49 protein-coding genes and 1 tRNA gene (1 of these 50 cut by a window edge) are annotated in these 57,304 nt (G+C 72.4%); 24 read left to right on the plus strand and 26 right to left on the minus strand.

Annotated features, from left to right (window positions below; genetic code table 11):
- Together ACFO4E_RS20730 and ACFO4E_RS20735 are read right to left on the minus strand one after the other, a co-directional pair.
- On the minus strand, window positions 1-1,202 hold a 1,202-nt coding region (locus ACFO4E_RS20730; RefSeq protein WP_378577278.1), incomplete at its 3' end, for a serine/threonine protein kinase.
- A 150-nt stretch (window positions 1,203-1,352) separates the two neighbouring features.
- Window positions 1,353-3,185 (minus strand): protein kinase domain-containing protein, encoded by a 1,833-nt coding sequence (locus ACFO4E_RS20735; RefSeq protein WP_378577280.1) that lies wholly within the window; start codon window positions 3,183-3,185, stop codon window positions 1,353-1,355.
- Window positions 3,186-3,370: 185 nt separating this feature from the next.
- On the opposite strand from ACFO4E_RS20735, the gene ACFO4E_RS20740 reads away from it, so the two are divergent.
- Both ACFO4E_RS20740 and ACFO4E_RS20745 read left to right on the plus strand, forming a co-directional pair.
- Complete coding sequence (locus ACFO4E_RS20740; RefSeq protein ID WP_378577282.1) at window positions 3,371-5,134, plus strand: serine/threonine-protein kinase; 1,764 nt, start codon at window positions 3,371-3,373, stop codon at window positions 5,132-5,134.
- A gap of 173 nt (window positions 5,135-5,307) precedes the next feature.
- Window positions 5,308-5,982: a uracil-DNA glycosylase gene (locus ACFO4E_RS20745; RefSeq protein ID WP_378577284.1), complete on the plus strand. Its 675-nt coding sequence runs from the start codon at window positions 5,308-5,310 to the stop codon at window positions 5,980-5,982.
- A gap of 104 nt (window positions 5,983-6,086) precedes the next feature.
- Here the strand turns inward: ACFO4E_RS20745 and ACFO4E_RS20750 are convergent, their stop codons facing one another.
- Entirely contained in the window at window positions 6,087-6,476 is a 390-nt protein-coding gene (locus ACFO4E_RS20750; protein WP_378577286.1) for a VOC family protein, read from the minus strand.
- 549 nt (window positions 6,477-7,025) lie between these two features.
- Here ACFO4E_RS20750 and ACFO4E_RS20755 point away from each other — a divergent pair.
- Both ACFO4E_RS20755 and ACFO4E_RS20760 read left to right on the plus strand, forming a co-directional pair.
- Window positions 7,026-9,158, plus strand: a complete 2,133-nt coding sequence (locus tag ACFO4E_RS20755) for a protein kinase domain-containing protein (protein WP_378577288.1) — start codon at window positions 7,026-7,028, stop codon at window positions 9,156-9,158.
- Between the two features lie 51 nt (window positions 9,159-9,209).
- A complete protein-coding gene (locus ACFO4E_RS20760) occupies window positions 9,210-12,626 on the plus strand; it encodes an NACHT domain-containing protein (protein WP_378577290.1) in 3,417 nt (1,138 codons plus the stop codon).
- Between the two features lie 18 nt (window positions 12,627-12,644).
- Here ACFO4E_RS20760 and ACFO4E_RS20765 read toward each other — a convergent pair whose 3' ends face one another.
- Window positions 12,645-13,421, minus strand: a complete 777-nt coding sequence (locus ACFO4E_RS20765) for an SIR2 family NAD-dependent protein deacylase (RefSeq protein WP_378577292.1) — start codon at window positions 13,419-13,421, stop codon at window positions 12,645-12,647.
- A gap of 377 nt (window positions 13,422-13,798) precedes the next feature.
- Here ACFO4E_RS20765 and ACFO4E_RS20770 point away from each other — a divergent pair, with 377 nt between their 5' ends.
- The gene (locus tag ACFO4E_RS20770; RefSeq protein ID WP_378577294.1) at window positions 13,799-14,677 is read left to right on the plus strand and encodes a sulfotransferase family protein; all 879 of its coding nucleotides are present in this window, start codon (window positions 13,799-13,801) and stop codon (window positions 14,675-14,677) included.
- 270 nt (window positions 14,678-14,947) lie between these two features.
- Here the strand turns inward: ACFO4E_RS20770 and cynS are convergent, their stop codons facing one another.
- Both cynS and ACFO4E_RS20780 read right to left on the minus strand, forming a co-directional pair.
- Window positions 14,948-15,412: a cyanase gene (gene cynS, locus ACFO4E_RS20775; RefSeq protein WP_378577296.1), complete on the minus strand. Its 465-nt coding sequence runs from the start codon at window positions 15,410-15,412 to the stop codon at window positions 14,948-14,950.
- 137 nt (window positions 15,413-15,549) lie between these two features.
- Entirely contained in the window at window positions 15,550-16,554 is a 1,005-nt protein-coding gene (locus ACFO4E_RS20780) for a Gfo/Idh/MocA family protein (protein ID WP_378577298.1), read from the minus strand.
- Between the two features lie 186 nt (window positions 16,555-16,740).
- Between ACFO4E_RS20780 and ACFO4E_RS20785 the strand changes: the two genes are divergently transcribed.
- On the plus strand, window positions 16,741-16,899 hold the full coding sequence (locus tag ACFO4E_RS20785) for a hypothetical protein (RefSeq protein WP_378577300.1): 159 nt from the start codon (window positions 16,741-16,743) through the stop codon (window positions 16,897-16,899).
- A 141-nt stretch (window positions 16,900-17,040) separates the two neighbouring features.
- Here ACFO4E_RS20785 and ACFO4E_RS20790 read toward each other — a convergent pair whose 3' ends face one another.
- Together ACFO4E_RS20790 and ACFO4E_RS20795 are read right to left on the minus strand one after the other, a co-directional pair.
- Window positions 17,041-17,874 carry an aldo/keto reductase gene (locus tag ACFO4E_RS20790; RefSeq protein WP_378577302.1) on the minus strand — a complete coding sequence of 278 codons (834 nt, stop codon included), beginning with the start codon at window positions 17,872-17,874 and terminating at the stop codon, window positions 17,041-17,043.
- Window positions 17,875-18,089: 215 nt separating this feature from the next.
- A complete protein-coding gene (locus ACFO4E_RS20795) occupies window positions 18,090-18,407 on the minus strand; it encodes a hypothetical protein (RefSeq protein ID WP_378577304.1) in 318 nt (105 codons plus the stop codon).
- A 253-nt stretch (window positions 18,408-18,660) separates the two neighbouring features.
- Between ACFO4E_RS20795 and ACFO4E_RS20800 the strand changes: the two genes are divergently transcribed.
- The gene (locus tag ACFO4E_RS20800; RefSeq protein WP_378577306.1) at window positions 18,661-19,335 is read left to right on the plus strand and encodes a helix-turn-helix domain-containing protein; all 675 of its coding nucleotides are present in this window, start codon (window positions 18,661-18,663) and stop codon (window positions 19,333-19,335) included.
- Between the two features lie 34 nt (window positions 19,336-19,369).
- On the opposite strand, the gene ACFO4E_RS20805 is transcribed toward ACFO4E_RS20800, so the two are convergent.
- Together ACFO4E_RS20805 and ACFO4E_RS20810 are read right to left on the minus strand one after the other, a co-directional pair.
- Window positions 19,370-20,335: a helix-turn-helix domain-containing protein gene (locus ACFO4E_RS20805; protein WP_378577308.1), complete on the minus strand. Its 966-nt coding sequence runs from the start codon at window positions 20,333-20,335 to the stop codon at window positions 19,370-19,372.
- Window positions 20,336-20,397: 62 nt separating this feature from the next.
- Window positions 20,398-21,426, minus strand: coding sequence for a helix-turn-helix domain-containing protein (locus tag ACFO4E_RS20810; protein ID WP_378577437.1), 1,029 nt, complete (start codon window positions 21,424-21,426; stop codon window positions 20,398-20,400).
- A 346-nt stretch (window positions 21,427-21,772) separates the two neighbouring features.
- Between ACFO4E_RS20810 and ACFO4E_RS20815 the strand changes: the two genes are divergently transcribed.
- On the plus strand, window positions 21,773-22,000 hold the full coding sequence (locus ACFO4E_RS20815) for a hypothetical protein (protein WP_378577310.1): 228 nt from the start codon (window positions 21,773-21,775) through the stop codon (window positions 21,998-22,000).
- A 158-nt stretch (window positions 22,001-22,158) separates the two neighbouring features.
- Here ACFO4E_RS20815 and ACFO4E_RS20820 read toward each other — a convergent pair whose 3' ends face one another.
- From ACFO4E_RS20820 to ACFO4E_RS20850, 7 genes are all read right to left on the minus strand, one after another.
- On the minus strand, window positions 22,159-22,302 hold the full coding sequence (locus tag ACFO4E_RS20820; RefSeq protein WP_378577312.1) for a hypothetical protein: 144 nt from the start codon (window positions 22,300-22,302) through the stop codon (window positions 22,159-22,161).
- A gap of 52 nt (window positions 22,303-22,354) precedes the next feature.
- Window positions 22,355-24,106 carry a glycoside hydrolase family 35 protein gene (locus tag ACFO4E_RS20825; RefSeq protein WP_378577314.1) on the minus strand — a complete coding sequence of 584 codons (1,752 nt, stop codon included), beginning with the start codon at window positions 24,104-24,106 and terminating at the stop codon, window positions 22,355-22,357.
- A gap of 134 nt (window positions 24,107-24,240) precedes the next feature.
- A complete protein-coding gene (locus ACFO4E_RS20830; RefSeq protein WP_378577316.1) occupies window positions 24,241-24,408 on the minus strand; it encodes an RICIN domain-containing protein in 168 nt (55 codons plus the stop codon).
- Between the two features lie 50 nt (window positions 24,409-24,458).
- Window positions 24,459-25,817 (minus strand): ABC transporter substrate-binding protein, encoded by a 1,359-nt coding sequence (locus ACFO4E_RS20835; protein WP_378577318.1) that lies wholly within the window; start codon window positions 25,815-25,817, stop codon window positions 24,459-24,461.
- Window positions 25,818-25,914: 97 nt separating this feature from the next.
- Window positions 25,915-26,865: a carbohydrate ABC transporter permease gene (locus ACFO4E_RS20840; RefSeq protein ID WP_378577320.1), complete on the minus strand. Its 951-nt coding sequence runs from the start codon at window positions 26,863-26,865 to the stop codon at window positions 25,915-25,917.
- Complete coding sequence (locus tag ACFO4E_RS20845) at window positions 26,862-27,788, minus strand: carbohydrate ABC transporter permease (protein WP_378577322.1); 927 nt, start codon at window positions 27,786-27,788, stop codon at window positions 26,862-26,864. Before ACFO4E_RS20845 ends, ACFO4E_RS20840 begins: the two co-directional genes overlap by 4 nt.
- Window positions 27,785-28,990 carry an ROK family transcriptional regulator gene (locus tag ACFO4E_RS20850; RefSeq protein WP_378577324.1) on the minus strand — a complete coding sequence of 402 codons (1,206 nt, stop codon included), beginning with the start codon at window positions 28,988-28,990 and terminating at the stop codon, window positions 27,785-27,787. Before ACFO4E_RS20850 ends, ACFO4E_RS20845 begins: the two co-directional genes overlap by 4 nt.
- Before the next feature lie 358 nt (window positions 28,991-29,348).
- Here ACFO4E_RS20850 and ACFO4E_RS20855 point away from each other — a divergent pair, with 358 nt between their 5' ends.
- On the plus strand, window positions 29,349-30,173 hold the full coding sequence (locus ACFO4E_RS20855) for an SAM-dependent methyltransferase (protein WP_378577326.1): 825 nt from the start codon (window positions 29,349-29,351) through the stop codon (window positions 30,171-30,173).
- A 285-nt stretch (window positions 30,174-30,458) separates the two neighbouring features.
- On the plus strand, window positions 30,459-31,424 hold the full coding sequence (locus ACFO4E_RS20860) for a TIGR03557 family F420-dependent LLM class oxidoreductase (RefSeq protein ID WP_378577328.1): 966 nt from the start codon (window positions 30,459-30,461) through the stop codon (window positions 31,422-31,424).
- A gap of 113 nt (window positions 31,425-31,537) precedes the next feature.
- On the opposite strand, the gene ACFO4E_RS20865 is transcribed toward ACFO4E_RS20860, so the two are convergent.
- The 4 genes from ACFO4E_RS20865 to ACFO4E_RS20880 form a co-directional block, all read right to left on the minus strand.
- The gene (locus ACFO4E_RS20865) at window positions 31,538-31,966 is read right to left on the minus strand and encodes an RNA-binding S4 domain-containing protein (RefSeq protein ID WP_378577439.1); all 429 of its coding nucleotides are present in this window, start codon (window positions 31,964-31,966) and stop codon (window positions 31,538-31,540) included.
- Window positions 31,967-32,282: 316 nt separating this feature from the next.
- A complete protein-coding gene (locus ACFO4E_RS20870; RefSeq protein ID WP_378577441.1) occupies window positions 32,283-32,486 on the minus strand; it encodes a zinc ribbon domain-containing protein in 204 nt (67 codons plus the stop codon).
- On the minus strand, window positions 32,395-32,652 hold the full coding sequence (locus ACFO4E_RS20875) for a hypothetical protein (protein ID WP_378577443.1): 258 nt from the start codon (window positions 32,650-32,652) through the stop codon (window positions 32,395-32,397). Before ACFO4E_RS20875 ends, ACFO4E_RS20870 begins: the two co-directional genes overlap by 92 nt.
- Window positions 32,653-32,741: 89 nt before the next feature.
- Entirely contained in the window at window positions 32,742-36,182 is a 3,441-nt protein-coding gene (locus tag ACFO4E_RS20880) for a phosphodiester glycosidase family protein (protein ID WP_378577330.1), read from the minus strand.
- A gap of 655 nt (window positions 36,183-36,837) precedes the next feature.
- Here ACFO4E_RS20880 and ACFO4E_RS20885 point away from each other — a divergent pair.
- From ACFO4E_RS20885 to ACFO4E_RS20925, 9 genes are all read left to right on the plus strand, one after another.
- The gene (locus ACFO4E_RS20885) at window positions 36,838-37,086 is read left to right on the plus strand and encodes a hypothetical protein (RefSeq protein WP_378577332.1); all 249 of its coding nucleotides are present in this window, start codon (window positions 36,838-36,840) and stop codon (window positions 37,084-37,086) included.
- A 544-nt stretch (window positions 37,087-37,630) separates the two neighbouring features.
- Entirely contained in the window at window positions 37,631-38,740 is a 1,110-nt protein-coding gene (locus ACFO4E_RS20890; protein WP_378577334.1) for a glycine amidinotransferase, read from the plus strand.
- Window positions 38,741-38,752: 12 nt separating this feature from the next.
- Window positions 38,753-40,516 carry a carbamoyltransferase family protein gene (locus ACFO4E_RS20895; protein ID WP_378577336.1) on the plus strand — a complete coding sequence of 588 codons (1,764 nt, stop codon included), beginning with the start codon at window positions 38,753-38,755 and terminating at the stop codon, window positions 40,514-40,516.
- Window positions 40,513-42,885 (plus strand): hypothetical protein, encoded by a 2,373-nt coding sequence (locus ACFO4E_RS20900; protein WP_378577338.1) that lies wholly within the window; start codon window positions 40,513-40,515, stop codon window positions 42,883-42,885. The genes ACFO4E_RS20895 and ACFO4E_RS20900 overlap by 4 nt, the downstream gene beginning before the upstream one ends.
- Window positions 42,878-43,705 (plus strand): guanitoxin biosynthesis heme-dependent pre-guanitoxin N-hydroxylase GntA, encoded by an 828-nt coding sequence (gntA, locus tag ACFO4E_RS20905; RefSeq protein WP_378577340.1) that lies wholly within the window; start codon window positions 42,878-42,880, stop codon window positions 43,703-43,705. Before ACFO4E_RS20900 ends, gntA begins: the two co-directional genes overlap by 8 nt.
- A complete protein-coding gene (locus ACFO4E_RS20910) occupies window positions 43,695-44,753 on the plus strand; it encodes a phosphotransferase (RefSeq protein WP_378577342.1) in 1,059 nt (352 codons plus the stop codon). Before gntA ends, ACFO4E_RS20910 begins: the two co-directional genes overlap by 11 nt.
- A 306-nt stretch (window positions 44,754-45,059) precedes the next feature.
- Window positions 45,060-46,199 (plus strand): SagB/ThcOx family dehydrogenase, encoded by a 1,140-nt coding sequence (locus ACFO4E_RS20915; protein WP_378577344.1) that lies wholly within the window; start codon window positions 45,060-45,062, stop codon window positions 46,197-46,199.
- A complete protein-coding gene (locus ACFO4E_RS20920; protein ID WP_378577346.1) occupies window positions 46,186-47,628 on the plus strand; it encodes an ATP-grasp domain-containing protein in 1,443 nt (480 codons plus the stop codon). Before ACFO4E_RS20915 ends, ACFO4E_RS20920 begins: the two co-directional genes overlap by 14 nt.
- A complete protein-coding gene (locus ACFO4E_RS20925; RefSeq protein WP_378577348.1) occupies window positions 47,628-48,830 on the plus strand; it encodes an MFS transporter in 1,203 nt (400 codons plus the stop codon). The genes ACFO4E_RS20920 and ACFO4E_RS20925 overlap by 1 nt, the downstream gene beginning before the upstream one ends.
- Window positions 48,831-48,901: 71 nt before the next feature.
- Here the strand turns inward: ACFO4E_RS20925 and ACFO4E_RS20930 are convergent, their stop codons facing one another.
- Complete coding sequence (locus tag ACFO4E_RS20930; RefSeq protein ID WP_378577350.1) at window positions 48,902-50,398, minus strand: pyridoxal phosphate-dependent aminotransferase; 1,497 nt, start codon at window positions 50,396-50,398, stop codon at window positions 48,902-48,904.
- Between the two features lie 48 nt (window positions 50,399-50,446).
- Window positions 50,447-51,433, minus strand: coding sequence for a TauD/TfdA family dioxygenase (locus ACFO4E_RS20935; protein ID WP_378577352.1), 987 nt, complete (start codon window positions 51,431-51,433; stop codon window positions 50,447-50,449).
- A gap of 376 nt (window positions 51,434-51,809) precedes the next feature.
- On the opposite strand from ACFO4E_RS20935, the gene sbnB reads away from it, so the two are divergent.
- The 4 genes from sbnB to ACFO4E_RS20955 all read left to right on the plus strand — a co-directional run bounded on the left by sbnB (window position 51,810) and on the right by ACFO4E_RS20955 (window position 54,515).
- On the plus strand, window positions 51,810-52,880 hold the full coding sequence (sbnB, locus tag ACFO4E_RS20940; protein ID WP_378577354.1) for a 2,3-diaminopropionate biosynthesis protein SbnB: 1,071 nt from the start codon (window positions 51,810-51,812) through the stop codon (window positions 52,878-52,880).
- A gap of 1 nt (window position 52,881) precedes the next feature.
- Window positions 52,882-53,850, plus strand: coding sequence for a 2,3-diaminopropionate biosynthesis protein SbnA (sbnA, locus tag ACFO4E_RS20945; protein ID WP_378577356.1), 969 nt, complete (start codon window positions 52,882-52,884; stop codon window positions 53,848-53,850).
- A 105-nt stretch (window positions 53,851-53,955) separates the two neighbouring features.
- Window positions 53,956-54,183, plus strand: a complete 228-nt coding sequence (locus tag ACFO4E_RS20950) for a hypothetical protein (RefSeq protein ID WP_378577358.1) — start codon at window positions 53,956-53,958, stop codon at window positions 54,181-54,183.
- A gap of 119 nt (window positions 54,184-54,302) precedes the next feature.
- Complete coding sequence (locus tag ACFO4E_RS20955) at window positions 54,303-54,515, plus strand: hypothetical protein (RefSeq protein ID WP_378577360.1); 213 nt, start codon at window positions 54,303-54,305, stop codon at window positions 54,513-54,515.
- Between the two features lie 112 nt (window positions 54,516-54,627).
- Here the strand turns inward: ACFO4E_RS20955 and ACFO4E_RS20960 are convergent.
- Window positions 54,628-54,701, minus strand: a tRNA-Pro gene (locus tag ACFO4E_RS20960).
- Window positions 54,702-54,950: 249 nt separating this feature from the next.
- On the opposite strand from ACFO4E_RS20960, the gene ACFO4E_RS20965 reads away from it, so the two are divergent.
- A complete protein-coding gene (locus tag ACFO4E_RS20965) occupies window positions 54,951-55,994 on the plus strand; it encodes a methyltransferase (RefSeq protein WP_378577362.1) in 1,044 nt (347 codons plus the stop codon).
- 99 nt (window positions 55,995-56,093) lie between these two features.
- On the opposite strand, the gene ACFO4E_RS20970 is transcribed toward ACFO4E_RS20965, so the two are convergent.
- The gene (locus tag ACFO4E_RS20970) at window positions 56,094-56,657 is read right to left on the minus strand and encodes a nuclear transport factor 2 family protein (protein WP_378577364.1); all 564 of its coding nucleotides are present in this window, start codon (window positions 56,655-56,657) and stop codon (window positions 56,094-56,096) included.
- 63 nt (window positions 56,658-56,720) lie between these two features.
- On the minus strand, window positions 56,721-57,304 hold the 3' portion of the coding sequence (locus tag ACFO4E_RS20975; RefSeq protein WP_378577366.1) for a type III polyketide synthase. Its footprint extends 475 nt past the window's final position; the window shows 584 of its 1,059 coding nt (coding positions 476-1,059); the start codon falls outside the window, past its right edge — the gene reads right to left on this strand; it ends in the stop codon at window positions 56,721-56,723.

Below are 57,304 nucleotides of genomic sequence, written 5' to 3' on the forward strand. Positions count from 1 at the left end.
CCCGTCCGGGCGGCGGCCGGCGGCCCGGAGACGGGCGGCGGCCCGTGGAACGCCGGGCCCTGGGGCGGCGCGGTCCCCGGGGCGGGCGGCCGCGCTCCGGCCGGCGCCCCGGGGCCGGGCGTCCCCGCAGGGGGGACGGGTCCCGCGGCCGCCGCGCCGTCGGGGAGGGGCGGCGACGTGACAGAAGGGAGTGTGGGGGCGGTGGGAGCGGCCGGGAAGGTCGGGCCGGTGTCCCCCGAGGGCACCGGTGCCGGCCCCGGCGCGGCGGCCGCGGCCGCCGCTACCGCCGCGCCGGGGTCGGTCGCGGGCATGCTCCACGGCGCGGAGGTGGCCAGCGACCGCAGCGCCCGGATCCACTCCAGGGTGGCGGGGCGGTCGTCGGGTTCGGCGGAGAACATCGCCAGGATCCGGGCGCGCTCACGGGTGGCCGCCGCGACGATGGGCAGGGCGGCGAAGCGCTCGCGCAGCTGCTCCGACGCCGGCGGCGGCTCCTCCCCGGTGAGCGCGAAGAACACGATGGCGCCGAACGCGTAGCGGTCGGTGGCCGCCGTGTACTCGCCGGTGAAGATCTCGGGGGCGGCGTAGCCGGGGGTGAACCACGGCTTGGCGGTGATGTGCCGGGCGGCGATCCGGCTCAGCCCGAAGTCGACCAGCGTCGCCTGGCCTTCGTCGCCGATCATGATGTTGCCCGGCGACAGGTCGCCGTGCACCACCACCCGCTTGGACGGGGTCGCCCGGCCCGCGTGCAGCAGGTCCAGCACTTCGGCGACCTGCTCCAGATGGCGCAGGATCTCGCGCTGGCCGCGGGGGCCGTCGGCGGTGCGCTCGGCCCGCCAGTCGCGCAGGTCGAGCCCCTCGACGTGGTTCATCACCAGGTAGAGGCACCGGTCGCCGGAACCGGGAGCGCCGCCCCCGGGGTGCTCGGGGGCGCCCTCGAAGTGCTCGCGCACCCCCACCACGCCCAGCCGGTTGATGAACCGCAGCAGCTCCGCCTGCTCGTTCCACCGGCGGCTGAGCTCGGCGAACTGCTCCTCGTTGGCGACCGCGTCGGCGTTGAGGACCTTCACCACCACCGGCTCCGTCTGGCCGGCGAGCGTGACCTCCGCCAGGTACAGAGTGGCCTCTCCGCCGCGCCCCACCGACCTGACCAGCCGGTATTTGTCCGGCTGCGAATCCGGGCCGACGAACAACGCAGAACTCACGAGAGCCCTCATTCCGATCGGGAAGGTGGTGGGGACCGCCGCGCCTCCGCGGGCGTGTCCGCCAGCGTAACGGCCTGCGGGCGCCGTGAGGCGCGCGACGCGTTCCCGCCCGGCTGCGCGGTCCGGCAGCGGGCCGCGCAGCCGCGGCGGTCAGGTCAGCTTGGGGTCGCCCCAGACCGCCGCGGTCCCGCCCGAGGGGCAGGAGCCGCCCCAGTCGACGGTGAGCCGCAGCCGCATGACGCCCTGCACGGAGACGTCGACATCGGCGGTGTCGCCGGCCGACACGGTCTCGGAGAACAGGCGCTCGCCGTCGCCGACCACCGAGAACGTGGCGCTGCCGGAACCTCCCGTGAGCCCCACGGTGGACCGGAGGTCGGCCGAGCCGCGCGCGAGGTTGTACTCGGCGGACGGCTTGGCGCACTCGCCGCTGACCTTCAGCGATTCGGCGTAGGTGACGTCGCCGAGGGTCGCCGATCCGCTCTCATACCCGGCGGCGGGCAGGATCTGGGCCGACCCCGACAGCGGGGCGCCGGGGGTGTCGTTGACCGTCCGCCCCTCCTCCTCGTCGCCGGCCTCGTCGGCGGCGTCCGCGTCCTGGGCGTCGTCGTCGCCCTTGCCTTCGCCGCTCTCGGCGGAGCCGCCCTCGTTGTCGGGAACCGAGGGGTCGGCCTCTCCTCCGGGCTCCGGGTCGTCCGCGGCGGCCGTGACATCGGCGCCGTCACCGGAGAGGACGAAGGCGGCCGCCCCGCCAGCGGTCGCGAGGAGCGCCACGGCGGCCGCCACCGCGATCAGCGCCGTGCGCCGCTTGCGGGGGGTGCGCGCGGGGACCGTTCCGGCGTCGGCCGCGGGTGCCGCGGGGGCTCCGGACGCAGCCCCGGCGGGCGGGCGGCCGGCCGGCACCGTGGGCGCGCCCGGCGCGGCGGGGCCGGGCGCCGCATAGGCGTGGGCGGCCGCCGGCCCCGGCCCCGGCCCGGCGGAGGGCTCGCCCACGGGACCGCTCATCGGCTCCGTGGCCCCGTGGCCGGATGCGGACAGCGGGGCCGGGCCGACCGCGGGGAAGCCGCCGCCGGCCGGATTTCCGACGGGCATGCTCCACTGCACCGACGTGCTCAGGGAACGCAGCGTGCGGATCCAGTCCAGGGACATGGGGCGTGCGGCCGGGTCGGCGGAGAACATCGCCATGACCTTGTCGCGCTGCTGGGGTCCGGCGCCGGCCAGGACGGGCAGTCCCGCGTAGGCCGCCCGCAGCTGCTCGGGGCTGGGCGGCGGCTCCTCCCCGGTGAGCGCGAAGAACACGATGGCGCCGAACGCGTAGCGGTCGGTGGCCGCCGTGTACTCCCCCGTGAAGATCTCGGGGGCGGCGTAGCCGGGGGTGAACCACGGCTTGGCGGTCATGTGCCGGGCGGCGATCCGGCTCAGCCCGAAGTCGACCAGCGTCGCCTGCCCCTCCGTGCTGATCATGATGTTGCCCGGCGACAGGTCGCCGTGCACCACCACCCGCTTGGACGGGGTCGCCCGGCCGGAGTGCAGGAGGTCGAGGATCTCGGCGACCTGCTCCAGGTAGCCCAGCACCTCCCGCTGCGCCCGCGGCCCGTCGACGGGGTTCTCCGCCCGCCAGTCGCGCAGGTCGAGCCCCTCGACGTAGTTCATCACCAGGTACAGGCAGCGCTCGGCGCCCCGCCCGGCTCCGCCGCGCGGGTGCTCGGGGGCGCCCTCGAAGTGCTCGCGCACCCCCACCACGCCCAGCCGGTTGATGAACCGCAGCAGCTCCGCCTGCTCGTTCCACCGGTGGCTCAGCTCGGCGAACTGCTCGGGGGTTCCCGCGACCTCGGAGTCGAGGACCTTCACCACAACGGGTTCGGTCCCGCCGGCGAGCGTCACCTCCGCCAGGTACAGCGTCGCCTCCCCGCCGTGCCCCACGGACCTGACCAGCCGGTACTTGTCGGGCTGGGCATCGGGGCCGACGAACAACTCAGAACTCACGGGAAACGCTCATTCCACAAGGGGACATGGGTGACACCAAGGAGGAGTAGGAGTAAAGGGTAACGGCAGGCACAACGGGCCCATGCCGGGCGTGGGGCGGGCGTCCGGCCGGGGCCGCCCCCGGCCGCCGATACAGCCGGTACGCTGCGAATTCGAAGAGACGGAAGGCAGGGGACGGAGCGCTGGTGGAACGCGTGCTGGATGGCCGGTACCGGCTGGTGGAGCGGCTGGGCGCCGGCGGCATGGGCGAGGTGTGGCGGTCGGTCGACGACCGGCTCGACCGGCCGGTAGCGGTCAAGCTGATCCGCCCCGAGCACGTCGGCTCCACCGAGATCGTGGCGCGCTTCCAGCGCGAGGCGCGGCTCACCGCGCGGCTCGCCGGGCACCCCAATGTCGTGATCCTGCACGACGTCGGTGAGCACGACGGCTCGGTCTACGCGGTGATGGAGCTCGTGCGCGGGCGGACGTTCTCGGCGATCGTGCGCGCCGCCGGCCTCCCGCCGCTCGACCAGGCCGCCGACTGGATCGCCCAGGCGGTATCGGGGCTGTCGGCCGCGCACGCCGCGGGCATCGTGCACCGCGACGTCAAGCCGGGCAACCTCATGGTGGTCGACGACGGCACCGTCAAAGTGCTCGACTTCGGGATCGCGGGGTTCACCGACGCCGCCGCCCAGAGCCGGCGGCTCACCCGCACCGGCGCGATCTTCGGCACCCCGCTGTACATGTCACCGGAGCAGATCCGCGGCGAGACGGTCACCGCGGCGGCCGACCTCTACTCGCTCGGCACGATCCTCTACCAGCTGCTGACCGGGGTGGCTCCGTTCAAGGACCCCGACCCGATGCGGGTGATCCGCATGCACCTCGTGGAGGCGCCGCGCCCGCCCGCCGAGCTGCGCAGCGGCATCCCCGGCGACCTCGCCGCCCTGGTGTCGGCCATGCTGGAGAAGACACCGGAACGGCGTCCCTCCGGGGCCGAGGTCCGGGCGCGCCTGGAGCCGTTCCTGGCCGGCGGCCCGTCCCGGCCCCACCACCGGGTGACCGGGCCCGAGGCGCTGCTGTCGGGGCCCCATCCCCGGATCTCCGCCCCCCGCTCCGGCGGGGTGGCACCGGTACCCCCGGTGCCGGCGGCGCACCCCGCCGGCACCGGGCCTAACGGCGGGGCGCCCGCCGCTCCCCCGTCGTCCGCTCCGGCGGCCTCCGGGCCCGCCTCGGCCGGGCCGCCGTCGTCGGGGCCCGCGGCCTCGTCCGGAGCGGCCCGCCGGGCGCTGGGACAGCGCCTGGAGGCCGTCGAGGAACGCGCGCGGGCGGGGCTGGTCGCCGAGGCCGCGCACGAGCTCCAAGGACTGGTGCCCGACCTGGTCCACGCCTACGGCGCCGACCACCCCGAAACCCTCAGGGCCCGCCGCCGCGGCGCCTACCTGGCCGGCAAGGGCGGCGACCCGCGCCGGGCGGTGGCGCTGTTCACCGGCCTGCTCGCCGACCTCGACCGCGTCTACGGGCGGCGCCACCCGGAAACGCTGGCCGCGCGCTACTACCTGGCCACCAATTCCGGCCGGACCGGCGACCACGCCACGGCCGCGCGCGTGCACGAGGAGCTGCTGCCCGACCTGTCGGCGGTGCACGGCCCCGACTCCGAGCGGGTCCTGACCACCCGCCTGTACCTCGCCTTCGACGTCGGTGAAACGGGCGACCGGCACCGGGCCGTCGCGCTGCTGCACGCGCTGGTCCCCGATCTCGCCCGGGTGCTGGGCGCCGGCCACGCCACCACGCTGCGCGCCCGCCACTACCTGGCCGCCTACATCGGCTACGCGGGCGACCCCGCCGAGGCGGCGCGCCGCTACGACGACCTCCTGCGCGACCACCACCGGCTGTTCGGGGCGCACCACCCCGAGACCGTCCGCGCCGCCGAACGCCTCGCCCACTGGCGGCGCCGCGCGGCCGGGGGCTGACGGCCGCTCCGGCCCGGCCGGGGGTATCCGGGTGTACGGGGGCGCGGCGACGGAGGCGCGCCGGGGCGGCATGCGGCGCCTCTGTCCGAAGTGTCCGATCCGGTCGGCCGAACGGCGCGATTCCCTGCGCGATAAGGCTTTTCGTGTCACCGCGCCCCGCTATCGTTCGGGGCATGTCAGGACGAGCTTTGAACGAGATCATGGACGAGGGCTGGGCGAAGGCCCTGGAGCCGGTGGCCGACCGCATCACGGCCATGGGGGACTTCCTCCGCGAGGAGGTCGCCGCGGGGCGGACCTACCTCCCCGCCGGCGAGAACGTGCTCCGCGCCTTCCAGCAGCCCTTCGACGACGTGCGGGTGCTGCTCGTGGGGCAGGACCCCTACCCCACCCCGGGGCACGCGGTGGGGCTCAGCTTCTCGGTGGCCCCCGATGTCAAGCTGCCGGGCAGCCTGCGCAACATCTACCAGGAGTACTCCGAGGACCTGGGTCTGCCGGGGCCCTCCAACGGCGACCTCACCCCCTGGACCCAGCGCGGCGTGCTGCTGCTCAACCGCGTCCTCACGGTCGCCCCCCGCTCGCCGGGATCGCACCGGGGCAAGGGCTGGGAGGAGGTCACCGAGCAGGCCATCCGCGCCCTCGCCGCGCGCGGCACCCCCATGGTCGCGATCCTCTGGGGCCGCGACGCCCGCAACCTGCGCCCGCTGATGCCCGGGGTGCCCTGTGTGGAGTCCACCCACCCCAGCCCGATGTCGGCGCACAACGGCTTCTTCGGTTCGCGCCCCTTCAGCCGCGCCAACGCCCTCCTGGAGGAGCTGGGCACCGCGCCGGTCGACTGGCGGCTGCCGTAGCCGGAGCGGTGGGCGGAAGCGGCCGGCCCGGCGGCGCGACCGGGTCCGGCCGCGGGCGGCGGGCGGGGGCGGGGGCGGATACCGGATATGCGGATATCAGATGTTCAGTCCCCCGCCGCGGCCAGCTCCTCGTCGCTGCGCTCGATGCAGAACTCGTTGCCTTCGGGATCGGCCAGCACCACGAACCCCTTCCCGTCGTCCGTCCGGAAGTCGGAGAGGAAGGTCGCCCCGATCGCGAGGACGCGTTCCACCTCGCCATCACGGGAGCCGGAGGTGGGACCGAGATCGAGGTGCACGCGGTTCTTCACCGTCTTCCCCTCGGGCACCCTCAGGAACAGCAGGCCGGGCTGGCCTTCCGGGGTGTCGATGTAGGCCTCGGCCTCGTCCGGCGCGTTGTCGGGGTGCATGGGCGCCCCGATGACCTCACTCCAGAAAGAGGCCAGCGCATAGGGCTCGGCACAGTCGATCGTGACGTTGCGGACGGGCGACGGCATGATTCCTCCGGTGCGTGACGAGGCTGCGGCGGCTGGGCCACCGGGCATCATCCCACCCCGGTCCTCCCCGGTGCACGGCGGTTTCCGACTGCGTGGCTCCCGGGGATGGGAGCGGCCGCGTCCGGTGCGCAACGGACCGGCGCCCAGGAGCCCCCGTGCCCCCACGGGGTGCACGGGGCGGGATGTGTCCAGGTCATGCGGCACAATCACAACTTGATCTCGGATGGCCTCGCTTCACGCCCGGACACCGACCGGACAGCGGACCTCCTTCTCCGGCCGGAGAGGTGGCCGGGGCGGCACACGAACGATCGGCCGGAAGCGGCCAACGGCCGCCGTCCCGGGCGCGGCACCTGCGTGTCGGCCGCGAGTGCTCCTCGCCGCGGCCGACACTTCGTCGCTGCTCTCGACGCGGAACGCATCGCACCCGGGGCCTTCCGACACCCGGTTCCCGGGGTCCGCGATGAGGCGGTGCCCCGTCCTCCGACATGGAGGGATGTTCTACCCTTTTCCTCGCGTCGTCATTCGATTACACGGGAAGGTTTCTGAACGGTGGACCGAACCGTGAGACCAGGACAGCGGATCGGCGGACGATACGAGTTCATCGAGCCGATCGGCTCCGGCGGCTTCGGGACCGTATGGAAGGCACGCGACCACCGGCTCCAGGCCGATGTCGCCGTCAAGGGACTGACGGTCCCGCCATCCGCATCGACCGCCGAGTGGGAGGAACGGCTCGCGAGGTCGGAGCGGGAGGTCCTCAACGCCGCCCGGCTGCGCGACCACCCCAACATCGTGAGCGTGCACGACGTCATCGTCGAGGACGACGTCCCCTGGATCGTCATGCAGCTCGTCGTGGGCCGTGCGCTGAACCAGCGCCTGCGGGCGTCCGGCCCGCTGTCCGTGAGCGAGGCCGCCGACGTGGCCAGGGCCATGCTGAGGGCGCTCGGTGCGGCACACGCGGCGGGGATCGTGCACCGCGACATCAAGCCGGGCAACGTCATGCTCGCCGACAACGGCGAGATCCTGCTCACCGACTTCGGGATCGCGACCCACGAGACGGACGCCTCGCTCACCGTCACGGGCGGTGTCATCGGCTCGGTCGCCTACATGGCGCCGGAACGCATCCAGGGCGACAAGGGCCAGGCACCGAGCGACCTCTTCTCCCTCGGGGTGACGCTTCACGAGGCCCTGGAGGGGATCTCGCCCTTCACCCGCGACTCGACACCCGCGTCGATGCACGCGGTGGTCTACGAGGAGCCCCCGCAGCCGACGCGCGCGGGAGCGCTGACGCCCCTCATCACGCGGCTGATGGCCAAGTCGCCCGGAGACCGCCCGACGATCGCCGAGGCACTCGCCCTGCTCGACGCACCCCCCTCAGAGGCGGGGGCTCAGGTGGACGCCCCCAACCCGACCGTGGTCGTCACCGAGGTCTCCCCGGCACCACCGCTGACTCCACCGACGCCGACAGCAGGCGACGAGGCGGAGGCGCCGGCGGATGCGACGCCGCCGGTGATGGCCCAGCAGATGGCCCCCGAGCCGCAGCCGGGGACTCCCCCGCGCGGAACGACACCGCCGGTCGGCACTCCCCCTCCCGGAGGGACACCGCCGGCAGGCGGCTTCCCACCCGGGATGACGCCACCGGCGGGGACCTTCCCGCCGGGAATGATGACACCACCGGCGGGCACGTACGCTCCCGGAATGACACCACCGGCGGGCACGTTCCCGCCGGGAATGACCCCATCAGTGGGGGCCTTCCCGCCCGGAGCACCACCGGCAGGGGGCTTTCCGCCCGGGCCGCCGCCCGCAGGGGGCTTCCCATCCGGGCCGCCGCCATCGGTACCCCCCCGGGGCCCGGGGTCGAAGTGGCTGGGCTGGATCGTGGCTCTCTCCTTGGCCATCGCCGTCGCCGCCGCCGGCGGCGTGGTCGTGCTGTTCGTCGTCAGTCAGGGGGAGGACCCGGGACCGGGAGGGGCGGACGACGGGACCGGGTCGGGTGGCGGGTCGTTCGAGAGCGGTTCATCGGTCGCGATCGAGGACGAGTCCACCGCGGAATCGACGATCGAGGTGACCGGTGTCGAAGGTTCCGCACCGACCGCCCTGGGCGTCACCGTCGACCTCGACCACACCTACCTCGGAGACCTCGACATGGCGCTGGTCTCCCCCGACGGCACCTCCTTCGAACTGGAAGCCTTCGACCAGCCGCACCAGTACACCGTGGACGCGTCAGCGGCCGACGCGGCGGGTACCTGGACGCTCCGCATCGCGGACAACCAGGCGCGGGACACGGGCACCCTCAACTCCTGGAGCCTGGATTTCGGCTCGGGTGATTCGGGTGATTCGGGTGGGTCGGATGCGTCGGGTGGTGGGACGTTCGAGAGCGATTCGCCGGTCACCATCGAGGACCAGTCCACGGCCGAATCGACGATCGAGGTGACGGGCGTCGAGGGCACCGCTCCAACATCGTTGGGCGTCAGCGTCGACCTCGACCACACCTACCTCACAGACCTCAGCATCGAGCTGATCGCCCCCGACGGCACCTCCTTCGAGCTCGAAGCCTTCGACGAACCGCACGAATACACCGTGGACGCCTCATCGGCCCAGGCCGCCGGAACATGGACCCTCCACATCGAGGACAGGACCGCGCAGGACTCCGGCACCCTCAACTCCTGGGCTCTGCACTTCTGACGCCGCCCGGGACCACCCCCCGTACGGACACCGGAAAGGCCGTCACCCCCTATGGCCAAGCGCCCGACCTACGCCGACGCCCTCAAGATCCTCGGCAAGGACGACTCCACCCTGCTGGATCTGGCGGAGAAGCTGGTGGACGGCGGGCTGGGGATGCTGGGGGTGCCGGACCTGTTCGGTCTGCGGACCGAACTCGTGTCCAAGGGGCGGGAGGCGCTGAACAGCCTGCGCGAGCGGGTCTCCGGGGTGGGCAGGTGGGACCGTACCGAGCGCATCGACGCGGCCCACCACCTGCTGATCGTGACCTCCTATGTGGAGGCGGTCGACGAGGTCCTCGGCGATCCCGAGTGCAGAAGCGGCCTTTCCGCCGCCGGAGCCGATCCCGACGAACTGCACGGGAGGATCCTCGACGTCATCCGGGACCATCCGGTCCTCGGACTCGACATCGACGGAGGGGTGATCCTCGCCGGCGGCGGGGGCATGCCGATCGCCGTAGGCCATCCGGGTGAGCTGGACTTCTCCGAGCCGATGCCGGAGAACGCACCGCCGGGCGACCCCGGACACATGGACTGGCGCGGCCGCATATCCGCCGTCGCGGCCCGCCGCTACCGCGAGTCGTACCTGCGCCTGGCCGCGGAAATGCCGGAATTCGGGGTGTGGGCGGCGTTCCACCGGGACAAGGCGGCCCGGACGCGCCTGGACGCGGTGTCGGCGGGGCTGGACCGCCTGCACGGGCTGCTGGAGGCCACCTCCACCGGGCGGCCCATCGAGCGGCGCCGCCGGGAGCTGGCGGCCGCCTACCGCGCGGTCCTCGACCGCCCCGTGCTGAACTCGGACGACACGCCCGGCTCCTTCACCCTCCCCACCCTGGAGCACGCGTACCTGGCACCGCGCGGTTCACTGGCCGCGGCAAGGCCCTCCGCGCGACCGTCCGAAGACGCCTGGTGGGCGGAGTTCCCCACCGTCGACGACCTGCAATCCGTGCTGGCCTACCTGCTCACCCGCATCGAGGCCACGGAAGCCCCCCTGGTGATCCTCGGCCATCCCGGCGCGGGCAAGTCCAAACTGACCGAGATGCTGGCGGCCCGGCTTCCGGAGAGCGACTTCGTCGCGGTCAGGGTGGAACTCCGCACGGTCTCCCCCAACGCCCCCATCCACGCCCAGATCGACGAGGGCCTGGCGGCCACGCTGCACACCCCCACCTCGTGGCGGGACCTCGCGGAGTCCGCCGACGGCGCGATCCCGGTCGTCATCCTCGACGGCTTCGACGAACTGCTCCAGGCGACCGGGGTGAACCGCTCCGACTACCTGGAGCAGGTGCAGCGCTTCCAGGAGCAGCAGCGCGCCATGGGCGAGCCGGTGATCGTCATCGTGACCAGCCGCACCGTGGTCGCCGACCGGATGCGGTTCCCGACCGGGGCACCGATCGTCCGGCTGGAGCCCTTCAGCGAAGCGCAGATCGGCCAGATGATCGACATCTGGAACGACTCCAACGCCGCCGCGCTCGCCGCGGCGGGTCTGCGTCCCCCCACCCTCGCGTCCGTCCTGCCCTACCGTGAACTGGCCGAACAGCCGCTGCTCCTGCTCATGCTGCTCATCTACGACGTGGACGGCAACGCGCTCCAGGAGTCCGCTTCGCGCTTCTCCCGGGCCGAGTTGTACGAAGAGCTGCTGACCATGTTCGCCAGGCGCGAGGTGAACAAGCACGCCGCACACCTGCCGGAGCGCGATCGCGACGCGCGGATCGCGGAAGAGCTGAACCGGTTGGAGATCGTGGCCATGGCGATGTTCGCCCGGGGCCGGCAGACGGTGACGGCCGCCGAGCTGGAGAACGACCTCGCCGTGCTGCTCCCCGACGCCGCCGTCCGCCCCGGCGACACCGCGGGACTGCACGGGGCGGTCAGCGACGCCGACCAGGTGCTCGGGCGGTTCTTCTTCGTCCACGAGTCCCGGGCGCGGGTCCAGGCGGGCAGCGCGAGCGTGTACGAGTTCCTGCACGCCACGTTCGGCGAGTACCTGGTGGCGCGCATGGTGACCTCGGCCCTGCGCGACCTCGCCGTCGATCGCAGGCTCAACGCGCGGCGGCGCTTCACCGCCCCACTGGACGACGGCCTCTTCTACGCGCTCACCTCGTTCGCCGCTCTGGGCGGGCGTGCCGCTGTGGTCGAATTCGCCGCCGATCTGCTCACCGGGGAACTCGCCGACGCGCCTGAAGCACGGGCCGACCTGCGCGAGCTGCTGATCGAACTCTTTCGCGACGCGCCCTTCCCCGCTCCCAACCGCTCCTTCTCCGATTACCTGCCCCAGCGCCTGCCCATCACCCAGCGCCAAGGCGTTCACATGGCCAATATCGCCGTGCTGCTCACGCTGGTCGCCGAGGACGGGGTGGACCTGAAAGAGCTGTTCCCCGATGCGGCGGCGCCCTGGCAGGAATGGCGGGGTGTGGCCGGGCTCTGGCGCGCCCTGCCGGATTCCCAATGGCACGGAACGCTGGACACCATCCGGGTCCGGCACACCGGCTTCACCCATGGCGGCGACGCGCGGACCGTGTTGGAGCGCGAGACCGGCGACCCGGTGAACGTCGGAGACTGCATCGGCTTCGAGCTGCGTTCGAGCCGGGACGACCGGCTCGACGTCGACGACCCCTATGCGGTCAGCATCGACTACGGGTCGGTGACGTCGAAGCTGCTGCGCTCGGTCGCACTGCGCGCCAACGGCACAGCGGCGCGGATGACGCTGATGCTCCTGCCCTACCTGCGCCACACGAGCGCAGATCTGGGCACCTGGTACTCCATCGACCGCCGGGACCGCTACGACGAGACCCCGCGGCTCTGGGCCGAAGCCCATGACCTGTTGTCCCTGCGACTCGCACCGCCTGACGGCGACGACGAGCAACGTCTCCGGCGCTTCAAACGCCTGCTGGGCACACAGGAGCTGGGACGCCTGGAACTGCTGGTCCTCCGCCAAGCGGCGGAGGACTTGGACGCGCGTCCCGGATGGATGTACCGCGTCGGCTTGTGCGATCTCCTCCTGTGGCACCTGTCGACAGTGCGTGCCGTCGTCGCCGGCCCGCAATTGGCCCGGGAGAAGGTCGAGCCGGTATTGGCCCGGCTGCGTCCCCACTTCGAATCGGCGCCCTCATCAGAGCGGGTGCACGACGTGTCGCGGATCTTCGCCGACCTCGACCGCCTCCTCTCCGCCCGAGAAGACCCTCTGGAGGCCGGGCGGCCCCCCTCGACGTCCCGGGGCACCGGACCGGCACCGGACGACACCCCTGCCATCAGGGACAGCAGGGATATGCCTCCCGGACCGCGCGTCGAATCACCGTTCGACGCCTACGAGGCGGTGCCGGATGACTCCAGCCCCATATGGAGGGGCTGGAATGCCGATTGGTCGTCGAAGCGGCGGAGGCACCGCCAGGGCGGCGGGGGCGACGACCAGAACAGCAACCCCGCAGGCTCCGCCTGACGCCCCTCCGCCGCCTTGTCACTCCGCCCGATCCGCCAGAACCTCCCGCACCAGCTCCGGCACGACCTCGCCGATCGGATCGCGGAGGACGACCTCGGCCACGGGGTCGTAGGGGGTCGGTTCGGCGTTGACGATGATCAGCGGGACCCCGTTCTGCCGGGCGATGTCGCACAGTCCGGCCACGGGGTTGACCATCAGCGACGTCCCGATGGCGACGAAGACCCCCGCGTCGGCCGTGGCGTCCACGGCGGCCTGGATGACATCGGGGTCGAGGCGCTGGCCGAAGGAGATCGTGGCCGACTTCTGGATGCCGCCGCACAGCAGGCAGCGCGGGTCCGACTCGTCCTCCAGCCGCGTCAGCACCTCGGGCATCGGCGTGCGCTCGTCGCACTCCATGCAGACCACCCAGTGCACGGTTCCGTGGACCTCGATGACGCGGGCCGGGTCGGTCCCGGCCGCCTGGTGCAGCCCGTCGATGTTCTGGGTGACGACCGCGTGCAGCCGCCCGGCGCGGTCGAGGTCGGTGAGGGCCGCGTGGGCCGCGTTGGGATCGGCCGCCCAGACCGCGTGGGACCGGCGCATCCGCCACACCTCGCGGCGGACGTCGGCGTCGGACATGTAGGTGTTCAGGTCCGACAGCGCCTCCGCGCCGGGGTTCTTGGTCCACACGCCCTGCGGGCCGCGGTAGTCGGGAATGCCGGAGTCCGTCGAGACACCGGCACCTGTGAGGACCGTCACGCGGTCGGCGGAGGCCATGATCTCAACGGCTCGGGCGCGGTCGGATGCGGCGTTCATCGGTGGTCCTCGGTGTCGTGGGACGTCGGGATCCGGTCATTCTGGCAGTCGTGCGCCCGGGAGGGCACCGCCTTTTCCCGGCCCTTATGGGAGCGGCTCGCGGCGGGTATCGCTTCCGTATGCGCGCCATCTCACATCGCCGGACGGGCCGAAAGTCCCGTTGCCTCCGGGCTGTTTCATGGAAGATCCACAAGGACAAAAACACGTAAGTGCCGCAACACGGTACTCTCACGTCACGGCGGGTATGCGGGAGGGACATTGGGCGCTCGGGAGGCCGAATCCACCGGGGCGCGGCGCGACCCCGTCGCCGTGCCGCGCGCACGGCGGGCCACCGGATGGGGCGATGTTCGGCGAAGAGTGCAAAAATCAGCCCAGACATGAAGCAACCGCCCTACATCCTCGTCGTGAACGGGACGAAGGTCGACCGACCCGTCTTCGTTCTCGGCGCCCCCCACTCGGGCGTCGACCTGATCGCCCGCGCACTGGGGCGCGCCCCCGGGTTCTACCTCGGATCCGGTGATCCCGGCGTCCTCAACGCCGTCTACGCCGTCGCCCGCCGCCCCTCCATCGCCGAGGAGCGCGCATCGGGGACGGCCACACTGCTGCGCGACGCGTTCGCCGAGTCGTGGCAGCTCACCCCGCTCACCTGCCCGCTGTGCCCGGGAACCCCGGTCAGCGCGCGCGAGGCCGGCGAGCCCTGCCGGCACGCCCGCGAGGCCACCCGCTTCGGCGACGCCAGCCCCGACCTGCTCTACAGCGCGACCGCGCTGCGGACGGCCTTCGAGGACGCGCTCTTCGTCCAGGTCATCCGGGACGGCCGGGACGTCGCCGCCGCGATGCTCGCCGACGAACGCTCCCTGGCGTGGTTCCGGCCGGGTCTGGCCAACGTCGGCGACGAGTTGCCGAACCCGTTCTTCGGGATCGAGTCCGAGCACGAGCGGAACGAGTATCCGCGGCTGTCCACCGCGACCAAGTGCGCGCTGCGCTGGCGCGGGGCGGTGCGGCTCTCGGCGCGCCTGCGCGGCGACCTGGGCGCCGACCGGCTCATGACACTCCGCTACGAGGACCTGTTCGGCAACGAGGTCGGAACGGCGGAGCACCTGCGCGAGTTCACCGGCGCACGGGTCTCGGCCATGGAGCTGGTCACCACCGAGGCCACGGGCATCGGCGCGTGGCGCTCACGGCTGACCGCCGACCAGCACCGCGACGTGCGCTCGGTGGCCGAGACGGAACTGGCCCGGCTCGGGTACACGTAGCCGGGCCGGCCGTCCTCAGCGCCGATCCGCCAGGAAGGGCACCACCACGCCGGCCACCTCGCCGGGGACATCCTCGGCGAGGTCGTGCCCGGCGTCGAAGACGTGCCCCGTGACGTCGTGGGCGAGCAGCCGCATCCGGGCCTCGTTCCGGTCGCCGGTGAACGCCGAGCCGCCGGGCGCCAGGACCGCCGGGCCGCCAGGGGTCGAGCGGCGGGGGGCCGCGCTCGGCGGGAGCCGCCCGCCGAGCCGCCGGCCCCCCGCCGAACCGCGTCAGAACTCGCGGTACGGGAGGTACTTGCCGTCGAGGGTGATGACCACGCGGTCGCCCTCCTCCGACGCCACCCGCTGGAAGTCCATCCGGAAGTCGATGGCGCTCATGATCCCGTCGCCGAACTCCTCGCGGATCAGCTCGCTGACGGTCCCGCCGTAGACCTGGACGATCTCCTCCAGCCGCGCCACGATCGGCTCGCTCGGGTCGACCACGGCCTCGCCCCGGACCGGCGGCAGCCGGAGCGCGTCGACGACCACCTGGTCCAGGCCGAGGAGCTCGCCCGCGGTGCGCGCCTGCTCCTCGCCGAGGGGGTGCTGCCCCAGGAGCGCCGCGGTCGTCCAGACCTTGGACCGGCCCACCTCCGCGGCGATCTCCTCCCAGGTGAGGTTCTTGCGGCGCTTGGCGTCGAGAACGGCCTCGGCCGCCTCCGCACGGCCGAGGGGATCGATCGGGGTGAAGGACACTCCGCACCTCCGTTGTTCGTGGGTTCCGGGCATGTGTCCGGCCTGCCACCCGACCCTAGGAACCGGGGGCGCCCGGCGCCAGCGCGGAGGCGGGGCCGAGGCCGGATTCTCCTGCCAGCCGATCCCGCGGGCCGCTCTCAGCCGGTCCCCTCGGCGTCGACCGCGACCGCCGCGCCGTCGGCGGCGGCCGACGTGAAGACCGCCTCCAGCACCCGCGCCGTCCTCCGCGACTCCGACAGCGGGATCGGCGCCGGCGCGCCCGCGCGAACGGCGTCGGTGAGCGCCAGGACCTGGAGCCGGTAGTGGTCGGCGGCCGGCACGGTCTCGTCGCGGACCCCCTGCTCGCCCACGACGGTGATGACGCCGTCCTCGGCCGCGCCGGCCCAGGCGTTGCGGATGGCGGCCGAGCCGCGCGTCCCCTGGAGTTCCAGCCAGGAGCGGGGGCCGTAGTCCATGGAGTGGTCGAGGACGGCGCTGCGCCCCCCGCCGAAGTCCAGCAGCACCGTGCCGCTGGTGTCGACGTCGGCCCCGGCCTTGCGCGACAGGACGGCGCGGACCGCGCGCGGCGCCCGGCCGAAGTGGAGCATCGCGGCGTCCACCGCGTAGCAGCCCACGTCCCACGTGGCCCCGCCGCCCAGGCCGGCGGCGAGCCGGATGTCCCCCGGAGCGGCACCCATCAGGAACGCGAAGGAGGCCCGGACCACCCGCAGGTCGCCGATCTCTCCCGAGGCGAGCAGCTCGGCCGCGCGCCGCTGCTGCGGGTGGAACCGGTACATGAACGCCTCCATCACCGTTCGCCGCGCGGCGCCGGCGGCGTCCCGCACGCGGACGATGTCGGCCTCCGACAGGGCCATGGGCTTCTCGACCAGGACGTGCTTTCCGGCGTCCAGGGCGCGCAGGGTCCAGCCGACGTGCTCGCTGTTGGGCAGGGCGATGTAGACGGCCTCGATCGCGGGGTCGGCGAGCAGGGCGTCGTAGTCGTGGTGGGCGCGGGCGCCGTACGCCGCGGCGATCTCCGCCGTGCGCCCGGCGCTCCGCGGCCGGCCGGCGACGGCGGCCAGCTCGGTGCGGCCTCCGGCCGCGATGGCGGGCATCACCCGGCGGCTGATGGCGGCGGTGGCGCCGAGGACGCCCCATTGCATGGGAGCGCTCCCAACAGGTTCGCCTGCCGGTGTCGTCATGCGTGTCCTCCCGGGGGGTGCGGCCCGCCGTCCGGCGGGCGCCGGCCCGGCGGCCCGATGCTACCCCGGTGTGCCCGCCGGGGGCAGCCGTCCCCCGGCCCTCGGGGGCGGCGACGGCCCGCGCACTCACCCGCGTAGGATGGCGGCATGGGAGAACTCACCGTCGTCAGCCTCATCATGCTCATCGCGATCATGGCCATCCCCGTGTCCATGATCGCCGCCGGCGCCGTCTACTGCGTCCGGCTCGCCCGCAAGGGCACGGAGGCCACGCTCACCGGCGCGCTGAAGCGCCGCGAGCTCGCCTGAGGGCGCGGGGACACCGGCCGGGGCCGGCCGCCCGATAAGGGGCGGCCGGCCCCGCCGTCCGTGAAGCCCAGGGCCCCGGGGCCGCGCGCCGGCCTGTCCGTCCCGCGGCGGTCGCGGCACGCACCGCGCCGCACCCCCGGATCAGTCGTCGGCGTCGAAGGTATCGGGGTCCGGGCCGAAGCGCTGGTCGGCGTTGAGGGCCGAGATCGCGTCGACGTCCCCGTCGGAGAGCTCGAAGTCGAACACCTCGCGGTTGGCCCGGATCCGGCCCGGCGTGGCCGACTTCGGGATGGCGATCGTCCCGATCTGGAGGTGCCAGCGGATCAGCACCTGGGCCGGGGTCTTTCCGTGTGCCTCCGCCAGCTTGCCGATCACCGGGTCCGTCAGCAGGTTCCCCCTGCCCAGCGGGCTCCACGCCTCGGTCGCGATCCCGTACCGCGCGTGGAAGCGGCGCAGCCGTTCCTGGGTGAGCCGGGGGTGCAGCTCGATCTGGTTCACCATGGGGATGATCCCGCCCTCGTCCATGATCCGCTGCAGGTGCTCGATCTGGAAGTTGGACACCCCGATCGCCCGCACCCGCCCCTCGGCGTAGAGGTGCTCCAGCGCCTTCCAGGTGCCCACGAAGGAGTCCCGGGCCGGCAGCGGCCAGTGGATCAGGTAGAGGTCGAGCCACTCCAGGTCGAGCCGGCGCAGGCTCTCGTCGAAGGCGCGCAGGGTCGCGTCATAGCCGTGGTCGGCGTTGCCCACCTTCGAGGTGACGAAGAGCCGGTCCCGGTCCAGCCCCGATTGGCGGACGGCGGCTCCGACGCCGCCCTCGTTGCCGTAGGCGGCGGCCGTGTCGATGCTGCGGTACCCCGCGCTGATGGCGGTCCCGACGACGTCGACGGTATCGGCGGCGTCGACCTGCCAGACACCGAAGCCGAGCTGCGGGATGCGCACCCCGTTGTTGAGGGTGACCTCGGGAACCGTGAACATGTGCTTCCCCCCATTGCCGACACCCGGACGGCCGCCGCGGCGGCCGCGCGCCGGAGGTCCCCACCCCGGCGGCGCCTGCGCCGTGAGAGACGGCGCCGTCCACCATCATCCCCCGGACGCGGCCGCCGCCCGCGGCACGGCCGCGGCGGGCCGCCCACGGACATGGCAAAATCCGCTCGCGGCCGTCCCGGGGTGCGGAGGGAGGCGTCCGCGCGTCAGCGGTCGAGCCGGTAGGCGATGCCCAGCACCACCCGGTCGCCGGGGGCGCACCAGGGAACGACGTCGTCGAACTCCGCACCGCTCCCGTGGCGGATGACGTAGGGCATGCCCGGCCACCGCTCCTCGATCTCGGTGGCGACCGCGGTGCGCGCGGCGGCGTCGGCGACCTCGCGCTGGCCGTCTGTGTCGGCCTCGGTCTGCGGGATCGCGCGTGCGGCGACACCGATGGCGTTCGCCTGCTCGGGGACCATGCGGGGCCGGCGGCCGAGCGCGGCCAGGGACGTGCGGGCGTGGTCTTCGCGGCTCTCGGTCATGCCCGCCCGCTACCCCGGCGCGGTGGATCATCACGGCCCGATGTCGGATCGGGGCCGCGGCCGTCTCGGGCGGCACGGGCGGCACGGGCGGTCCGCGTGCACTCGCCCACTGTGACGGGGAAGCGGATTCCGGTGACCCGACCCGGTCAGACCCGCACGTCGCGGTGGATCTTCGGGGGCGGCGGGCGCAGTATCGACAGTGGCGGGACGGGGCGCTCGTGGTCCCGTAACGGAAGACACGGGGGACGCTGTGATGGACGCATACGACACCGGCGGTGCAGGAGGCGACCTGGGGCGGCGGGCCGCCCACAGGCGCAAGGGGCTCGGTCTGACGCACGAGGAGGTCGCCCTGCGCGCCGGGATGGCGCCGGGCTATGTCGCCTATCTGGAGGAGCACCCGCCCGTCCTGACCCGGTGGGCGCTGTACCGGCTCGCGCGTGCGCTCCAGACCACCGAGGACGTGCTGCTGGGAGCCGAACCGGAGGGCGCTCCCGGCCTCCCGGGGTCGCCGGTTCCCGACCCCGAACTGCGGGACCTGGACCCCGAGGAGTGCGCGCGCCTGCTGGAGCCGGGCGGGGTGGGCCGGGTCGCGTTCCTGGTGGAGGGCGAGCGCGCGCCCATGGTGCTGCCGGTGAACTACCTGGTGTCGGCCGGGACGATCGTGTTCCGGGCCGACCCCGACGGGGTGATCGCCCACCACGCCCTCGGCGAGGTGGGGTTCCAGGTCGACCGGTTCGACGGCGCCATGAGTGAGGGGTGGACCGTGCTCGCGGCCGGCCCGGCCCGCCGGGTGGAGGAGCCCTCGGAGCTGAGCGCGCTCCGCGCCCTCACCCCGATCCGCCCCTGGGCGGGCGGCGACCGCGACGCCTGTGTCCGCATCACCCCCGCCCGCCTCACCGGCCACCGACTGCGCCCGAGGGAGGCGTGAAGGAGCGGCACGAGGTGCCCGCCCGGAACGGAGTTCAGGCGGCGCGGGCGGCGGCCAGGGCCTCCCGGTACTCGTCCGTCCACTGCGCCCCGCGCTGCTCCGGGGGGAGGCCGTCGAGGCCGGCCTGGAGGTGGTCGGCCGCGTCGGCGTGATCGCCCAAGGACGCGTGCACCATGCCGATGTTGAGCGAGAAGAACGCGGGCGAATACCAGTAGACGACCTCGGGGGGATCGGCGGCAGTCGCCGCGCGGCGGGCCGCTTCGTCGAGCAGCCGTCGCGCGGCATCGGCCTGGCCCAGGCCGGCATACCCCTGCGCCGCCTGGAAGGTATCGAAGACCTGCTGGGTCTCGTGCGCCCCCGGGCTGTGCCGCGCTGCCTGGGAAGCGCGGACCACCCCCCCGAAGCGCCGCTGCTGCCGCGCCACGTACCCGCGGAAGGAGACGGCGACCGCCGCGATGGTCGGGGCGCCGGCTTCATCCGCCATCTCCTCGGCGAGCGCGAGCATCTCCAGGGATTCCCGGTCACGGCGGACGGCGGCGAGCATCCACCCCGTGTGCTGGTGCATCTCGGCCACCACCGCCAGCAGGGGTGCACGGTAGGGGCCGCGTGCGTCGCGGGCGAACGCCGAGACCGTGGACAGTTGGGCGAGGCTCCCTGGCAGCATGACCGCGGGCCCCACCGCGTCCTCCAGCCGTCTCTGTGCGGCCAGGACCTTCGCCATGGCCGCCACCGATTCGGAATCGACCCGGGAAGGAAGGGACACGCCGCACGCGATCCTGCCGCGGTCGTCCGGCGTGAGCGCGAAAGCCAGAGCGGCGAGCGCGCCATCGGCGCCGACGAGGGTGTCGATGGCTTTGGCGAGATCGGGTGACGGCAGCCGTTTTCCCGAAAGCACGCGGGACAGATATCCCGAATCGTAATTCACGGCCCGCGCGGCAGCCCGCAGCGACAGCCCGCGCTCTTTCAACGCCGCCCGCGCCCTGATGGCGAAATCCGACATTGCAGACCTCCGAATGTGGCTGTTCTCGAGATTGCGACGTCCACGACACCGTCAACCGGATGTCACGCGGCGCGGGCGGCGGCCAGGGCCTCCCGGTACTCGTCCGTCCACTGCGCCCCGCGCTGCTCCGGGGGGAGGCCGTCAAGGCCGGCCTGGAGGTGGTCGGCCGCCACTCGGGGGTCGCCGAGGGCGAGATGGGCCAGGCCGATTCCCATTCGGGAGAAGGTCGGAGAGAGCCAGTAGGCCGTTTCCGGCGGAACCGTACCGGCCGCTTCGTCGGCGAGCGCCGACGCGGTGTCGAGGAGCCTGCGCGCCGGATCCTTCCTCCCCATGAGCGCGTATCCGTGGGCGGCCTGCACGGCGTCGCCCACACGCTGCAACGGCGACGCCCCGGGGGTGTGGAATGCCGTGAGGAAATGCCGCACGACCGCACCGGGTCGTCGCTGCTGGCGGGCGAGGTAACCGCGGAAGTTCGTGGCCTGCGCGGCGAGTTCACCGCTGCCGACGTCGTCGGCGCGGTCCTCCGCCTCGGTGAGCCAGCGGGTCGCCTCGGCGTCGTTGCGCGCCTCGGCGTGCAACCACCCGACGAACTGCGCCCATTCCGCTGCGACGATGCGAATGCCATCGGCATGGCGCCCCCGGGAATCACGCGCGAGCCGATCCACGGTCTCCCACTGGGCGAGGGTCGCGGGGAGCATCGCGGGCGCCGGCAGGGAATCGTCGAGACGGCGCTGCGCGGCGAGCACGTCCGCGAGAGCCTGCACGGCCGCGGCATCGATCCGGGTGGGCCGCTCGATCGTCCGCGTGATTCTCTCGCGGTCGTCGGGGGTGAGGGTGGACGCCAGAGCGGCGAGCGCGCCATCGGCGCCGACGAGGGTGTCGATGGCTTTGGCGAGATCGGGTGACGGCAGCCGTTTTCCCGAAAGCACGCGGGACAGATATCCCGAATCGTAATTCACGGCCCGCGCGGCAGCCCGCAGCGACAGCCCGCGCTCTTTCAATGCCGCCCGCGCCCTGATGGCGAAATCCGACATTGCAGACCTCCGAATGTTGCCGGAACCGCTGCCCCGAGCATAGGCAGCACTCAACATCTGGCGCGCTGCCCGTCCACGGCAGAACGCTGTGCGTGGAGGCGTTTTCACAGGTCGCGAACCATCGAGGTGCCCCGCGACGGGCCCTCACCGCCCGGGGCGCGGCCATCGACCAGCGAAGGAATGCGATGACGGAGTCCACTCTACCGAAACGGCCGGGCCGGGTCCGTCCGTATCGGGTGGAATGGGAAATGCGCATCTACGAGGAAAGGCTCGTGCGCGCGGCCTCGTTCGCCCGGAGGACGCGAACGGCCCTCGGCCGGCTCTGGGCGGAGCGCGTCCGGTGATATCCGATGTCCGGCAGGTCACCATGCCGGAACTGCGATCATGGGCTCAGCGACACGGTGTGGAAATCCGCGAGCATCCGTCGCGGGACCTGTGCGGCAACCGGATTTTCAGCGTCGGCCACGGATCCGAGGTCCGGGTCGCCAAGGTGCCGCCCGATGAGTCGCCGGCGATCCGGGAGATGTGGAACGCCCGCGCCCAGCGGGAGTTGCGGAACATGCCCTGGCCCGACCTGACCCGGTACCTGATGGAGCACCCCGTGTTCGGCTACACCGGTCCGCAGACCTGAGCCGCGGACGCGCCGGTCGGCGGGAACGGGCCGGGGGTGCGGCGGACGGATCGCCGCACCCGCGGCCCGGAGCCGCTCTCCGCTCCGGTGCGCGAGCGGCGCCCGCGCACCGGAGCGGGCCCCGCCCGCGCGGTCGCGAACCTCCGGCGGGGTCGGTATCAGCCTCCGTCGGCGACCGCCCCCAGGACCGCGGAGTACAGCGCGACCACCTCCGGGCGAACCGGCTCCTCGTCGATCAGCCGTTCCGCGGCCGCGAAGAGCTGGTCGTCGTCCAGCTCCTCCCACGGGATCGTTTCGTGCATAGCGGCCGACTATCCGCTGTCCCCGCGTCCATGCACCGCCCGCGGGCCCGCCTCAGTCCTCGGGGACGGGCCCCAGGTCGGCGGCCGGAACGAAGTCCCACCCGTTGCGCGCGGCGGATTCCAGTTCGAGGACCACCAGGCGGTTGGCCCCGGGCCGGACCACGGGGGCGGGGACGTAGAGCGTCCGCTGCGGACCGCGGCGCCAGTAACGGCCCAGGTTGACCCCGTTGATCCACACCTGCCCCTTCCCCCACCCGGAGGTGTCCAGGTGCAGGTCGACCGCTTCGGCCAGGTCGAAGGCGCCCTCGTGGAAACCCGCCCGGGGCAGCGCCCGCGCCGGGCCGAACGGCACGCCGGTCAGGTCGTCGAGCGGCAGCCGCACCGTCTGCCACCCCGTCAAGGGCTCCCCGTCGAGCAGGACCGGCCCGATGAGCCCCTTGGCCTCCCCGATCCGGGGGCCGTAGTTCACCCGCCCCTGGTCCTCCACCAGGATCTCCAGGACGGCTCCGGGGCGCGGCGCGGTAACGGCGAGCGTGGTGTCGTGGAAGTCGCGGTGCAGCACGCCGGCCGCCCTGCCGTCGACGAACACCTGGGCGCGGTCGCGCACCTCGCCGACCGACAGCACCGCCTCCCCCTCCGCCGCCACCTGCGTCCGGTAGAGCAGGAAGCCCTGGTAGTGGCCGAGGTCGTCCATGGTCGGCGGGTCCTCGCACCGCTCCACCGCGCCCAGGAGGGCCAGCGTCTCCAGCAGCGGGGCCGACCCCGAGACCGGCACGTGGATCCGCGGCGCCGGGGGCGCGGGCTCCGGCGTTTCGGCGGGGACCTTGGCGTGGCGGGCGATCACGTCGCGGAAAGCGGCGTACTTCGGGGTCGGGTCCCCCCACTCCGACAGCGGCGCGTCGTAGTCGTAGGAGGTGACCGTCGGCTCGTAGACGCCCTTGTCGTTGGCGCCGTTGGTGAAGCCCGCGTTGGTGCCGCCGTGGAACATGTAGAGGTTCACCGAGGCGCCCGCCGACAGCAGCTCGTCAAGGGCTCGGGCCGATTCCTCGACCGGGGTGGTGTGGTGGGGGCCGCCCCAGCGGTCGAACCACCCGTCCCAGAACTCCATGCACATCAGCGGGCCGTCGGGCTGGTGCCGGCGCAGGGTCGCGAGCCGTTCGGGCACCCGCGAGCCGAAGTTGGCGGTGCGCAGCAGGCCGGGCAGCCCGCCGCGGGCGAGCATGGTGTCGTCGGCCTGGTCGCTGGTGAACAGCGGGACCTCGATCCCGCCGTCGCGCAGCGCGTCCGCCAGCGCGTGCAGGTAGCCGGTGTCGTCGCCGAAGGCGCCGTACTCGTTCTCCACCTGCACCGCCAGCACGGGGCCGCCCCGGGTCACCTGGAGCGGGACCAGGAGGGGCAGCAGGCGGCCGAGGTAGTCGCCGACGGCGGCGAGGTAGGCGGGGTCGCTGCTGCGCGGGCGCACGTCGGGGTCGGCCGTGAGCCACGCCGGCAGGCCGCCGTTGTGCCACTCCGCGCAGATGTAGGGCCCGGGCCGGACGATGGCGCGCAGCCCCTCCTCCGCCGCCAGGCGCAGGAACCGGGTCAGGTCCAGCTGCCCGCCGGTGCGGAACTCGCCGCGCCGTGGGGAGTGGGCGTTCCAGGCGACGTAGGTCTCGACGGTGTTCAGGCCCATCAGGCGGGCCTTGCGCAGCCGGTCGGCCCACAGGTCGGGGTGGACCCGGAAGTAGTGCAGGGTGCCCGAGATGATCTGGACGGGCTCGCCGTCGAGCAGGAAGTCCCGTTCTCCGATCGCGAACGTCGGCATGTGCGTCTCCACGCGTGTGTCGGGCCCGGTGCGGTGGCGGACCGGGGCAATCGGGCGTCGCGGTGGGGCGGGCCGGGGCCCGCCCCACCGGTCGGCGGCCGCGGCCGCCGGGCTTGCTGGTAGCCGGGCCGCGGTCAGCCGCCCGCGGCCTCGGCCAGGTCCCAGACCTGGTTGGCGCCGGTGGTCGGCCGCCACACCCCCACCGGGGCGCCCTCGTCGTAGGATTCGCCGAGCACGTCCAGGAGCAGCCCGTTGCCGGCGTTGACGACGGTGACCTCCCCCTGCCCGGTGGTGGAGACCATCCACCGCCGGGCGTCCCCGGACCCGGGCGGGGCGCCCGCCGGTGGTCGGGTCAGGGGGACTCGACGGTGAAGCCCTGTTCGGTCGCGTAGTCGGCGATCCGCTCCTGCCAGGCGGCGAGGCCGTCGGCGACCGGGGCCGCTTCGGTGATGCTCTGCCCGGCGGTGTCGATGAAGACGCTGTTGGCGTAGACCTGCACCGGCAGGTACTGCCACCCGGGGGCCACGGACTCCGACGACTCCACCAGGACCTCGTTGATCCGCTGGCCGCCGAAGAACTCGTGCTCGGCCTCCAGGAACCCGGGGTCGGCGAGGAGGTCGGTGGTGGCGGGGAACAGCCCGGTGTCGTTGAGCACGCGCGCCGCCTCGGGGTCGGTGTTGAGCCACTGGGCGAAGCCGATGGCGGCGAGGCGGTTCTCCGACTGCGCCATCACGGCGGTGGAGGACCCGCCGTTCTCCGCGGTGACGGGGTCGCCCTCCTCCCACGCCGGCAGCGGGGCGACCCGCCAGTCACCGGCGGAGTCGGGCATGGTGGTGGCCATGGCGCCGGGCGCCCAGGCGCCGGCGATCCAGGTGGCGTAGCGGCCCGTCGACATGCCGCGCCACCACTCCTCCGTCCAGATCGGGGCGGGGTCGACGAGCCCGTCCGCCAGCAGCGCGGTCCAGGTGTCGGAGAAGCGCCGCGCGCCTTCGTCGCCGAGGTCCAGCGAGATCGTGTCCGCCCCCTCCACCCCGAAGGGGCGCGAGCCGGCCTGCCACATCAGCGAGTCGACCATGCCGGCGTCGCCGGGGTCGATGGCGGTGAAGAAGGCGTCGGGGTTCTCCTCCTGGAACCGCTCGGCGGCGCCGGCGAAGTCCGCCCAGGTCCCGGGCGGCTCGATCCCCGCCTCCTCCAGCAGATCGGCGTTGTAGAAGAGCGCCAGCGGCCCGGTGTCCTGGGGGACGCCGTAGACGCCCTCCCCCACGCGCACCTGTTCCCAGGCCGAGGCGGTGAAGCGGTCCTCGTACTCGCCGAAGCCGTGGTCGCCGAGGTCGACCACCGATTCGGTCAGGGCGAACTGCGGCAGGGCGAAGTACTCGATCTGGGCGACGTCGGGGCCGCCGCTGCCGGCGCGGATGGTGTTCTGGAGGTTCGTGTACTGCTCCGCCGACTGGCCGGAGTCGACGACCTCCACGGTGATGGCCGGGTACTCCTCCTCGAACAGCTCCACCGCCTGGCCGATCTCGGGCGCCCACGACCAGAAGGTGAGGGTGGTCTCCTGCTGGAGGGCCGCCTCGATGTCGGACTGGTCGCCGCTCTGCTCCGCTCCGCCGCCGGAGCCGCCGCAGGCGGTCAGCGTGAGCAGGACGGCCGCGGCGGCCGCGACCGGGGCGCGCAGGGGGCGCCGCGCGAATGGGGGGGTCGAAAGCATGGGCGTGGTCTCCCTGTGCGGTGGCGGGGTGCCGGGGACGGCGGGACGGGGGGTGGTGGGGGCGGTGCGGTGGACGGGGGTGCGTGGACGGAAGGGGTCACTGCTTGACGCTGCCGGCGGCCAGTCCCGACTGCCAGTAGCGCTGGAGGAAGAAGAACGCGATGACCAGCGGAACGATCGCCACGAGGGAGCCGGTGATCACGATGTTGTAGACGGCTTGGCCGCCCGAGCTGGAGCCGATCTGGCTGTTCCACTGGTTCAGGCCCACGGTCAGCGGATACCACCGCGGGTCGTTCAGCACGATCAGCGGCAGGAAGTAGTTGTTCCAGGTGGCCACCAGCGCGAACAGCAGCACCGTGACCATTCCCGGGGCCATCAGCCGCAGCGCCACCGTCCAGAAGATGCGCAGCTCCCCGGCTCCGTCGATCCGGGCCGCCTCCAGCAGGGAGTCGGGCACCGCGTCGGCGGCGAAGATCCGCATCAGGTAGAGGCCGAACGGGCTCACCAGGGCCGGGATGATCACCGCGAAGGGCGTGTTCACCAGGCCGACCTGGCTGAACAGCAGGAACGTGGGGACCGCCAGCGCGGTCAGGGGCACCGCCACGCCGCTGATCACCACGGCGATCATCAGCCGCTTTCCCGGGAAGTCGAACTTGGCCAGCGCGTAGCCGCCCATGGCCGCCAGGATGGTGGCGCCCACCGCGCCCACCCCGGCGTAGAGGACGGTGTTGGCCAGCCAGCGCGCGTAGACCCCGTCCTGGTAGGTGAAGACCTGCGCGATGTTGTCGGCCAGCGCGAAGTCGTCGCCGAACCACAGTCCCGGGCTGGTGTAGAGCGTGGCGTTGGACTTGGTGGCGTTGATGACCAGCCACAGCAGCGGGACCACCGCGTAGACCAGCATCACCAGCATGAGCAGGGTCAGCGTCACCGACGAGCGGCGGCGCGGGCCGCCCCGGCGCGCGGCCGGGCGCCGGGGGCGCGGGGGGCGCGCGGCGGGGGCGGGGGCCCCGGTGCGGGGCTCGGGCATGCGGACTCCGGCGGTCGTCATCGGCGCTGCCCCCTGGAGGTGATGACCTGGGCGATGTAGGCGACCGCGATCGTCGCCAGCCCCAGCACGATCGCCACCGCGGCCGAGTAGTTGAACTGCTGGCCGTTGAACGCGAGGTTGTAGGCGTACATGTTGGGCGTGTAGTAGGTGGAGATCGACGACGTCAGCGACTCCAGCACGTTGGGCTCGTTGAACAGCTGGAAGCTGCCGATGATGGAGAACAGCAGCGCCACCCCCAGCGCGCCGCGCAGCGCCGGCACCTTGATCGCGACCGCCTTGCGGATCTCGCCGGCGCCGTCGATGTCGGCGGCCTCGTAGATCTCTGACGGGACCGCGCGCAGGGCCGTGTAGAGGATCAGCATGTTGTAGCCGACGAACTCCCAGGTGACCACGTTGCCGATCGACGCCAGGAGCCAGTCCGCGCCGAGCAGGTCGGGGACGGGCAGCCCGAGCCCGTCGCGGAGGTCGGCGGCGAGCCCGAACTCGTCGCCGTAGATGAAGCCCCACATCAGCGACGCGACGACGGCCGGCACCGCGTAGGGCACGAAGATGCCCACGCGGAAGACCTTGGCGAAGCGCAGCATCCCGCTGTCGAGCGCGAGCGCGGCCACCAGCGCCAGGACCAGCATCACCGGCACCTGCACGACCAGGAACAGCCCGACCCGGCGCATCCCGCTCAGCAGCCGGTCGTCGGTCAGGGCGGCGGTGAAGTTGTCCAGCCCGACGAACACCGTCCCGCCGACCATGCGCTCCTGGAAGAGGCTGAGGTAGAAGGCGTAGCCGAGCGGCGCCACGATGGCGACCGTGAAGGCGATCATGAACGGGGCCGCGAAGCCCAGGCCCGCCCAGCGGGTGCGGCCCGTGCTCGTGCCCCGGCGCCGGGGCCGGGCTCCGGGACGGGGACGGGCGGTGGGGGCGGTCACCGCTGCGCCTCCGCACCCGCCGGGCCGCCGAGCAGCGTCTCCACCCCGGCCTCCAGGGCGAACGTGGCCGCCCCGAGGCTCACCCCGTTGCCCTCCACCGCGCACATGCGCAGCCTGGCCGCCTCCAGCGGCCGGGTCAGCGCCTGCCGCTTCATCTCGGTCTCGGCCACCGCCCGCAGGCGCTCCCCCAGCTCGGTGCCGACCCAGCCGGCCAGGACGATCAGCTCCGGGTTCACGATGTTGACGAGGTTGGCCAGCGCGGCGCCCAGGTAGCGGCCGGTCCCGGAGACGGCCGCCAGCGCGGCCGGGTCGTCGCGGGCCGCCGCTGCGGCGAGGGCGGCGATCCCCTCCTCCTGCCCCGGCGGGACCTCGCCGCCGGCGCGGCGCCACCGCTCCAGGATCGCGGGGGCGCCGACGAACGCCTCGACGCACCCGGCTCCGCCGCACCGGCACGGCGGGCCGTCGAGGTCGAGCGTGGAGTGGCCCCATTCGCCCGCGCTGTTGGTGACGCCGCGGTGCAGGGCGCCGCCGATGGCGATGCCGATGCCCACGCCGGTGCCCAGGTTGACCACGACAAGGTCGCCGGACTCCCGGCCGCCGCCGGACCACAGCTCGGCGGTGGTGATGGCCTTCAGCGGGTTGTCCAGGACCAGCGGCAGCCGCAGGTCGCGTTCGAGCTCGTCGCGCAGGGGGACGTCGTGCCAGTTCCAGTTGGGGGCGAAGACCGAGGTGCCGCCTTCGGGGTCGACCTGTCCCGGGACGCTGACGCCGACCCCCAGGACGGCGGCGCGGTCGGCGCCGATGACCTCGCCGGCGGCGCGCACGATGAGCGCCACCACGTCGCCGACGCGGTTGTCCGCGGGATCGAGGGACAGGCGCACCGAGCGCAGCCGCTCCAGGGCGACGTCGTAGAGGTCGGCGCGTATGTAGGTCTCGGCGACGTCGACGCCGACGACACGTCCGCGCCGGGGGTCCAGCGCGATCCGGGCGGCGGGCCGGCCGCCCCTGCTGCGCTCGCGCGCGGTCTCGCGCAGGACGCCGACCGCGAGGAGCTCCTTGACGATGCTGGCCACGGTGGCGAAGCTCAGCCCGGTCGCGGCCGCCAGCTCGGTCCGGTTGGAGGTGGAACGGGCGTGGACATGGCGCAGAACCTCGAAGAGGTTCCCGCGCCGCATCCCGGCCGCGCCCGCTGGGTGGGCCATGCGGATCCTCTCTACCGGAGTGACGCGAACCACATTACATTTATTACAAGGGTTGTAAATACCCATGAAATAAAGGACGTCGGTGGGGCGCCGCACCAGCGCAGTGGCGCCCCGCCGCACCTTTCGCGCGCCCGCGACCAGGACGTTCACCTCCGCCCCCGCACACCGGACCGCCGCTCGCGCGCTCCGGGTCCCGACGCCGGCCGCGATGGCGGCCCGGGGGTGCCGTCGACCGGGGGGCGCCGGGCGGGCCGGACGGAGCGGGGGATCGCCGGCATGCGCGACAATCCCCTGTATCACCGCGTCACCCGGCGCACGCCATGATCCGCGCCGCGACCGGCGGGAAGGGGCACCCTCGTTGCACGGCACCCCCGCACCCGACCCCGGCCCGCCGGCCCCGGGCGTCGACACCACCGTCCCCCACTCGGCACGCGTCTACGACTGGTGGCTGGGCGGCAAGGACAACTACGCGGTCGACCGGGAGATGGGCCGCGCGTTCGTCGACGCCATCCCCACCGTGCGCTTCATGGCGCGGCAGAACCGCGACTTCATGCACCGTGCGGTGCGCCACCTCGTCCGCGAGGCCGGGATCCGGCAGTTCCTGGACATCGGCACCGGTATCCCCACCAGCCCCAACCTGCACGAGGTCGCCCAGGCCGTCGCGCCCGAGTCCCGCGTGGTCTACGTCGACAACGACCCCGTGGTGCTGCTGCACGCCCGAGCGCTCATGATCAGCGCCCCGCAGGGCCGCAGCGCCTACATCCAGGCCGACCTGACCGACCCCGCCGGGCTGCTGGACGACCCGGTGCTGACCGCGACGCTGGACCTGGACCGGCCGGTCGCGCTGACCCTCGTGGCCATCCTGATGCTGCTCGACGACGAGGACGACCCCTGGGGCAAGGTCCGCGGACTGCTGGACGCCCTGCCGTCGGGCAGCCACGTCGTGATCAGCCACCCCGGCCCCGAGTTCGACCCCGGCGCGATCGGCCGGGTCACCGCGCACGCCCGGGAGGCGGGCATGACGCTGGTCCCGCGCACGCGCACCGACGTCGCCCGGTTCTTCGCCGACTGGGAATGGGTCGCCCCCGGGATCGTTCCGGTGATGGCCTGGCACCCGGAGGCACGGCGCCCGATCGACCCCGAGGCCGCGTACTACTGGGCCGGCGTCGCCCGCAAGCCCTGACCGGGAAGGGCACGACGGTACCGCCCGCGTGCCTTCTCCGTCCCTCCTCCCCTCCCTTCTTCTCACAGCCCTGCCGGCACACGGCTCCGGAACCGCCGCCCGGAGCCCGGAACCCAGAGCCCGCCGCCCCGCCAAGCGCACCCTCCTCGTCGCCGGTCCGGCGCCGGGCCGCCGCGCCGGACGCATGGCGTGCGCGGGCGCGGGGTAGCGGCGACGGGGACGCCGTCGCCGTACGGCCGCGCGGCGGCGACACCCCCTGGGGACGCCGGGCACGAGGGAGACCGAATGCAGATCGGGTACAAGCTGTTCGCCGAGGCATACTCGCCGCAGGAGCTGGTCCGCCAAGCGGTGCGCGCCGAGGCGGCGGGGTTCGACTTCGTCGAGATCAGCGACCACTACCACCCGTGGCTGGAGAACCACGGCCACTCCGGCTTCGCCTGGTCCATCCTGGCCGCCATCGCGGCGACAACCGACCGCATCGGCCTCGTGACCGGGGTGACCTGCCCGTTCATCCGCTACCACCCGGCGATCATCGCCCAGGCGGCGGCGACCACCGCCCTGCTGTCCGACGGCAGGTTCACGCTCGGTGTCGGGTCGGGCGAGCGGCTGAACGAGCACGTGGTGGGCCGGGGCTGGCCGGCCGTCGCCCAGAGGCAGGCCATGCTGCGGGAGTCGCTGGAGATCATCCGGCTGCTGTGGCTGGGCGGATACCGCTCCTACCAGGGCGAGCACCTGGCGCTGGAGGACGCGCGCGTGTTCGACCTCCCCGACACGCCTCCCGGGATCGCGATCGCCGCGGGCGGCCCGGGCTCCGCACGCCTGGCGGCGGAGCTCGGCGACGCGCTCTTCACCACCGAGCCCAGGGCGGACCTCGTCCGCGCCTACACCGAGGCCGGAGGCGGCGGGGCCCGCTACGCCGAGATCCCGCTGGCGTGGGCGCCCGATGACGCCACCGCGCTCGCCTCGGCGCACGAGAAGTTCCGGTTCGGGCTGACCGGCTGGAAGGTGCAGTCGGAGCTGCCGAACCCGGTCAACTTCGAGGCCGCCACCGCGTTCATCTCGCCCGGCCACATGCAGGACACCTTCGGCTACGGCCCCGGGGCGGCCGGCCACCTCGCCGTGGCCCAGCGGTTCGTCGACGCCGGATACGACCACCTCGCCCTGATCAACGCCGGTCCCGACCCCGACGGCTTCTTCGACTTCTACACCGCGGAACTGGCCGCTCCGCTCCGCCACATGCGCAGCGACTGACACCGGCCGCCGATGCTCCATGCCCCGGTGCGGCCGGCCCCGCGGCGCACCCGCACGCACGGGTCCCGGGCCGCCGCCGTGGCCGGCGGCACGGGTCGGTCGAGCCGTGCTTCTCAGCGAGGGAAGGGCCCCGCTCCCGGCCACGGGCCCGCCCCGGGGCCCGGGCCGGCGTTCTTCTCGCGGAGGCGGTCGAGGCGGCGGCGGTCGCGCTTGGTGGGGCGGCCCGCGCCGCGTTCGCGGACGGCGGTGCGCACCAGCGCCTCCGGCGGCGGGGCCGGGGTCGACTCGGTGTAGCAGCGCACGGCGAGGGGCGCCCCGACGCGCTTCTCGATGACGTGGTCGACGCGCACCGTGCGGGTGATGCCGTTGCCCCGCAGCCGGACCTCGTCGCCCACCGACACCGACGTCGCGGCCTTGGCGGGCCGGTCGTTGACCCGCACGTGACCGCCGCGGCACGCCTGGGCGGCGTCCGCGCGCGTCTTGGTCATGCGCACCGCCCACAGCCACTTGTCGACGCGCGTGGCGGCCGGCCCGGCCGGCAAGGGCCGGACCGGGGCCGCGGCGGCCGGGTCGGGGTCCCCGGCCTGCGGCCGGGCGGCGTCGTCTGCCGGGTCGTGCACGCTGGAGTCCTGTCCGTCGCTCGCACGGGCTCCCCGTGCGGGAGCCCCTCAGGTGCACTGTATTGACCTCCGCCTCCTCGCGCCAAAGCACGGGGATTCTCCATCTGCCGTGGCCCCGTCCTCGGGACCGCTGGCTCCGGGTGGGTTCGTGGTTCCTCCCCACGCAGGGTGGGGGTTGTGCGCGCTGCCAGGCCCTCCCCTGGTCTTACGTGCGCTCCGCAGGCGTTTACCTCCGCCGTTACCGACGTCGGGCCCCCGGTCCGGGGGTGGGTGGTTCTGTGAGTGGTTCTGTCGCCGCGAGGATGCGGCGCCCAACGTATCGGACATTCTTTGCGGCGTTGAAGTCCCGGTCATGCGTGGCGCGGCAGGCGGATTCCGGGCAGATCCAGGTGCGGATCTCGAGGGGTTTGGGGCCATCGCGGAATCCGCATGCCGAGCAGATCCGCGAGCTGGGAAACCACCGGCCGACCTTGGCGAAGCCATCGAACTGCGGTTGGGATCTGGCCGACTGCAATAATTTCCGCACTGGCGGGTACTGCATCTTCCTCATGCCCGCCCACGTGGTTTTCATGATCAAGTACCGGCACAACGTCTTCACCGACGCCCATCTGACCGAATGGAAGAAAACACGCGCAACGCGCGACCTTCGAAACCGGACTGGTCGAGTTCAACCCCCGCCGGGACGGCGCCACGACGGCTACGGGACGAGGTCCACTTGCACTTCCGCCGTCACGCCGTTGACCTCGACGGAGAGCGTGATCTCGCCGGTGCGCAGCGCGGCGAGCTCGCCGGTCCCGGGGTCGAACACGGCCAGCGCCCGCCGGGGGTGGTCGCCGTCGACGGGACCGATGTGCACCCCATCCCCACCGGACCAGTCCGCGCCGACGGGGTAGGCGACCGCGACCGTGCGGTCCGCCTGGGTGAGCTCCGCCCCGATGTCGGCCGTCTCCCCCACCGCCAGCCGCTCGGGCGCGACGATCCGCAGGTCGTCGACGTGCGGCCGGATCTGCGCGGCGATCCAGTCCGGCCCGCCCTCGTAGGGGCGCGCGGCGGCGCGTCGCTGCTCGCGCTCGGAGATCCGGTCCACCCCCAGCAGCGTCCAGCCGCTGAAGCCGCCCTCGTCGGTGCCGCCTCCGGGGGACTTCGCCGCGTTGCCGTTCACCAGGTAGGGCACCCCGTCGACGCTGGAGGCGCTGAAGGCGCCGACGTGGCCGCCGACGAACACCGCCCCCTTCCCGGTGTCGTGCTGGAAGTCCGCCAGCCAGTCCTCGATCAGGGCCGCCTCGTTGCGGTCGGCCAACCGGCTGTTCTGGGCCGGGAGGGGATCGCGCGGCGGGTGGTGGGCGACGACCGCGACCGAGTCGACGGCGGGGTCGTCGCGCGCCGCGTCCAGCCGGTCGCGGAGGTAGGGGATCTGGCCCGCCGATCCGCCGCGAAGCGTGCCCATGGAGCTGTCGAGGGTGATGAAGCGCGTCCCCTCGTGGTCGAACGTCGTGTAGGGGTCGCCGAAGTGCTCGGTGAACCCGTCGATGGACGCGCCCATCACCTCGTGGTTCCCGGGGACGTAGTGGAAGGGCAGCTCGCCCTCCAGTTCCTCGTCGAGGATCCGCCGGGCGAGGGCGAAGTCGGCGTCGGACGCCTCGTCGACGAAGTCGCCGGCGATGATCAGGAAATCGGGGCGGGCGGCGCGGATCTCCCTCAAGGTCCTCCGGGCGCCCTCCACCAGGGCGGAGTCGGGGTCGGCGGCCACGAACTGGGCGTCGGACATGACCGCGAAGCGCCAGTCGGCGCCGCCGAGCCCACCGTCGGTGACCACCACGTCGTCGCGGACCGGCGCGCCGGGCGGCACGTCGAGGGCCGGGGCCGACAGGAGGTAGAGGTCGTCGAGGACGACCTCGCCGGTGTAGGAGCGATCGGCCGAGGTCTCGATGGTGTAGAAGCGGCTGACCGTCACGGGCTGCGGCAGCGCTTCGGGGACGGGGATCTCGATCTCCCGCCAGCCCGACCAGTCGATGTGCGGGCCGTAGATGGAGTGGGCGCGGCCGGTGGCGTCGACCACGGTGAACGCGGTCCACTCGCCTTGGCCGGCGCCGTACACCGAGATGCCCACCGCGCGGGTCCGCCCCGGCACCCCCAGCGGGGCGGGCGGATAGGCGTAGGCGGTGCGGGTCCCGGTGGAGAGCGTGAAGTCGTAGGAGAGACGCAGGCCGGGGCCGGTGCGGCCGTCGGCGGGTGCGACGGCGGCGGTGCCGCGTGCGGAGTCGGCGCGCCAGTCGGCGGCGTCGTCGAAGCCGGCCGCCTCGTGCCGTTCGACGCCGACGGTCACGCCGACCGGGGCCGTCAGGTCGCCGACGCGCGCCGTGACCACCGCCGCGCCCGAGTCCGCGCGGGCGGTGGCGGTGAACCGGCCGTCGTCGCCGGGGGCGATGTCGAGCAGGGCCGTGTCGTACTCCAGCGTGACATCGGCGGGTTCGATGGGGGCCGAATTCCCGTGCTCGTCGTAGCCCACGATGCCGAAGGCGCCCGTTGCGCCGTCGCCGGTGAGGTTGACGCCGGAGGTGTCGGCGGCCAGCCGGGCTGCCTCGCCCAGCACGTGGAGTTCGACGTCGCCGGTGACGCGGCCCGATCGTGCGGTGACGGTCGCCGTCCCGGGGCGGCCGGCGCGGAACACGCCGCCGTCGACCTCGCCGCGCGTCGCGCTCCAGCGCGGCCGGGGCGGGTCGGTGACAGGGGCGAACGCCTCGTCATGGGCGGTGGCGGTCAGCACCCGCGTCAACCCGGAGAAGACGCGGTCGGGGCGTCCGCCGGGGACGGGCGACGCGGTGGGCGCCAGGGCCGGGTCGATGGCCGTGGCCACGCGGAAGGCGTGCGCCCGGCCGCTGGACTCGGGGGCATAGACCGCGAGGCCGTTGGGGACGGGCCGCTCCTCGCCGTCGTTGGGCACGTTGCGCACCCCCACCGACGCCTCTCCGGGCGGGCGGGCCACGAGCGTCGAGGATCCCCCGCCGTCGAGTTCCAGCCCGACCTCGGCGCCCTCGGCGACCAGCCGCTCCCCCATCTCGGGCAGGGTCGCGGCCCGGCTGCCGGTGGCGGCGCCGTCCGCGGTCACGATGATGACGCGGCGGCCGTCGGCGGAGAAGCCGATGGCGGTGCGGGCCGCGCGCGAGACCGCCTCGACCTCCTGCACGACGCCGTCGGCGACGAGCAGGTGGCGCCCGCCCACGGCGGTGCGCACGCCGTCGCCGTCCTCGGTCGCGGCGGTGAACGCGACGTCGACGGGGTCGCCCTCGGCCAGCCCGGCCAGCGTCGCGGCGCCGTCCTCCCTGCCGAGCAGGACGGTCGCGCCGCCGGGGATATCCCCTTCGCCCGGGGTGTCCGAGATCGCCTCCACCCGGCCGTCGACGACGAGCACCTCGGTGACCTCGTCGGCCGCGCCGACCGGCCGGGTGCGCGGGTGGTCGCCCCACAGGGCCGTGTAGCCGCCGATCTCGCCGGTGCCCAGGGCGGCGGAGTTGAGCGCGTCGAGGGCGACGTCGCCGGAGGGGAGCGTCGCCGTCCCGGAGAACAGCAGGTCCTGGACCCGGCCGACCCCTGAGGCGTCGAAGGTGGCGGAGAGCTCCCATCCCTGCTGAGGGGACAGGACGACCTCGCCGTCGCGGACCCCGCCGCCGAGGGGCGCGCCGGAGTTGTTGATGTCGAAGTAGCCGCCGTTGACGGCCGCGACCGCCCCGGCGGCGTCGGCCATCTCCGACACGGGCGCGGTCGCGGCCACCCACCCGGGGTCGAGGTAGCCGATGCGGGCGCCCTCGCCGAGGTCGATGGACAGGACGTTGGACCGCTGCCAGCCCTGGGCGTCGACGGTACGCACGGTGCTGACGTCGACCCCGGGTGCGACTCGTTCGCTGGACTCCGAGACGGTGACCTGGTCGGCCGTTGCGGCGCCGGGCGCGGTGGGGCCGGGGGCGGTCGGGTCGGGCGCGGGGTCCGCGGCATCTGTTGCGCCGGCAGCGGGGAGGGGCGCCGACAGCGGCGCGTAGGACGAGGCGTCCAGCGCCCCGGCCGCGACGTCGGCGGCGGGGTCGTTCGCCGCCCCGGGTCCACGCGGGTCGGCCGCCGCGACGCCGGGCGGACCGAGCACGAGGAGCGGGACGAGGAGCGGAACGAGCAGGCGGATCGCGGCTCGGGTGGCGGCGCGGAAGGGCGGCTTGGGGGACAGGGCTGCCTCCTGGGAAGTGAAGGGGGACGGGCCGCGACCTCACGGTCCGGATTCACCTCGACTGCCGGAACCCCCACATTGTCACCCGCGGTCGCCCGCCCGGACAGGAAACAGAAGGCGACATCCCGCCGACGCCCCGCCGGGACGCGCGGCACCTCAAGCGCTCCCGCGGAAGAGGCCCCTGCCCGGCTCCCCGGCCGACCGGGCGTGTCGGGGGTCACCGCCCACACCTGCGGACGAAGGGCGCACCGCCGGGGCGGCGCGACGGCGGCTCGGCGGGAGAGGGCTCCGGCGGGTCCGCGGACGGGAAAGTCGCCGGTCGACGGAGGGAGAGGCCGGCGGCAGGCGGGGGCGACACGCCGACGCGCATGCGTGCCGGAGTCCTTCTTCGCCCCCTTGCGCACCGCCTGCTCCCCCGGCAGGGCGCGGCCTGTTCCCTTCGCGGGTCACGGGTAAACACACCTTTCCCCGCGCATGGCCACGGCATGTCCCTGCGACGCGATAGACATGAGGAAGTGAGCGCCCCATGCCGCGTGCCGCGCGCCACCCAATCCTGATCCAGATCGCGAGGTCACCCGTGTCCGCATCCGTCACCCTGGCCCATGTCGCCTTGCTCGTCATGGACTCCCCCGACGACACCGTCATCGCGGTGTCGCCCACGGGAAACGCCCGGGTGTGCCGCCGCGGGGAGCTCACCGACGCCGAACACGAGATCTACTCGCGCCGGCAGCTCCTGGACGAAGGCATCGGCCCCTCCCAGCCCGACGTGGAAGCGCTGGCCGCCCGCCTCACGTCCCGCATCCCCGAACCCCACCTGATCGGCTGACCGCCGACAGGGCACGATCAGCGGTCCTCCCCACCGCCGGCGCCCCGCCGTGTGAACGCGGAATCACGCGGCCCTTCGCCGTCACCGTCCGCGCACCGGCCGCTACCATTCGTCGAATACCGGGTTACGCGAACCTGGGGCGTCTACGGCGAAATAATGTGTCAAGTTGCGACTTTGACCTTTTCCGGCCAAACGCGCATCCACGTGAAAAATGATCATTCAAGTTCGCAGGTGAGGCTTTGGCACACTTTCGAGCGCGGGATCCCCGTGGAGCCGGTCGCACCGCCGCATCCCTGGAGTTCCCGGAGAATCTTTCTTATAGTCGCACCCCAGAGGGCTTACTCGCGTCGGCCTTCCGACCATTCCGATCACGACGACACCGACATATCCCACCAATTCGGTGAACAATGACCGGGACACGGCCGTACGAACGCGCGTCCTCCACTCGAAGCCCGACCATCGGTCCGACTCTCCGATCGCGACGAACACCGAACCTGCGGCCACGGCGAACTCAGCTGAAAATCCGATTGCAGGAGTCCTTCCCATGCCCACGGACACCCCTCCTTCCCCTGCCACCGGGGATCCGATCCCCGGAAACCCGGTCGTCAATTGTTGGGACGAGTTCACGCAGCTGCGCGAAATCGTCGTCGGCGACGCCACGAACGCCCGGGTCCCCGATATGGCGGACCCATCTGCATGGCTGCAGTGTTATCCGACGCTCACCGCCACCGAGCTGAAGGGAATCCGGACCGGCATATTCCCCGCCCAGGTCATCGAAGAGACTGCGGAAGACCTCGCCGAACTCGCGGAAACGCTGCGCGGGCTGGGCGTCGTCGTCCACCAGCCCCCCGCGGTCGACCACGAGCGCACGTTCGCCACGCCGCACTGGCGCAGCCAGGGCTACCTCAACTACTGCCCGCGCGATCTCACGCTCGTGGTCGGGTCGGCCATCATCGAGGTGCCCAGCCCCTTGCGCGCCCGGTACTTCGAGCTGTTCAACCTGCGGCCCCTGTTCCAGGACTACCTGCTGCGCGGGGCGACCTGGCTGGCGGCGCCCAAGCCCCAGCTGCGGGACGACCTCTACGAGTTCGACGGGGACGGCCTGCCGCTACTCGGCGAGAGCGAGCCGGCCTTCGACGCGGCGAACGTCATCCGCCTGGGCCGGGACCTCTTCTACCAGGTCTCGCGCAGCGGGAACGAGATGGGCCTGCGCTGGCTGGAATCGACCACCCGCCTTCTCGGCGATGTCCGCGTGCACCCCCTGCGCGGCGTCTACGGCTACACCCACATCGACAGCACCATCACCCTGCTGCGCCCCGGACTGGTGATGCTGAACCCCGGGCGGATCGGACCGGAGGACGTTCCCGCCCCGTTCCGCGGCTGGGACATCCTGTGGTGCCCGCAGATCGAGGAGCAGCCCACTGCGCTCGCCCAGACGCTCAGCGAGCCCTGGATCAGCATGAACCTGCTGATGATCAACCCGGAACTGGCCGTGGTGGACGCCTCGCAGCCCAAGCTCCTACGGGCGCTGGAGGACCACGGGATCTCGGTCATCCCACGGCGGCTCCGCCACGCACAGGTCCTCGGCGGGGGCTTCCACTGCGTCACCCTCGATATCGTCCGCGACGGAGGACCGGAAGACTATCTCGGCTGACGGGGGCTGTTCATGTGGATTCTCGGTATCTCCTGTTTCCGCGACGATGCCACTGCGGCGCTGCTCCACGACGGAGCGATCGTCGGCATCGCGGAGGAAGAGCGCTTCCTGCGCGTCAAGCATTCCGTTCATATTCCGCGGGGCACGTTCGTCACCTCGCTCAATGAGAACGAACCGCTGAGCGACTTCGAACTCCGCTTCTTTCCGAACAATGCGATCGAATACCTGCTCACCACCGCCGGTATCGATTATCGGGATATCGACGTCGTCGCCTACGACTTCGACTTCGCCCGTCGAGTCGCACAGTGGGAGCACTTCCACCCCGTCAGCGACATCGACGAGCCCGGCCGGCGAGCGGAGCTCTCCGCGGCCTGGTCACACGTCCAACGGCTGCTGCGCGATTTCGCGGCCCAATGCTCGGCCCGGCTGGAGTTCGTCCCCCACCACCTGGCGCATGCGGCCGGCGCGGTCTTCGGTTCCGGCCTCGCCGACACCCACTTCTGCGTCCTGGACGGACTCGGGGAGCTTGAGTCGACCACCCTCGGGTACTTCGACGGCGGGTTCCATGTCACCCACCGGGTCCCGCTGCCCCACTCCCTCGGCCTGTTCTACGCGGCGGTGACCGCCTTCCTCGGGTTCCGGCCCTTCAGCGACGAGCAGAAGACCATGGGGCTCGCCTCCTACGGCGATCCCCGCAAGTACGCCTCGCTCTTCGAGGAGATCGTCGGCTGGCCGGAGGCCGGTTTCACCACCGACCCCGGCGTCGTCTGGACCGACGACATCAAGATGGACGTCAGCCGCCCGCCCGCGCTCGCCGGCCGGCTCGGCCTCCCGGGCCACCCGTCCGCCGAGCAGGTGTGCCGCGATCCGTACCCGCATGTCGCCGCCGCGGCCCAGCTCCGGCTCGAAGACACGATCGTCCGGCTGGTCGACTCCCTCTTCCGCGGCCACCGCGGTCCCCGCCGGCTGGCGATGGCGGGCGGGGTCGCGCTGAACTGCAAGGCGAACGGGGAGCTCCAGCGCCGCAGCGGCATCGACACGCTCTACGTGCAGCCCCAGGCGGGCGACGCCGGGACGGCGCTGGGAGCCGCCTACTACGCCCACTACCGCGCGAGCGGCTCCCGCCCGGAAGCCCTCGAACACGCCTACTGGGGGCCGGAGTACTCCTCATCCGAGGTGACGGCGCTCCTGGACCACCGCAAGCTCTCCTACCGGCGCGTCTCCGCTCCCTGGGAGACCGCCGCCGATCTCCTGGCCCGGGGGCAGATCGTGGGCTGGTTCCAGGGACGCGCGGAATGCGGGCCGCGGGCGCTGGGCAACCGCAGCATCCTGGCGCATCCCGGCGACCCCGGGACGCGCGACCGGATCAACCGGGTGGTCAAGGACCGGGAGACGTGGCGTCCGTTCGCGGCCTCGATCCTCGGCGAGCGGCGCACGGACTACCTGGCCGCCGATACCGAGTCGCCGTTCATGCTCCTCACGATCCCGCTCACCGAGCGGGGCCTCGCCGAGCTGCCCGCCGCGGCCCACGTGGACGGGACCACGCGCCCCCAGACCGTCTCCCAGCAGGCGAATCCGCGCTACCACAGCCTCATCCGCGCCTTCGAGCAACGGACGGGGACGGGAGCGGTGCTCAACACCTCGCTCAACGTCAAAGGCGAACCCATCGCCAACAGCCCGGCCCACGCGCTCGACACCTTCCACTCGACCGCCCTCGACGCCCTGGTGATCGGCGACCACGTCCTCACGAAGGCACCCGAGGCGGGCGGGCCATGAGCGCGCAGTGGCGGTTCGCCCGGCGCGGTGTCCTCCGCAGCGCGGGCTTCCCGGTCTCCTGGCTGCATCCCCTCCGCTCGGAGCGGCTCGTCGAGCTGAGTCGGCGCGTCCTCGATCAGGAGCGGCTCCTCCGGGAACAGCGGGGCGGCTACCTGGGCCTGCTCGGCGAGTGGCGGCGTTCCGAAAGGGAGCGCGAGGGGGTGCGACGCATCCGGCGCGCGGAACGCGCGCTCCGCCGGCTGCGGCCCGTGGTCGAGGATCAAGGAGACCCCGAGCGGACGGCGCTGCTCAAACCGTGGAACGACGCGGCCGAGCTCCACGCCGAACTGGTCGAACGCGCGGGCGCGCTGTGGGCCGCCGAGTCCGACCGCATCGACGGCGAACTCCGCGGCCTCGCGGCCCGCTCCGCCGTCCAGGACGCGGTGTTCGCCAACAGCCCGGACGCGGCCCGCGGGCTCCGCGAGTTCGCCGCCGGGGCCGACCGGCCGGGCACCCGTCGCGTCCTCTTCCGCTACCTCCAACGGTTCTGCCTGAAGACGGACACCGCGGGCCGGCACGGCCCGATCAACTACGCGGAGCTCGGCACGGACGACGAGCGGGCGTTCCACTGCGAGGCGCGCGGCGACGGCCGGTCCGCGCAACGGCATGTCCGGCTCAGCCATTGGGCGGCCCAGGCCGTCGCCGACTCCTGGTCCGCCCGCCCCGGCCTGGCCCCCCTCCTCCGCCTCTACGGTGCCGCCGGCAACGGCCCGGTCCCCCCGGACCGCGCGCGGCCCCCAGCGGTGGCCTGGGCGACGGGCCGGCACACCATCGGCGCTATCGCCGGCGCCACCGGCCGGTCGGTCCGCGACGTACGGGCGGAGGCGATGGCGGCGCAGGCGGAAGGCGCCCTCAAGATCGGGATCCGCGTCCCGGCGACGGCCGGAGACCCGCTCGGCGCGCTGAGGGACCTCGTCCCCGACGCGCCCCTCGCCGGACGGGACGGTCTTGTGCGGGAGCTGGACGACCTCGACCTGTGGTGCGCCCGGTTCGCGACCGCGCCGCTGGACCGCCGCGAACGCCTGCTGGCGGAGGCGGAGCGGTGGTTCGCCGACCGCTACGGCCGCCCCGCCCGCCAAGGGCAGGGCGAGTTCTATGCGGACCGGTTCCTCTACACCGAGGAGGCGGTGGGCAACATCGAGCGGACACGGCTGGGCGGCGGCCTGGTCGCCGATCTCGCGGAGGTGCTCACGCCCGCACTGGAGCTGCTGGCCAGCGAGGCCGTCGAGGTCAGGCTGGCCCAGCAGCAGCGGCTCCGTGAGAGCTTCGCGCCGGGCGCGGGCGCCGTGGCGGCGGAGGAGGTCCTGGCCCTGCACGACCCGGGTGCCGAGGAGGTCGCCGCCGCCCGGGAGGAGCGCTGGCACCGCGTACTGGGCGACCCCGACCGCCCCCGCGTGGAGGTGACAGCGGAGCGGCTGCGCGACGCGGGCCTGATCCGCGACGACCTCGACGACTGGCCGCTGTTCTGCGCTCCCGACATCATGCTGGTCGCGTCCTCCCGCGCCGGCATCGAACGCGGCGAGTTCACCGTGCTCCTCGCGGAGGCGCATCACATCTGCCCGCCCACCCAGCTGCCGTTCGTCACCTTCGACCCCGGTGCGCGGGAGTCGGCCGAGGATGTGCGGGAGCACATCGCCGATCTGGTCGGCGGGGCCGCGCCCGTCCTCCAGGGGGTGCGCCGCGAGAACAAGACCCGCGACTACACCCCGGCCGGGCAGGGCGTGCTCTGGTTCGACTGGGAGGCGTGGGAGCCGGGCTCGACCGCCTCCCACCGCATCGGCGACTGCACGGTCGAGCTGCCGGAGGACGCACGGCCGTTCCTCCGGCTCGACAGCGGCCGCCGCCTCGCACTGTTCCCCGAGTACTCCGAGGTCCGTCCCGCGCGTGGCCTGCTCTCGGCCGTGTCCCTTCCCGGCATCGACAAGCGGCCCGCGCGTTTCGCGGGGCACACGCCGCGGATCACCATCGGCCGACTCGTCTACCAGCGGGAGCGGTGGGATGTGCCTCCCCCCGCGCGGCCCGGGAGCGGTGCCCGCGGCGGCATCGCGGAGTACCTCGCGGCCTGGCGGTGGAAGCAGCGGTGGGGGATGCCCGACGAGGTGTTCGTCCGCACGGCCTCCGGCGAGAAGCCGTTCCTCCTCGACTTCGCCGCCCCCGTGTCGGTCACGGCCTTCCTCCGCGAGGTCGAGAGCGGCGCGGAGATCGCGGTCGAGGAGCTCCTGCCGGCCGATGAGGACATGTGGCTGCGGACCGCGGAGGGCCCGATCACCACGGAACTGCGGCTCACCGCGTTCCGGCGGAAGGACGGCGGAAGGGCGGACCATGAGTGATCCCGACGGCCCCGGGCGCCACGGCCGGGGGCACCGCTCCCACGCCCCGCAGATGGCGGCGCGTCCTGTCAGCGGCGACGCAGCGGTCGCGGACGACGCGTCCGGCGGCGGCGAGGGCGCCGCGTTCGGCGGCCGGGTGAACCGCGCGACCGGTGAGATGATCGAGCGGCAGCTGCGCGCCCTGGTCCTCGACGCCCCCTTCCCGTGTCTGGGCGCCCGATCCGCGTTCCGCACCGGCTCCTACGTCTTCGCCGCCTACTCCGACATGCACGACGAGCGGGACCTGGCGGCGCTCCTCGCCGGACTCACCCGATTCGCCCGGATGCGGACCAGCCTGGGCAGGTTCTACACCTACGTCGCGAGTTTCGTGGAGCCCCGCATGATCCCGGACGAGCACGCCTGGGAGCGGCTCGTGTGGTCGGTCCTCCAGTGGCTGCACGACCACGACGAGGTGTCGTGGGACACGCGCTGGTCCACGTCTCCCTCGGATTCCGACTTCGCCCTGTCCATCGGAGGGCTGGGGCAGCTGGTCGTCACCCTGTACCCGGGGGCCAACCGCCACGCCCGCCGATTCGCCTGGCCCACGCTCATCTTCAACCCGCTCGAACAGGACCGTGCGAACTTCCCCGACGACGAGGACTTCCTCGCCTTCCAGGACCAGATCCGGGCCCGCGACTCCCGGCTCCAGGGGAACGTCAACCCCTCCCTGCCCCCCACTCTCGACGACCCGCAGGCGCCGGGGTTCTCCGGTGCCCCGGTGGGCGCCGACTGGCGGTGCCCGCTCACCGTCCGGACCGGGGAGGAGCGGAATGCCGGCTGACACGGGCGGCCGCGGCGGGGGCGCTCGCACACAGGCTCCACCGGGGCGGGCACCCTCCGGCACCGGCGGGGCCGGGCTGATCCACAATCCGGCCGAGGCCGTGCAGCGGATCCGCCGGCCGGACCTCCTGCCCGACCTCCTGCGGTGGGCCGCCGAAACGTGCGCGCTCGGGCCGGTGCACGGCCACACCGTGCTGGAGACCGGATACGACGACTGCAACGTCGTCATCGACACGGGCGCGGGACGCCGTCTCGTCAAGATCTTCACCGCCGCCCGGCCCGAACACCTCTCGATCCGTTACGCACGGATCATGCGGGCGGTGACCGACGCGGGGATCAACCATCCGCGGCTGGTGTCCGGAGGATCCGACGGCCTGCTCCGGAGCCCGTTCTCCGGAGACCTGCTGGTGGTCATGGAGTTCGTCGAGGGAGCGTCGTTCTTCGAGCAGGCCGCGTCCCCCACCCGCCGCGAGCTGGCCGACCTCGTCCGGCAGGTGCACCTGCTGCACTCGCTGGACCTGCACCCCGAGTTCGTCGACGACTGGTGGGCGATCCCGAACATCGGCGCCCTGGTCGAGGAGGTCGGCCCCCTGCTGGATGCGCGGGAGCGGGAGCTGGCACGGGGCGCCGCGCACGAGTTCGCCCGCCTCGACGTCTCCCGGCTGCCGAAAGCCCTCGTCCACGGAGACCTGACGAAGACCAACGTGATGCGCGCCGATTCGGGCGCGATCACGATCCTGGACTTCGCGGTGTCGAACAGGTACCCGCGCGTGCACGAGCTCGCGATGATCGCGGTCAACCTCCTGCACGAGGACTCCGTGGACATCGCGGAACGGACCCGGCTTCTCGTCGGGCTCTACGAACAGCGAGAACGATTACGCCCTGCGGAGCACCTGGCGCTACCCGCATATATCCGCGCCTGTGCCGCGATGGAGCTCCTCGGAGCCACCAGGGAGCACGCAATTAAAGGCAACGGCGGCGCGGAAACAAAGCACTTGATCAATCTCGGCCGAAATACACTTCGCGCTGCATCGTCAATGGAATTATAAATAGATATGCGCCGCGAGGCCCTTGACCGGCAACCCGGGTGGAACTAGCATTTAATCTGCGGGGGAAAGGTAAAAATACCCGGCACGCCGGAAGCCTTGAATCCGTCTGCCGGAATTCGCGACCCCTCCCCCGCGGATTTCATCCGAGCCTCCCACAAGGAGTACATTATGGAGAAGCCCGAGATCGTGATCGAGGAAATCGAGAAGGCCGAACTGCTGCAGCACGCCAGCAGGTAGCCGACCCAGGCGGGCGCCGGGCATTCCGGCGCCCGCCCCTGCACCCCCACCTGGAAAAGGACACGCCTCATGCGAACACGGAGGGCGAGATGCCTTGCCGTCTACTGGGCGTCGGATCATTTCCTCCTGGATCGGATCCTCGCCCAGCGCACTCTGCGGGTCAACACGGCGACCGTCACCACGCTCGCCCGGTTCACCTCCTGGGTCGAATACGACGACGCCGTCGAGAAGATGGCATCGCGGCAGGACATCGCCTTCCTGCTGGAACACGGCCTGCTCCTGGAAGAGGGGACCAAGGAAGCGGAACTCGACGAGCGGGTGCACCACCACTGGCGGCACTGGAACCCGCAGGCCACCGCCTTCCATTTCAGCAGCAAGAATGCGAATTACGTCGAATCGACGACGGAACTGAAACAGGCGATCGTCGGCGAAGGACGGCCGCCCCTCGCGAAGGCGTACCCGGATGCGGACCGGGTCCTGCTCCCCCGGCTGCCGAACCCCATCGGGGACGGCTTCCTCGACACGCTCTACGGCCGCCGCACCCACCGCTCCTTCAGCGACGCCCCGGTGCCGAGGAACACCTTCGCCGCCCTCATGGCGGCGGTGTTCGGCCCCAAGGACTTCATCGCCGCCGGCGAGTTCGGCAGCCTCATGATCCGGACCAGCCCGGCGGGCGGCGCGCGCAACGAACTGGAGGCGTACGTCGCGGTCTTCAACGTGGAGGACATCGACAACGGCGTCTACCACTACAACGTCTTGGAGCACTCCCTGGAACTCCTCCACGAGGGCCAGACCCGGGAGGAGTTCTCCGACCTCTGCCATTCCCAGTCAGGGATCGGCGAGGCGGGGTTCGCCGTCGTTCTGACCGCCGTCCTGGAGCGGATGACCAGCAAGTACCGATCGCCGCGGGCGTATCGCGTCATGCTGCTGAACGCAGGGCACCTCGGGCAGTCCTTCGCCCTCACCTCCACCGCACTCGGCCTCGGTCCCTTCCAGACGCTCGCCTTCAAGGACACGGAGGTCGAGGCGCGGCTGGGCATCGACCCGGCCACCGAGACCTCGGTCTACGTGCTGAGCGCGGGGGTGCCCGATCCCGGCGCCGGCGAGGAGCAACGGCTGCACTCCGGCCCCGCCCGGCTCGACTCCTTCCGGATGACCCCGCTGCTCGACCGACACGGAGCGGACCGGGACGTCGATGCCTCGAACTGATCCCGCGACTCCCGCGACGGGCGGCCCGGGGCCCGCCGACGAACTCCTCGACCACATTTCGCAACATGATGGTCCGGACTACCGCCGCCTGCGCGGACTGCAAGAGGAGTTCGCGGAGCACAACGTCCTCCAGGTGTACTCCCGGGACGAGATCCGGTCCGGCGGGAAGCGGTACTTCCCGCCCCTTCCCGTGCCGATGCTGATGCCCGACGAGGAGTACCGGCGGTTGCGGTACTCCGCGACGCTCCTGGAATCCGTCGTCCCGACCCTCTCGAACCGGCTGTTCGGCGGCATGGGACCGACGATGGACCTCCTGGCCGTTCCCCCGGCGCTCCGGCCCTACATCGAGCTGGAGATCCCCCTGGGCGTCTCCGCCTCCCGACACGACCATCTCCCCGGCGACCGCGGGTGGATGCTGGTCGAGACCAACGCGAACAGCCTCGGGTTGACCGACGTCGACGACTACAACCGGCTGGTACGCGGGAACGGGCTCCTCTCGCGATTCCTGACCCGCAGAGCGTTCACGGCGGACTGCCCGATGGACCTGATCGCCCGGGCCGCCCTCGCGAAATGCGCCGGCCTCCCGGTCGACGGCACCCCGACCGTAGCTCTGGTCGACTGGCGCGCCTATCTCGAAGCGTCCCGCTATGACCACGACCGGCGGGCGGCCCGCTACCGGCGCAACGGCTTCGACACGGTCATCTGCCACCCCGAGGAACTGCGCTACGAGCGCGGACGGCTGTGGTACGGCGCGCGTCCGGTGCACGTCGTCCACCGGCACTTCCTGCTCGAGGACATGATCGAGGATCCGGAGCCGGCCCGCGCGGTCACCGAGGCGGCGGCCGAGGCGAGCGTGGTGATGGTCTCCCCCTACCTGGACGAATGGCTGACGAACAAGGCGGTGTTCGCCCTGCTGCACGAGGCCCGCGCGCTCGGGCTGCTCGACGCCGCGGCCGGCGCCCTCGTCGAGGAGACGATCCCCCGCACGTGGCTGGTCGCCCGAGACGCACCGCCGGACGCGCGGTTCATCGTCCGCCCCGAGGACGTCCCGCCGCTTCCCGTCGCCGAACTGGTGACGAAGCCGCTCATCGGGTCGATGGGCGCGGGCGTCGTCTTCGGCGCCCACGTCGGCGCCGAGGACTTCCACGGCACCGTCACGGCCGACGTCGCGGCCGGTCGCCCGCGGATCGTCCAGGAGGTCATTCCCGCTTCCGCGCGACCGGTCCCCCGGCTCTGCGCCGAGGGCCTGCGCACCTTCCCGGGGCAGCCCCACCCGAGCCTCTTCGTGGTCGACGGCGCGGCACGGGCGATGGCCGTCCGCACGTACGACGGCGAACGGGCGGGTGCGTGCAAGCTGGGAGGTGAGGTGTTCGTGGGCGGGGTCTGGTATCCGCGGCCGGCCCTCGACCCGACGGACGGGGGTTGCTGATGGTGGCGACGGCGCCGGCCGGCTTCCGCCGGCTGCTGACCGGGACCGCCCTGGTCAAACTCGGCGACGGCGTGCAGAGCGCGGCCCTGCCCCTGCTGGCGGCGTCCCTGACCACCAACCCGATCCTGGTGGCGGGGACGACCGTGGCATCGCTGCTGCCGTGGCTGCTGGTGGGGCTGCTGGCAGGGGCCACCGTCGATCGCGCCAACCGCGGCCTGCTCATCGCGTTCTGCGACGTGGTGCGGCTCGGGCTGTTCGCCGGCCTCTGCGTCGCGCTCGTCCTGGACGGCGCGACCATCGCGCTCGTCTACACGGTGGCGTTCCTCGGCGGGCTCGGCGCGACGTTCCGTGACACCGCCTCCTCCACCCTCGTCCCCGAACTGGTGCCGCCCGACCGGCGCAACCGCGCGAACGGTCTGCTGAGCAACGCCACGAACGCGGGGTACGAGCTCATCGGCCCGCCGCTCGGCGGCTACCTGTTCGGTGTGGCCGTCGCGCTCCCCTTCGCGCTCAACGGCGGGCTGCTCGCCGCGGGGACGGCGCTGGTGTGCACGATCCCCCTCATCTTCCGGCCGCGTCCGCGTCCGGCGCACCGGCCGACACTGACCGGCGACATCGCCGCTGGCCTGCGCTGGCTCGCCGGCCAGCGGCGCCTGCGGTCCGTGGTCGCCCTCGGCGGAGTGCTGGCCTTCACCGACGCGGCGTGGTTCGCGACCCTCGTCCTCTACGTGCAGGAGGTCCTGGAGCTGCCCGCGACGATGTTCGGCGTCCTGCTCGCGGTGGGCGCGGTCGGCGGCCTGGCGGGTGGATTCGGCGCGGAGCTCATCGCCCGTGTCCTCGGTTCCGGGGGCGCGCTCCTGTCCGCCGCGGCGCTGGCAGCGGGGTGCCAGCTCGCGTTGGGGCTGACGGCGCACGCCGTGGTGGCGGCGGTGTGCCTGGCGCTGAGCAGCTTCGCGTTCTCCGTCTTCCTGGTCGTGAGTGCGACCGTGATGCAGACGCTGACCCCGCCCGAACTGTACGGCCGGGCCATCAGCATCAACCGGACGCTGGTCCTGGGACTCGAACCGCTGGGGGCGCTGGTCGGAGGATTCGTCGCGACGGCCTGGGGGCTGCGCGCCCCCTTCCTGCTGGGCGTGCCGCTGGTGGTGCTCGCCGTCCTCATGGGCGGCCGGAGCCTGCGCCGCGCGGCACCTGCCGGCTGACCTCCGGCGACGGCTCGGACGATGGCGCCGCCCACCGCTCGCCGGCCCGCCCCGCCGGGCGGTGGCGCGACTCACGGCGCCAGGTCCGCCACCGCCCGGCGCAGCCGCCCCAGAGCCGACCGCCACAGGGGCGTCGGCATCGCGAAGGACAGCCGGGAGTGGTATCCGCGCCGCCGCCACCACGCCTCGTCCTTCCCGAAGGCCGGCGCGGGCAGCGTCTGCAGGCCGTGCCGGCGGAAGAGCTCGTGCGCGGTGGCGAGGTGGTCGAGGCCCGCCAGCCCCGGAATCCGAACGAAGGTGTTGAAATCCCCGCGCCACGCGGGCACGTCGGCGACCAGGTCCGGGAACTCGGTGGAGAGGACGGCCGCGTTCTCCGCCAGGGTTCGCCTGATCCCCATACGCCAGGCGGCCAGGCCGTCGGCGGTCACCGGGTCGGTCAGCTCCGCCCCGGCCGTGTCGAGGAATCTCGCCAGATCCGGCATGACGGCGACATAGGAGGCGAGCAGTTCATGCAGGTCCGACCATCGACGGCGGAGAGCGGCGGAGAGGTCTGCCCGCGCATGGTGAGGGGCGCCCGATGCGGCCGCCCCGTCGCGCACGCGGTCTCCCGCGCCGTCCGTGGCCGCCGAGAGCAGGCGGTCCAAGAGCAGCATCGGCGCGGCGAAGGCCGGAGACGACGGCGCTTGGAGTTCGTTCGCCCTGCTCAGCCGGGTGACGAGGGCGTCGTCCGCGATGAGCCAGCCCACGCGGAAACCGGGAACCGCACGCGCCTTGGACATGCTGCCGATGGTCACGAGTCCCTCGCCGTAGGACTCCTCGTCGGCGATCGACAGCAGATGGGGGATCGCGTCGCTGGCGCTCACGTCGGAGGAGACCAGGTCGTGCAGGAGCATCACCTTCCGGTCCCGCGCCCAGGCCACGAGCCGGCGCAGCTCGGCCTCGCCGTAGAACTCGCCGCTCGGATTGTTGAAGGTGTTGAGGTAGCACACCCGGGTGTCGTCGTCGGCGGCGGCGATCAGCTCGTCCACGGTGGGCAGCCAGCGCCCCGACACGAGGGATTCGACCTCGGTGATGTCGAACCCGCACCGCGCCAGAGCCGCGCCGGCGAGGGGGAAGGTGGGAACGGGCACGAGCGCGCCGGGCCCGCTCCCCTGGACCGGGGCGGATGCGCTCGCGCGCAGGCCTGCGGCGGCGAGGGAGAGGGCTGCGCTCGCTCCCGCGGTGACGATCACGTTGCGCACGTCGATCGCGACGCGGCCGTCCCCGCGGCTCCGCTCATACGCCGCGATCGCGGCCCGGCCGATCAGGTGGCCGCTCGGACCGTCGTAATCGTGCCAGAAGAGCGGATCGGCGGCGGCGTCGAGCGCGAACCGGATCAGCTTCTCCGGCGGTTCCACGTGGTTGATCCCGGAGGAGAGGTTGACGACGTCCTCGCCGAGACCCCGCCGGGTGTAGGCGACGAGTTCCGCCTCGTCGTAATTGACCTCGTCGACGTCGAGCATGAATCGCCACGGCCGGAACGGAGGAAGCAGCGGGTCGTCGTCCGAACCGCGGAGTGCTACTCGCACGCGTCTCTCCTCATGGGTGAAGGGTCATCGAGCTCCCCGCTGCCTGTGTCAGATGATCCGCCCGGCCCTGCGCCGGTACGCGGGGACCGACGAGCAGACCATGGTCCGCATCAGCCACCGGTCGGCCCCGTCGTAGCGGGCGTCGAAGGACGTGCGGGCGTGGACGACGCGCCGGTTGTCCAGCAGGAGCAGATCACCCTGTTCCAGGACATGCCCCGCCTTGACGCGGTCGAGGGCGCCGGCGAGCAGGGCCAGCGCTTCCGCCGCCTCGTGGTCTCCCGGGTCGGAGGGGGTCAGGTAGTGCGCGTCGTAGCAGATCTCCGGGGCGTGCGCCGGACCGGAGATGACGGCGGTGACCGCGGCCCGCGGGGTTTGGAGGACGTGGGCGGTGTCGGGCGCCATCGCGAAACGCGGCTCGCGAAGGACGGCGCCGGCCGCGTCGGGCAGCCGGAGGTCGCGGACGCCCGCGAATTCGGTCACGGCGCTCGTATCACCGCGCACGCACAGCAGGCCGAAGTGGTCGCACCGGTCCGCTGTGAAACCGTCCTCGACATGCCAGTCGAGTGTCCCCTTGCTGCTCTCGCCCGTCTGGGTGTGCTCCATCCTCGACACGGGGACGACGTGCTGGACGATTCTCCCCTCGTACAGGGTCCGGAAATTGAACGGCTCACCCACAAGGCCCATGACCCCCAGCAGGAGCAGGGCGGCGGCCTGGGATTCCGGCGAGCCGAACGGGGCGGTCGACGAGGCGGGCGTCCTCTCGAATTCCGTCTCCCGCGGTATGAGGCCCCGCACGAGGTGGACATCGCTCTCGGGGGGATCGCTCCGGAACTCGTGCAGCGACCGCAGCAGGCCTTCGGGGAGCAGGCCCGGCACCCCGGCGGCCACGGAGACGATTTCATCCGGGGACGCCTCGTTCATGTCGCGGCCGTCGATCCGGTTCCGCAGCCCCGCCCAGATGCGCCCGGCCTCGGCCTCGCTCACCTGGAGGACATGCCGCCGGGGGAGAGCCGTACGCACAGAGAATTCTGACATATGAAACCCCTCGTCCCTGATCAAGAAAACAGAAGAATTGGGGACCGGTCATGAATTGATATTAGCAATATCGAACCCCCGGATCAATGGAAGGAGGCACCCGGAATCCCTTGCCCCGCCACCCGGCCCTTGATACGATTCATAAATAGAAGGACCTTGTGCGCACCCTCACGGCGATCCGGCCGTGACCAGGCACCGAGCCGACCTAAACCCCCCATTCTCGGACCGCCGGCCCCTTGTCTTCATCGAATTGCACGATCCCGGTACGCCCGGTCGCGATTTGCCTTGCATTCGATCATCCAGAGGCGGGACCTGCGTCGTCACAGCTCGCTACGATCCGCATTCGAATCGTACACCTGAAGGGATTTCCAGCGCCATGACCGAAAGAGGCCAGCAGACCGATAAGTTGACCGAACCGCATTTCACCGTCATTTCAGCGCCCGATATAGAATCCATTATATCCGGACAGGAGAAGCGGATCGTCGACGTGGTGGAGAACACGTATATCCAGCACGCGTCCGGCGGGTCCGTGAATCCACCATCCTATTTCCTCCGATTTCCGGAACAGCCCGGAGACAGGATCATCGCCCTTCCCTCGTCCTTGGGCGGAGACGACGGACTACACGGAATAAAATGGGTCTCCAGTTTTCCCGATAACGTTCCCGGAGGGATATCGCGCGCCTCTGCCGCGCTCATCCTCAACGACCGGAGAACCGGATATCCGTTCGCCTGCCTGGAGGGTTCCGTCATCAGCGCGAACCGGACCGCGGCGTCGGCCGCGCTCGCGGTACTGAGGATCAGATCAGGTCAGCGGCCCCCCCGAACCGCCGGATTCCTGGGAACCGGTCCGATAGCGCGCAGCGTCCACCGCTACCTCCGCGCAGTCGGGATCCGACTGGAACGCCTCAGTATCCACGACACCGTTCCCGAACGGTCCGCGGCATTTCGCCGGCATCTGGTCTCATCGGGCGTTCCCGGGCCCGATGTGCACATCGCGTCCGGTGCGGAGGACGTCATCCGCTCATCGGATCTGGTGATCCTCGCGACAACGGCGGCGGAACCGCACATCGAATCCCCGGCCTGGTTCTCACACAATCCATTGGTCCTGAACATCTCCCTGCGGGACCTCTCCCCCGCCGTCATCCTGTCCGCGGTGAACATCGTGGACGACGTCGACCACTGCCTGCGGGAGAGGACCTCCCCGCACCTCACCGAACTGGAACAGGGCAACCGTGATTTCGTCGACGGCACCATAGCCGACGTCATCGGCGGCCGGTGCGAATTCGCATCGGACAAGCCGGTGGTCTTCTCTCCTTTCGGGCTCGGCGTGCTCGACCTCGCTCTCGGGAGATACGTGCACGACCAAGCGCGGTTCCAGGGAACCGCGCGCGTCATCGATGGTTTCCACCCTTCCGCACGGGGAGACGGGAACGGTCAGGGGAACTAGGATGCCGATCATCAGCCAGCCGCAGGACTATACCGACGAGGACTTGTACGTCGACTTGGATCCGCTTCTCGGTGTCCCTTTGTACGTCAAATGCGAGGGCGTCAATTTCGCCGGATCCGTGAAGATCAAAACGGCCAGATCCCTGATAGACGCCGCGGAGCGCGAGCGCCGCCTGTCCCCGGACTCCGTACTGGTCGAATCATCGTCCGGAAACCTGGGAGTGGCGATCAGCATGATCGCCGCGAACAGGGGGATCCCGTTCCTGTGCGTCACGGACCCCAAGTGCAATCCGGCGAGCATTCGACTCATGGAAGCCTACGGCGCCACTGTCCACATCGTGCGGGACCAGGATCCGAACGGCGGATTCCTGGGCGCGAGAATAGCCCACATCAAGAAGATCACCGCGACCGACAGCAGATACGTCTGGCTCAATCAGTACGAGAACCCGGCGAATTGGCGAATACATTTCCACGAGACCGCGCGTGCGATCCGCAGAGCGTTCCCCAATCTGAAGGTCCTCTTCATCGGCGCGGGTACGACCGGCACCCTCATGGGGTGCGCCCGATACTTCAAGGACACGGCGAGCGGGGTCACCGTCGTGGCCGTGGACGCGGCGGGGTCTGTCATCTTCGGCGGTCCTGAGCGGCCGCGGATGATCCCGGGGGTCGGTATGAGCATCCGCCCTCCGCTGCTCGACGAGGCGGTCGTCGACGACGTGGTGCGGGTCGCCGAGATCGACGCGATCAGGATGTGCCGCCGCCTGGCCGAGTGCGGCTTCCTGTTCGGGGGGTCGACGGGAACGGTGGTGAGCGGAGCACAGCACTGGCTCAAGGAGAACCGGACCTATCCACATGGGGACGCCGTGGCGATCGCACCCGACCTCGGCGAACGCTACCTCGACTCGATCTACGACGACGCCTGGGTCGCCCGCCACTTCGCCGACCCCCCGGGCCCGGTATCGGCCCTATGAGGAGGCCGACGCATCCACGGGGCCCGGTCCTCGGCCGGCGCCCCTGGTATCGGGAACAGGGGTGGGATAGCGTTCATCCCCTATCAGCGCCGAGGTGACCGCACCATGTCGAAGAACCTGTGGAACCTGGCCAAGGTGCTCTTCTGTCTCGGCGTCGTCCTGCTGGCCGGCTTCTGGCTGCCGGCGGACCCACCCGGCGGCGACGTATGGTGGCTGTCCTGGGAGATGCTGGTCGCCGCCGTGGCCTTCCTGATACTCGCCTACACCCTGCCACCGCTGCCCTGGCGCCTCCGCCGCCGTCCCCGACCTGAGAACGACACCGACGACGACTAGTGCCCGGACCGTTCACGGGGTCATCGCCGGGCGCGGGCCTCCCGCCCGCGCTCCGATCCCCTGCGCCGCGCACCGAGGAAGACGACAGAGCACCGCTACTGGTAATCGGAGGGGTCGTCTTGAGCGATCAGCAGTTCTTCTGGGAGTTCACCGAGGTCTTCGTGCCGATGGAGGATGGCGAGTATGCGGGCGCCACGGGCCTCGCGGACACTCTCGACGCCGAGGGGAGCGACGGTTACGACGTGGTGTCGGTCGACTGGCGCGCCCGCCGCGGCGACGAGGAGGGCGTCCGGGTACTGCTGAAGAGAGCGACCGGACACCGCGACCTGTAACGCGACGTCGGCGCCACCGGGCAGCAAGGTCATTACCCAGTCCTTGCCCACGTGGTACGGAAAAGCCCACCACCCGATTCGGATGGTGGGCATGTAAGCTGCGCTTACGCTGTCGGGACGGCGGGATTTGAACCCACGACCCCTTGACCCCCAGTCAAGTGCGCTGCCAAACTGCGCTACGTCCCGGTGTCCTGCGGGGACCTGGTCGGTTCCCCTCGAACGAGTAGAACTCTATCGCATCTCCGAGGCGGTTCGTGACAGGTTTTCCTCCGGGTGGCCCGTGCCTGGAGGGCGTGGCCGCCCGTGGCACGTGCCCGGGGGGCGAACGGGCGCGGGCGCGGAGATGTCCCCCGCTGCCGACGTGCCCGTACGGGGACTCGCCGTCGCGGTCCTGGGATGCGGGTCGGGCGATCCGCACCTGGTTACTGTGCACCCATGGGGGCAGAGCGGCGGGATGAGAGCGCGGGCGGGTCCGCCGATGTGGAGGCTTCGCTGGCGCTGCTGGGGATGAGCGACGGGGTGTTCCACGCCCAGGCGCTGCACTTCGCCGCCGAGATGGGGATCGGGGATCTGCTCGCCGGCGGGCCGCGGGCCTCCGCCGAGCTCGCCGCGGCCACCTCGTGCGATCCCGATGTGCTGTACCGGATGCTGCGGATGCTGGCCGCGTGCGGGGTGTTCACCGAGACCGAGCCCGGGACGTTCGGGCTCACCGGGCTGGGCGGACCGCTTCGCTCGGACCATCCGCGCAGCGTCCGTTCCGTGCTCGCCATGAACGGGGTCCTGCTGCCGCTCGTCCTCGACGGGTGCCGGCACAGCCTGCGGACCGGGGAGTCGGCCTTCGCCGCGGTGATGGGCGAGCACTTCTTCGACCACTTGGCGCACGATGCCGGGCACGCCGGCGTGTTCGACGCCGCGATGGCCGAGCTGACGCGGGCCGTTCTCCCCGCCGTGCTGGACGCCTACGACTTCTCCGCTGCACGCAGGATCGTCGACGTCGGCGGCGGGTCCGGGGCACTGCTCAGCGCCGTGCTGCACGCCGCCCCCGACGCCACCGGGGTCGTCTTCGACACCCCGCACGTGGCCGACGCCGCCCGGGAGCGGATGCGCGCCGAGGGGCTCGCGGACCGCTGTACCGCCACCGGCGGCGACTTCTTCCGGGACGTGCCGCCGGGCGGCGACCTCTACCTGCTCAAGTGGATCCTGCACAATTGGCCCGACGACCCGGCGGCGCGGATCCTGCGCCGCTGCCGGCGGGCCATGGGCGACGGTGCCCGGCTGCTGCTCATCGAATCCGTGCTGCCTCCCGGCGACACCTACCATCCGGCGAAGACCATGGACCTGTCCATGCTCGTCATCTCGGGAGGGCGGGAGCGGACCGGCGAAGAGTTCGCCGCGCTGCTCGCAGCCGCCGACATGCGGCTGGTCGGTGTGATCCCCACCGCCTCGCCCTACAGCCTCATCGAGGCCGTGCCCGCCTGAGCGCCCTGCCCGCACCGCCCCCGGCCCCGGCCCCGGCCCCGGCCCCGAGACCGTACCCGGCTGAGTACGCCCGCCCTCCTGCGCCGCGGCCTTCGACGATCACTCCCGCTCCGGGCCCGGCAGCGGCCGGGCGCCCTCGCCGATCCAGATCGGCGTGATGTCGACCGTCCGGATCCGCCATACCCCGCCCTCACGCCGGTAGGTGTGGTCGTAGTGTCCGCCCACCGACCACCAGTCGGCGGGGTCGTCGGGACCGCGCAGATGGACCGCGTAGAGGTAGCAGCGGGACGACGCCGCATCGCCGTCGACGTCCACCTGGTGGTTGGTGATCAGGTGATGGGTGCGGTGGTACCGCCCCAGGTCCGCGGCCACGAACTCGGCGAGCCCGGCGCGCCCGCGGTGTTCGGCGCCGGGCATGCGCAGCGCACCGTCGGCGGTGAACAACTCCGCGTAACCGGTGAAATCGCGTTCGTCGAGGCAGCGGGCGAAGCGGGCCAGGAGGTCGCCGATGTCCGCGCGGGCGAGCATCGCGCGCAGGCGCGCCGTGTCGGCCGCGCCGATCGCACCGGTCCCGCCCGTCCCGCCGACCGCGTCGACCGTTCCGGCCGTGTCGATCGTTTCGGCCGTGTCCTCAGGTTCCCCGGTTCTCCCGGAATCCGTCATCGCCGGCCCCCTGTCGCGACCTCCGCCCCGGCGCGCCCCGTCGGCCTCCACAACCGCGTCCCCTCACTCGCCGAGCAGCAGGGCGGTGTACAGGGTCAGGCCGGGACCGAACGTCATGGCGACGCCGTGGGTGCCCGCGACCGGGGCGCCGGTGTGCAGGAGTTCGGCGAGGACGATCGGCAGCCCCGCCGACGAGCAGTTCCCGTACTCGGCGAGGACGCGGCGCGAGTCGGCCGTCAGCTCCGGCGCGAGCCCGAGGCCCTGCTCGGCGGCGTCGATGATGCGCGGCCCCCCGGGGTGGACGGCCCACCAGCGCACGTCGCCGACGGTCAGCCCGCGGGGGCCGAGGAGCCCGCCGACCACCTCGGGCAGCCGCGCGGCGATCAGGTCGGGGACCTTGGACGACAGCCCCATGAGGAAGCCGGTGTCGCCCACCTCCCAGGTCATGTGGTCCTCGTGCCCGTGGTCGGTGTAGGAGGCGGTGTCCAGCACGCGCAGCGCCGGGCCGACCCCTTCGGCGCGGTCGTCCGCCCGTACGACCATGGCCACGGCGGCGTCGCCGAACAGGGAGTTCACCACGAACTGCTCCATGTCCCAGGGGGCGGGCTGCAGGTGCAGCGACGACAGTTCCACGTTGAGCAGCACGG

Source organism: Nocardiopsis mangrovi, from assembly GCF_042653925.1.
GTDB lineage: Bacteria > Actinomycetota > Actinomycetes > Streptosporangiales > Streptosporangiaceae > Nocardiopsis_B > Nocardiopsis_B mangrovi.

Bases quoted from the DNA above. Each gene is read 5' to 3' on its own strand.
- ACFO4E_RS20800 (WP_378577306.1), top strand. From the start codon at position 18,661: ATGGACGCATACGACACCGGCGGTGCAGGAGGCGACCTGGGGCGGCGG.
- ACFO4E_RS20835 (WP_378577318.1), bottom strand. From the start codon at position 25,817: ATGCTTTCGACCCCCCCATTCGCGCGGCGCCCCCTGCGCGCCCCGGTC.
- ACFO4E_RS20795 (WP_378577304.1), bottom strand. From the start codon at position 18,407: ATGACCGAGAGCCGCGAAGACCACGCCCGCACGTCCCTGGCCGCGCTC.
- ACFO4E_RS20780 (WP_378577298.1), bottom strand. From the start codon at position 16,554: ATGCAATGGGGCGTCCTCGGCGCCACCGCCGCCATCAGCCGCCGGGTG.
- ACFO4E_RS20810 (WP_378577437.1), bottom strand. From the start codon at position 21,426: ATGTTGAGTGCTGCCTATGCTCGGGGCAGCGGTTCCGGCAACATTCGG.
- ACFO4E_RS20805 (WP_378577308.1), bottom strand. From the start codon at position 20,335: ATGTCGGATTTCGCCATCAGGGCGCGGGCGGCGTTGAAAGAGCGCGGG.
- ACFO4E_RS20935 (WP_378577352.1), bottom strand. From the start codon at position 51,433: ATGTCAGAATTCTCTGTGCGTACGGCTCTCCCCCGGCGGCATGTCCTC.
- ACFO4E_RS20760 (WP_378577290.1), top strand. From the start codon at position 9,210: ATGGCCAAGCGCCCGACCTACGCCGACGCCCTCAAGATCCTCGGCAAG.
- ACFO4E_RS20925 (WP_378577348.1), top strand. From the start codon at position 47,628: ATGGTGGCGACGGCGCCGGCCGGCTTCCGCCGGCTGCTGACCGGGACC.
- ACFO4E_RS20875 (WP_378577443.1), bottom strand. From the start codon at position 32,652: ATGGGCGTCGGTGAAGACGTTGTGCCGGTACTTGATCATGAAAACCAC.
- ACFO4E_RS20860 (WP_378577328.1), top strand. From the start codon at position 30,459: ATGCAGATCGGGTACAAGCTGTTCGCCGAGGCATACTCGCCGCAGGAG.
- ACFO4E_RS20850 (WP_378577324.1), bottom strand. From the start codon at position 28,990: ATGGCCCACCCAGCGGGCGCGGCCGGGATGCGGCGCGGGAACCTCTTC.
- gntA (WP_378577340.1), top strand. From the start codon at position 42,878: ATGAGTGATCCCGACGGCCCCGGGCGCCACGGCCGGGGGCACCGCTCC.
- sbnB (WP_378577354.1), top strand. From the start codon at position 51,810: ATGACCGAAAGAGGCCAGCAGACCGATAAGTTGACCGAACCGCATTTC.
- sbnA (WP_378577356.1), top strand. From the start codon at position 52,882: ATGCCGATCATCAGCCAGCCGCAGGACTATACCGACGAGGACTTGTAC.
- ACFO4E_RS20915 (WP_378577344.1), top strand. From the start codon at position 45,060: ATGCGAACACGGAGGGCGAGATGCCTTGCCGTCTACTGGGCGTCGGAT.
- ACFO4E_RS20890 (WP_378577334.1), top strand. From the start codon at position 37,631: ATGCCCACGGACACCCCTCCTTCCCCTGCCACCGGGGATCCGATCCCC.
- ACFO4E_RS20895 (WP_378577336.1), top strand. From the start codon at position 38,753: ATGTGGATTCTCGGTATCTCCTGTTTCCGCGACGATGCCACTGCGGCG.
- ACFO4E_RS20790 (WP_378577302.1), bottom strand. From the start codon at position 17,874: ATGTTCACGGTTCCCGAGGTCACCCTCAACAACGGGGTGCGCATCCCG.
- ACFO4E_RS20830 (WP_378577316.1), bottom strand. From the start codon at position 24,408: ATGGTCTCCACCACCGGGCAGGGGGAGGTCACCGTCGTCAACGCCGGC.
- ACFO4E_RS20970 (WP_378577364.1), bottom strand. From the start codon at position 56,657: ATGACGGATTCCGGGAGAACCGGGGAACCTGAGGACACGGCCGAAACG.
- ACFO4E_RS20820 (WP_378577312.1), bottom strand. From the start codon at position 22,302: ATGCACGAAACGATCCCGTGGGAGGAGCTGGACGACGACCAGCTCTTC.
- ACFO4E_RS20965 (WP_378577362.1), top strand. From the start codon at position 54,951: ATGGGGGCAGAGCGGCGGGATGAGAGCGCGGGCGGGTCCGCCGATGTG.
- ACFO4E_RS20840 (WP_378577320.1), bottom strand. From the start codon at position 26,865: ATGACGACCGCCGGAGTCCGCATGCCCGAGCCCCGCACCGGGGCCCCC.
- ACFO4E_RS20745 (WP_378577284.1), top strand. From the start codon at position 5,308: ATGTCAGGACGAGCTTTGAACGAGATCATGGACGAGGGCTGGGCGAAG.
- ACFO4E_RS20750 (WP_378577286.1), bottom strand. From the start codon at position 6,476: ATGCCGTCGCCCGTCCGCAACGTCACGATCGACTGTGCCGAGCCCTAT.
- ACFO4E_RS20785 (WP_378577300.1), top strand. From the start codon at position 16,741: ATGGGAGAACTCACCGTCGTCAGCCTCATCATGCTCATCGCGATCATG.
- ACFO4E_RS20825 (WP_378577314.1), bottom strand. From the start codon at position 24,106: ATGCCGACGTTCGCGATCGGAGAACGGGACTTCCTGCTCGACGGCGAG.
- ACFO4E_RS20770 (WP_378577294.1), top strand. From the start codon at position 13,799: ATGAAGCAACCGCCCTACATCCTCGTCGTGAACGGGACGAAGGTCGAC.
- ACFO4E_RS20910 (WP_378577342.1), top strand. From the start codon at position 43,695: ATGCCGGCTGACACGGGCGGCCGCGGCGGGGGCGCTCGCACACAGGCT.
- ACFO4E_RS20950 (WP_378577358.1), top strand. From the start codon at position 53,956: ATGTCGAAGAACCTGTGGAACCTGGCCAAGGTGCTCTTCTGTCTCGGC.
- ACFO4E_RS20765 (WP_378577292.1), bottom strand. From the start codon at position 13,421: ATGAACGCCGCATCCGACCGCGCCCGAGCCGTTGAGATCATGGCCTCC.
- ACFO4E_RS20920 (WP_378577346.1), top strand. From the start codon at position 46,186: ATGCCTCGAACTGATCCCGCGACTCCCGCGACGGGCGGCCCGGGGCCC.
- ACFO4E_RS20900 (WP_378577338.1), top strand. From the start codon at position 40,513: ATGAGCGCGCAGTGGCGGTTCGCCCGGCGCGGTGTCCTCCGCAGCGCG.